58 protein-coding genes (1 of these 58 running past the window's edge) are annotated in these 57,671 nt (G+C 41.4%); 26 read left to right on the top strand and 32 right to left on the bottom strand.

The features are described from left to right. The 16 genes from NH454_RS18965 to mnmE form a co-directional block, all read right to left on the bottom strand. On the bottom strand, positions 1–8 hold the start of the coding sequence (locus NH454_RS18965; protein ID WP_135923073.1) for a F0F1 ATP synthase subunit epsilon. It extends 415 nt beyond the left edge of the window; only the first 8 of its 423 coding nucleotides appear in the window; its start codon is at positions 6–8; its stop codon lies off the left edge, out of view. A gap of 13 nt (positions 9–21) precedes the next feature. Next, positions 22–1,407, bottom strand: coding sequence for a F0F1 ATP synthase subunit beta (gene atpD / locus NH454_RS18960; RefSeq protein WP_138557632.1), 1,386 nt, complete (start codon positions 1,405–1,407; stop codon positions 22–24). A 32-nt stretch (positions 1,408–1,439) separates the two neighbouring features. Beyond that, positions 1,440–2,300, bottom strand: a complete 861-nt coding sequence (gene atpG / locus NH454_RS18955; protein ID WP_062568484.1) for a F0F1 ATP synthase subunit gamma — start codon at positions 2,298–2,300, stop codon at positions 1,440–1,442. Positions 2,301–2,359: 59 nt separating this feature from the next. Beyond that, positions 2,360–3,901: a F0F1 ATP synthase subunit alpha gene (atpA, locus tag NH454_RS18950; protein ID WP_054554809.1), complete on the bottom strand. Its 1,542-nt coding sequence runs from the start codon at positions 3,899–3,901 to the stop codon at positions 2,360–2,362. 14 nt (positions 3,902–3,915) lie between these two features. Continuing rightward, a complete protein-coding gene (gene atpH / locus NH454_RS18945; protein ID WP_135923074.1) occupies positions 3,916–4,449 on the bottom strand; it encodes a F0F1 ATP synthase subunit delta in 534 nt (177 codons plus the stop codon). A gap of 16 nt (positions 4,450–4,465) precedes the next feature. Beyond that, positions 4,466–4,936 carry a F0F1 ATP synthase subunit B gene (gene atpF / locus NH454_RS18940; RefSeq protein WP_054554807.1) on the bottom strand — a complete coding sequence of 157 codons (471 nt, stop codon included), beginning with the start codon at positions 4,934–4,936 and terminating at the stop codon, positions 4,466–4,468. 42 nt (positions 4,937–4,978) lie between these two features. Further along, positions 4,979–5,212 carry a F0F1 ATP synthase subunit C gene (gene atpE / locus NH454_RS18935; protein WP_004335261.1) on the bottom strand — a complete coding sequence of 78 codons (234 nt, stop codon included), beginning with the start codon at positions 5,210–5,212 and terminating at the stop codon, positions 4,979–4,981. Between the two features lie 56 nt (positions 5,213–5,268). Next, on the bottom strand, positions 5,269–6,126 hold the full coding sequence (atpB, locus tag NH454_RS18930) for a F0F1 ATP synthase subunit A (RefSeq protein WP_054554806.1): 858 nt from the start codon (positions 6,124–6,126) through the stop codon (positions 5,269–5,271). A 15-nt stretch (positions 6,127–6,141) separates the two neighbouring features. Beyond that, complete coding sequence (locus NH454_RS18925) at positions 6,142–6,522, bottom strand: ATP synthase subunit I (RefSeq protein ID WP_135923075.1); 381 nt, start codon at positions 6,520–6,522, stop codon at positions 6,142–6,144. Between the two features lie 160 nt (positions 6,523–6,682). Continuing rightward, positions 6,683–7,594, bottom strand: coding sequence for a ParB/RepB/Spo0J family partition protein (locus NH454_RS18920; RefSeq protein WP_253039948.1), 912 nt, complete (start codon positions 7,592–7,594; stop codon positions 6,683–6,685). Between the two features lie 20 nt (positions 7,595–7,614). Beyond that, positions 7,615–8,400, bottom strand: coding sequence for a ParA family protein (locus NH454_RS18915; RefSeq protein WP_063701404.1), 786 nt, complete (start codon positions 8,398–8,400; stop codon positions 7,615–7,617). 13 nt (positions 8,401–8,413) lie between these two features. Continuing rightward, positions 8,414–9,034 (bottom strand): 16S rRNA (guanine(527)-N(7))-methyltransferase RsmG, encoded by a 621-nt coding sequence (gene rsmG, locus NH454_RS18910; RefSeq protein WP_135923077.1) that lies wholly within the window; start codon positions 9,032–9,034, stop codon positions 8,414–8,416. 15 nt (positions 9,035–9,049) lie between these two features. Then, positions 9,050–10,939: a tRNA uridine-5-carboxymethylaminomethyl(34) synthesis enzyme MnmG gene (mnmG, locus tag NH454_RS18905; RefSeq protein WP_138557631.1), complete on the bottom strand. Its 1,890-nt coding sequence runs from the start codon at positions 10,937–10,939 to the stop codon at positions 9,050–9,052. A 428-nt stretch (positions 10,940–11,367) separates the two neighbouring features. Then, positions 11,368–11,817, bottom strand: coding sequence for an FMN-binding protein MioC (mioC, locus tag NH454_RS18900; protein ID WP_199526843.1), 450 nt, complete (start codon positions 11,815–11,817; stop codon positions 11,368–11,370). Positions 11,818–12,403: 586 nt separating this feature from the next. Next, a complete protein-coding gene (locus tag NH454_RS18895; RefSeq protein WP_253039947.1) occupies positions 12,404–13,144 on the bottom strand; it encodes an isocitrate lyase/phosphoenolpyruvate mutase family protein in 741 nt (246 codons plus the stop codon). A gap of 145 nt (positions 13,145–13,289) precedes the next feature. Beyond that, entirely contained in the window at positions 13,290–14,654 is a 1,365-nt protein-coding gene (gene mnmE / locus NH454_RS18890; protein ID WP_138557628.1) for a tRNA uridine-5-carboxymethylaminomethyl(34) synthesis GTPase MnmE, read from the bottom strand. A gap of 210 nt (positions 14,655–14,864) precedes the next feature. On the opposite strand from mnmE, the gene NH454_RS18885 reads away from it, so the two are divergent. Both NH454_RS18885 and NH454_RS18880 read left to right on the top strand, forming a co-directional pair. Continuing rightward, positions 14,865–17,009, top strand: a complete 2,145-nt coding sequence (locus NH454_RS18885) for a TonB-dependent siderophore receptor (protein ID WP_235384033.1) — start codon at positions 14,865–14,867, stop codon at positions 17,007–17,009. A gap of 9 nt (positions 17,010–17,018) precedes the next feature. After that, positions 17,019–18,224 (top strand): PepSY-associated TM helix domain-containing protein, encoded by a 1,206-nt coding sequence (locus NH454_RS18880; RefSeq protein WP_253039946.1) that lies wholly within the window; start codon positions 17,019–17,021, stop codon positions 18,222–18,224. 57 nt (positions 18,225–18,281) lie between these two features. Here NH454_RS18880 and yidC read toward each other — a convergent pair whose 3' ends face one another. The 4 genes from yidC to rpmH form a co-directional block, all read right to left on the bottom strand. Next, on the bottom strand, positions 18,282–19,913 hold the full coding sequence (yidC, locus tag NH454_RS18875; RefSeq protein ID WP_199526838.1) for a membrane protein insertase YidC: 1,632 nt from the start codon (positions 19,911–19,913) through the stop codon (positions 18,282–18,284). A gap of 8 nt (positions 19,914–19,921) precedes the next feature. Continuing rightward, positions 19,922–20,194: a membrane protein insertion efficiency factor YidD gene (gene yidD, locus NH454_RS18870; protein WP_054563758.1), complete on the bottom strand. Its 273-nt coding sequence runs from the start codon at positions 20,192–20,194 to the stop codon at positions 19,922–19,924. Between the two features lie 128 nt (positions 20,195–20,322). Continuing rightward, a complete protein-coding gene (gene rnpA / locus NH454_RS18865; RefSeq protein ID WP_138557625.1) occupies positions 20,323–20,745 on the bottom strand; it encodes a ribonuclease P protein component in 423 nt (140 codons plus the stop codon). 7 nt (positions 20,746–20,752) lie between these two features. Continuing rightward, complete coding sequence (gene rpmH, locus NH454_RS18860) at positions 20,753–20,887, bottom strand: 50S ribosomal protein L34 (protein ID WP_008488847.1); 135 nt, start codon at positions 20,885–20,887, stop codon at positions 20,753–20,755. 506 nt (positions 20,888–21,393) lie between these two features. Between rpmH and dnaA the strand changes: the two genes are divergently transcribed. From dnaA to NH454_RS18825, 7 genes are all read left to right on the top strand, one after another. Then, positions 21,394–22,794, top strand: coding sequence for a chromosomal replication initiator protein DnaA (dnaA, locus tag NH454_RS18855; protein ID WP_135923085.1), 1,401 nt, complete (start codon positions 21,394–21,396; stop codon positions 22,792–22,794). Positions 22,795–22,807: 13 nt separating this feature from the next. Further along, positions 22,808–23,911 (top strand): DNA polymerase III subunit beta, encoded by a 1,104-nt coding sequence (gene dnaN, locus NH454_RS18850; RefSeq protein ID WP_135923086.1) that lies wholly within the window; start codon positions 22,808–22,810, stop codon positions 23,909–23,911. A 5-nt stretch (positions 23,912–23,916) separates the two neighbouring features. Then, entirely contained in the window at positions 23,917–25,011 is a 1,095-nt protein-coding gene (recF, locus tag NH454_RS18845) for a DNA replication/repair protein RecF (RefSeq protein WP_199526835.1), read from the top strand. A gap of 12 nt (positions 25,012–25,023) precedes the next feature. Then, entirely contained in the window at positions 25,024–27,450 is a 2,427-nt protein-coding gene (gyrB, locus tag NH454_RS18840; protein WP_253039945.1) for a DNA topoisomerase (ATP-hydrolyzing) subunit B, read from the top strand. A 143-nt stretch (positions 27,451–27,593) separates the two neighbouring features. Continuing rightward, positions 27,594–28,493, top strand: coding sequence for a glycine--tRNA ligase subunit alpha (glyQ, locus tag NH454_RS18835; RefSeq protein WP_054554789.1), 900 nt, complete (start codon positions 27,594–27,596; stop codon positions 28,491–28,493). Between the two features lie 8 nt (positions 28,494–28,501). Next, the gene (glyS, locus tag NH454_RS18830; protein ID WP_135923089.1) at positions 28,502–30,571 is read left to right on the top strand and encodes a glycine--tRNA ligase subunit beta; all 2,070 of its coding nucleotides are present in this window, start codon (positions 28,502–28,504) and stop codon (positions 30,569–30,571) included. Positions 30,572–30,632: 61 nt separating this feature from the next. After that, entirely contained in the window at positions 30,633–31,082 is a 450-nt protein-coding gene (locus NH454_RS18825; RefSeq protein ID WP_253039944.1) for a hypothetical protein, read from the top strand. Between the two features lie 80 nt (positions 31,083–31,162). Here NH454_RS18825 and NH454_RS18820 read toward each other — a convergent pair whose 3' ends face one another. From NH454_RS18820 to fadB, 4 genes are all read right to left on the bottom strand, one after another. Further along, positions 31,163–31,687: a transposase gene (locus tag NH454_RS18820; RefSeq protein WP_253039943.1), complete on the bottom strand. Its 525-nt coding sequence runs from the start codon at positions 31,685–31,687 to the stop codon at positions 31,163–31,165. 135 nt (positions 31,688–31,822) lie between these two features. Beyond that, positions 31,823–32,062 (bottom strand): sulfurtransferase TusA, encoded by a 240-nt coding sequence (gene tusA / locus NH454_RS18815; RefSeq protein WP_054554785.1) that lies wholly within the window; start codon positions 32,060–32,062, stop codon positions 31,823–31,825. Between the two features lie 153 nt (positions 32,063–32,215). Further along, entirely contained in the window at positions 32,216–33,382 is a 1,167-nt protein-coding gene (fadA, locus tag NH454_RS18810) for an acetyl-CoA C-acyltransferase FadA (protein WP_138557619.1), read from the bottom strand. A 5-nt stretch (positions 33,383–33,387) separates the two neighbouring features. Continuing rightward, positions 33,388–35,547, bottom strand: coding sequence for a fatty acid oxidation complex subunit alpha FadB (fadB, locus tag NH454_RS18805; protein WP_199526969.1), 2,160 nt, complete (start codon positions 35,545–35,547; stop codon positions 33,388–33,390). 195 nt (positions 35,548–35,742) lie between these two features. Between fadB and NH454_RS18800 the strand changes: the two genes are divergently transcribed. The 9 genes from NH454_RS18800 to NH454_RS18760 all read left to right on the top strand — a co-directional run bounded on the left by NH454_RS18800 (position 35,743) and on the right by NH454_RS18760 (position 43,575). After that, positions 35,743–37,629 carry a transglycosylase SLT domain-containing protein gene (locus tag NH454_RS18800; protein ID WP_235383869.1) on the top strand — a complete coding sequence of 629 codons (1,887 nt, stop codon included), beginning with the start codon at positions 35,743–35,745 and terminating at the stop codon, positions 37,627–37,629. Positions 37,630–37,719: 90 nt separating this feature from the next. After that, entirely contained in the window at positions 37,720–39,042 is a 1,323-nt protein-coding gene (gene pepQ, locus NH454_RS18795; protein ID WP_135923093.1) for a Xaa-Pro dipeptidase, read from the top strand. A gap of 58 nt (positions 39,043–39,100) precedes the next feature. Continuing rightward, on the top strand, positions 39,101–39,718 hold the full coding sequence (locus NH454_RS18790; protein WP_253039942.1) for a YigZ family protein: 618 nt from the start codon (positions 39,101–39,103) through the stop codon (positions 39,716–39,718). 97 nt (positions 39,719–39,815) lie between these two features. Next, positions 39,816–41,267, top strand: a complete 1,452-nt coding sequence (locus NH454_RS18785; RefSeq protein WP_135923095.1) for a TrkH family potassium uptake protein — start codon at positions 39,816–39,818, stop codon at positions 41,265–41,267. Between the two features lie 37 nt (positions 41,268–41,304). After that, positions 41,305–41,961, top strand: a complete 657-nt coding sequence (locus NH454_RS18780; protein ID WP_135923096.1) for a flagellar brake protein — start codon at positions 41,305–41,307, stop codon at positions 41,959–41,961. A gap of 467 nt (positions 41,962–42,428) precedes the next feature. Next, positions 42,429–42,638, top strand: a complete 210-nt coding sequence (locus tag NH454_RS18775; RefSeq protein ID WP_135923097.1) for a calmodulin — start codon at positions 42,429–42,431, stop codon at positions 42,636–42,638. Between the two features lie 67 nt (positions 42,639–42,705). Next, on the top strand, positions 42,706–42,918 hold the full coding sequence (locus NH454_RS18770) for a calmodulin (protein WP_135923098.1): 213 nt from the start codon (positions 42,706–42,708) through the stop codon (positions 42,916–42,918). Positions 42,919–43,053: 135 nt separating this feature from the next. Beyond that, complete coding sequence (locus NH454_RS18765; protein ID WP_253039941.1) at positions 43,054–43,269, top strand: calmodulin; 216 nt, start codon at positions 43,054–43,056, stop codon at positions 43,267–43,269. An 87-nt stretch (positions 43,270–43,356) separates the two neighbouring features. Beyond that, positions 43,357–43,575 (top strand): EF-hand domain-containing protein, encoded by a 219-nt coding sequence (locus NH454_RS18760; protein ID WP_135923100.1) that lies wholly within the window; start codon positions 43,357–43,359, stop codon positions 43,573–43,575. A gap of 84 nt (positions 43,576–43,659) precedes the next feature. On the opposite strand, the gene trkA is transcribed toward NH454_RS18760, so the two are convergent. The 4 genes from trkA to def are packed head-to-tail and all read right to left on the bottom strand — an operon-like array spanning position 43,660 to position 47,811. Next, positions 43,660–45,036 (bottom strand): Trk system potassium transporter TrkA, encoded by a 1,377-nt coding sequence (trkA, locus tag NH454_RS18755; protein WP_054563775.1) that lies wholly within the window; start codon positions 45,034–45,036, stop codon positions 43,660–43,662. Between the two features lie 12 nt (positions 45,037–45,048). Next, complete coding sequence (gene rsmB / locus NH454_RS18750; protein ID WP_135923101.1) at positions 45,049–46,335, bottom strand: 16S rRNA (cytosine(967)-C(5))-methyltransferase RsmB; 1,287 nt, start codon at positions 46,333–46,335, stop codon at positions 45,049–45,051. Beyond that, positions 46,328–47,281 (bottom strand): methionyl-tRNA formyltransferase, encoded by a 954-nt coding sequence (gene fmt, locus NH454_RS18745; RefSeq protein WP_235383866.1) that lies wholly within the window; start codon positions 47,279–47,281, stop codon positions 46,328–46,330. The genes rsmB and fmt overlap by 8 nt, the downstream gene beginning before the upstream one ends. A 20-nt stretch (positions 47,282–47,301) precedes the next feature. After that, a complete protein-coding gene (def, locus tag NH454_RS18740) occupies positions 47,302–47,811 on the bottom strand; it encodes a peptide deformylase (RefSeq protein WP_135923103.1) in 510 nt (169 codons plus the stop codon). Between the two features lie 118 nt (positions 47,812–47,929). Between def and NH454_RS18735 the strand changes: the two genes are divergently transcribed. From NH454_RS18735 to hemF, 6 genes are all read left to right on the top strand, one after another. Next, positions 47,930–49,048: a LysM peptidoglycan-binding domain-containing protein gene (locus NH454_RS18735; protein ID WP_135923104.1), complete on the top strand. Its 1,119-nt coding sequence runs from the start codon at positions 47,930–47,932 to the stop codon at positions 49,046–49,048. Positions 49,049–49,078: 30 nt separating this feature from the next. Next, the gene (gene dprA, locus NH454_RS18730) at positions 49,079–50,176 is read left to right on the top strand and encodes a DNA-processing protein DprA (RefSeq protein ID WP_135923105.1); all 1,098 of its coding nucleotides are present in this window, start codon (positions 49,079–49,081) and stop codon (positions 50,174–50,176) included. Beyond that, a complete protein-coding gene (locus NH454_RS18725) occupies positions 50,169–50,642 on the top strand; it encodes a DUF494 family protein (protein ID WP_130050108.1) in 474 nt (157 codons plus the stop codon). The genes dprA and NH454_RS18725 overlap by 8 nt, the downstream gene beginning before the upstream one ends. A 71-nt stretch (positions 50,643–50,713) precedes the next feature. Then, positions 50,714–51,283, top strand: coding sequence for a type I DNA topoisomerase (locus NH454_RS18720; protein WP_135923106.1), 570 nt, complete (start codon positions 50,714–50,716; stop codon positions 51,281–51,283). 34 nt (positions 51,284–51,317) lie between these two features. Then, positions 51,318–51,884, top strand: a complete 567-nt coding sequence (locus NH454_RS18715; protein WP_135923107.1) for an L-threonylcarbamoyladenylate synthase — start codon at positions 51,318–51,320, stop codon at positions 51,882–51,884. A 2-nt stretch (positions 51,885–51,886) separates the two neighbouring features. After that, positions 51,887–52,837: an oxygen-dependent coproporphyrinogen oxidase gene (gene hemF, locus NH454_RS18710; protein ID WP_253039939.1), complete on the top strand. Its 951-nt coding sequence runs from the start codon at positions 51,887–51,889 to the stop codon at positions 52,835–52,837. Here the strand turns inward: hemF and NH454_RS18705 are convergent. From NH454_RS18705 to NH454_RS18695, 3 genes are all read right to left on the bottom strand, one after another. Further along, entirely contained in the window at positions 52,834–53,286 is a 453-nt protein-coding gene (locus tag NH454_RS18705) for a hypothetical protein (protein WP_253039937.1), read from the bottom strand. The genes hemF and NH454_RS18705 overlap by 4 nt on opposite strands. Before the next feature lie 66 nt (positions 53,287–53,352). Beyond that, on the bottom strand, positions 53,353–54,948 hold the full coding sequence (locus NH454_RS18700; RefSeq protein ID WP_253039935.1) for a methyl-accepting chemotaxis protein: 1,596 nt from the start codon (positions 54,946–54,948) through the stop codon (positions 53,353–53,355). Between the two features lie 81 nt (positions 54,949–55,029). Then, on the bottom strand, positions 55,030–55,461 hold the full coding sequence (locus tag NH454_RS18695; protein WP_253039933.1) for a group II truncated hemoglobin: 432 nt from the start codon (positions 55,459–55,461) through the stop codon (positions 55,030–55,032). A gap of 41 nt (positions 55,462–55,502) precedes the next feature. Between NH454_RS18695 and aroE the strand changes: the two genes are divergently transcribed. Next, positions 55,503–56,327 (top strand): shikimate dehydrogenase, encoded by an 825-nt coding sequence (gene aroE, locus NH454_RS18690; protein WP_253039931.1) that lies wholly within the window; start codon positions 55,503–55,505, stop codon positions 56,325–56,327. After that, positions 56,324–56,578 (top strand): DUF1488 domain-containing protein, encoded by a 255-nt coding sequence (locus NH454_RS18685; protein WP_138556859.1) that lies wholly within the window; start codon positions 56,324–56,326, stop codon positions 56,576–56,578. Before aroE ends, NH454_RS18685 begins: the two co-directional genes overlap by 4 nt. On the opposite strand, the gene NH454_RS18680 is transcribed toward NH454_RS18685, so the two are convergent. Continuing rightward, complete coding sequence (locus NH454_RS18680; RefSeq protein ID WP_235383861.1) at positions 56,575–57,108, bottom strand: gamma carbonic anhydrase family protein; 534 nt, start codon at positions 57,106–57,108, stop codon at positions 56,575–56,577. The two genes, NH454_RS18685 and NH454_RS18680, sit on opposite strands and share 4 nt — an antisense overlap. Between the last annotated feature and the right edge of the window lie 563 nt (positions 57,109–57,671).

Genomic DNA, 57,671 nt, shown 5'->3' with positions numbered 1-57,671 from the left:
GCCGCCATACTACCCTCCTAATTACATGCTTTTGGCTTTTTCTTGAGCTTCTTCAATAGAGCCAACCATGTAGAACGCTTGCTCTGGCATATCATCAAACTCACCGTTTAAGATACCTTTGAAGCCAGCAATTGTGTCTTTAAGTGACACGTATTTACCAGGCGCGCCTGTGAATACCTCAGCAACGAAGAACGGCTGAGATAGGAAACGCTGGATTTTACGTGCACGAGATACAACTTGCTTATCTTCGTCAGAAAGCTCGTCCATACCTAGGATTGCGATGATGTCTTTAAGTTCTTTATAACGTTGAAGAACTGTTTGAACGCCACGCGCAGTATCGTAGTGCTCTTGACCGATTACTAGTGGGTCAAGTTGACGTGAAGATGAATCAAGTGGGTCTACCGCAGGGTAGATACCAAGTGAAGCGATATCACGAGAAAGTACTACTGTTGCATCTAAGTGAGCAAACGTTGTTGCTGGAGATGGGTCAGTTAAGTCATCCGCAGGTACGTATACCGCTTGGATTGAAGTGATTGAACCCGTCTTAGTAGATGCGATACGCTCTTGAAGTACACCCATTTCTTCAGCAAGAGTTGGTTGGTAACCTACTGCTGAAGGCATACGACCTAGAAGTGCTGACACCTCTGTACCCGCTAGAGTATAACGGTAGATGTTATCAACGAAGAAAAGTACGTCACGACCTTCGTCACGGAACTTCTCAGCCATAGTAAGACCTGTTAACGCTACGCGTAAACGGTTACCTGGTGGCTCATTCATTTGACCGTATACTAGAGATACTTTGTCTAGTACGTTTGAGTCGTTCATCTCATGGTAGAAGTCATTACCCTCACGCGTACGCTCACCAACACCTGCGAATACTGAGTAACCGCTGTGCTCGATTGCGATGTTACGGATAAGTTCCATCATGTTTACGGTTTTACCAACACCGGCACCACCGAATAGACCAACTTTACCACCTTTAGCGAATGGACATACAAGGTCGATTACCTTGATACCAGTCTCTAAAAGTTCTACTGAATTTGATTGCTCTTCGTAAGAAGGTGCTGCACGGTGAATAGACATACGCTCTTCTTCACCAATTGGACCAGCTTCATCAATAGGGTTACCTAATACGTCCATGATACGACCTAGTGTCTTCGTACCTACTGGAACGTGAATTGGCTGACCAGTGCCTTCTACTGAAGTACCACGACGTAAACCGTCAGTAGTACCAAGTGCGATACCACGTACCACACCGCCACCTAGCTGTTGTTGAACTTCTAAAGTTAAACCCGCTAAGTCGCCATCTGTTACTTTTAGTGCGTCATATACGGCTGGCACGTTGTCTTGTGGAAATTCGATATCCACAACGGCGCCGATAATTTGGACGACCTTACCTAAACTCATGTCTATTCCTCTCATTAAACTTTGCCGAAGCGTTAAACTGCTGCCGAACCGCCAACAATCTCACTAATTTCTTGTGTGATTGCAGCTTGACGAGCCTTGTTATAAACAAGCTGTAACTCATCCATAAGGTCGCCTGCGTTATCAGTTGCAGCTTTCATTGCAACCATACGGGCAGCCTGTTCAGAGGCAGCGTTCTCAACTACACCTTGGTATACTTGAGACTCAATAAAGCGTACTAACAGAGCTTCTAAAATCGCATCTGGGTTTGGCTCATATAAGTAATCCCAAGAATGTTGAGATACTTCTTCTTCAGCTTTTGGCAAAGGGAGTAACTGATCGATTGTTGGCTCTTGCTTCATAGTATTAACGAACTTGTTAAATACTACGTATAAGCGGTCAATTTTACCTTCAGAGTATGCATCTAGCATTGTCTTTACAGGACCAATAACGTCTTGTAGTGAAGGTGTATCTCCTAAGTTCGCTTTTTTAGCGACTAACTTACCGCCAAAACGTTGGAAAAAGCCAGCTGCTTTGCTACCTAAAGTAGTAAATTCAGCTTCAACGCCTTTTTCTTTCCACGCTTTAACATCTAGGGCAACTTTTTTGAACTCGTTTGAGTTCAAGCCACCACATAGACCACGGTCAGTAGAGATAACAATATAACCAACTCGTTTTACTTCACGCTCTTCTAAGAAAGGGTGAGTAAAATCAAGATTTGCTTGAGCAACACGACCAATCACTTGGCGTAAGTTTTCAGCGTATGGACGGCTTGACGCCACACGTTCCTGCGCTTTTTTCATTTTAGACGCAGCAACCATTTCCATTGCGCTGGTGATCTTTTGAGTATTCTTGATACTCCCGATCTTGCTTTTAATCTCTTTTCCGCTGGCCATGACTCTCTCTCCGAATCAGGTGGGCTTTAGTTGCCTAAAGCTCACCATTCATAACTAAATTACCAAGTTTGCGTCGACTTGAACTTCTCTAGAAGTTCTTTAAGTTGAGCTTCAATCTCAGCGTTGTAGTTACCAGTTTCATTGATTTGAGCCATTAGCTCTGCGTATGTGCTGTTTGCATAAGAAATCAGGCCAGCTTCGAAATCCATGATTTTCGCGATTTCGATGTCTTTTAGGTAGCCTTTTTCAGCAGCAAATAGCGACAGAGACATTTCAGCAACAGACATTGGTGCGTACTGTTTCTGCTTCATTAACTCTGTTACGCGCTCACCATGCTCTAATTGAGCACGTGTTGCATCGTCAAGGTCAGACGCGAACTGCGAGAACGCAGCTAATTCACGGTACTGAGCTAACGCTAGACGGATACCACCACCTAGTTTCTTAACGATTTTAGTTTGCGCTGCACCACCAACACGAGATACCGAGATACCAGCGTTAACAGCTGGACGGATACCTGAGTTGAATAAGTCAGTTTCTAAGAAGATCTGACCATCGGTGATAGAGATAACGTTTGTCGGTACGAACGCAGAAACGTCGCCGCCTTGAGTTTCAATGATTGGCAATGCCGTCAATGAACCTGTTTTACCTTTCACTTCACCGTTAGTGAACTTCTCAACGTAATCAGCGTTTACACGTGATGCACGCTCTAGAAGACGTGAGTGAAGGTAGAATACGTCACCTGGGTATGCTTCACGACCTGGTGGACGCTTAAGTAGTAATGAGATTTGACGGTAAGCAACAGCTTGCTTAGATAAATCATCATATACGATTAGCGCGTCTTCACCACGGTCACGGAAGTATTCACCCATAGTACAACCAGAGAATGGTGCTAAGTACTGAAGTGCCGCAGATTCAGAAGCAGATGCAACAACAACGATAGTGTTTTCTAATGCACCGTGCTCTTCTAATTTACGTACTACGTTAGCGATTGTAGATGCTTTTTGACCAACTGCAACGTACACACACTTAACGCCTGTACCTTTTTGGTTGATGATAGCATCGATTGCTAATGCAGTTTTACCAGTTTGGCGGTCACCGATCACAAGCTCACGTTGACCACGACCTACTGGGATCATCGCATCGATAGATTTATAACCAGTTTGTACTGGCTCATCTACTGATTGACGTTCGATAACGCCTGGTGCGATTTTCTCAACAGGTTCAAAACCGTCGTTGTCTAAAGCGCCTTTACCATCGATAGGTGCACCTAGTGTGTTAACAACACGACCAAGTAGACCACGACCAACAGGAACCTCTAGGATACGACCAGTTGATTTAACTTTTACGCCTTCTTTAAGGTCAGCGTAAGGACCCATTACTACTGCACCTACTGAGTCACGCTCAAGGTTTAGTGCGATAGCATAACGGTTGCCAGGAAGCTCGATCATTTCACCTTGCATACAGTCAGCAAGACCGTGGATGCGGATGATACCGTCAGTAACAGATACAATAGTACCTTCGTTACGAGCTTCACTTACAACTTCGAACTGCTCAATACGTTGTTTGATCAGATCTGAAATTTCAGTGGAATTAAGTTGCATGCTCTTTTTCCCAATTACGATTGTAGTGATGTAGCTAAGCGGGCTAATTTGCCACGTACTGAGCCGTCGATTACAGTGTCACCCGCCTTGATAATAAGGCCGCCAACCACTGTAGTATCTTCACTACAATTCAGCTTAACTTTGCGTGCGAAACGTTTTTCAAGTGCCGCTACCAATGATACTTGCTGCTCAGCAGCAAGCGGTGTTGCAGAAACCACATCAACGTCGATTTCTTTGTCGTAGTCCGCTTTTAATTCAGCGAATAACTCTGCAACAGCTGGCAGTGCAACTAAACGTCCATTTTCAGCCATCACCTTGATTAGGTTCTGACCTTGTTCGTTGAGCTGCTCTGCACAGATCTTGATAAACAGATCTGCTTTTTCAGTAGCAGTAGGCAATCCAGCTAGCGCGGCAGCGGCTTGTTCATTGCTGGCAACTTGGCCAGCAAAGAACAGCATGTCGTTCCAACTTTCAACAGTGCCTTTTTCAACGGCAAGTTCAAAAGCCGCTTTAGCGTATGGGCGAGCGATAGTAGCCAATTCAGACATGCTCATACCCTCCTAATTACAGCTCAGCGACAAGTTTTTCAACGATGTCACTGTGTGCGGCTTGATTGATTTCGCGCTCTAAAATCTTCTCAGCACCAACCACGGCCAGCGTCGCTACTTGTTTACGTAGTTCTTCTGTTACACGGTTACGCTCTGCTTCGATTTCAGAGTGCCCTTGAGCAATAATTTTTTCACGCTCTTGTTGACCACGAACAGTTTCTTCGTCAACGATAAGCGTGGCACGCTTTTTAGCTTGTTCAATGATATCAGCCGCTTGAGCTTTTGCCTCTTTAAGCTGCTCAGCAGCTTTCTTTTGCGCAAGTTCTAAGTCTTTTTCGGCTCTATCAGAGGCAGCTAAACCATCTTCGATTTTCTTCTGGCGAGCTTCAATTGCACCATTTAGTGGTGGCCATACGTATTTCATACAGAAAAGTACGAAAACCGTAAATGCAATTAATTCACCGATAAGAGTGGCTGTTAAGTTCACGACCGCTCCTCCTTAAAATAGTAAGCTGTTCAAAAAATAATATTAAAGTACGAACAACAATACCATTGCGATACCAACACCGATCATAGCTACAGCATCGATTAGACCAGCAAGGATGAACATCTTAACTTGTAATGAAGGTGCAAGTTCAGGTTGACGAGCACAAGCTTCTAGGAATTTACCACCCATGTTACCGAAGCCGATAGCAGTACCGATTGCACCGAAGCCGATAAGTAGAGCAACAGCGATATACTTAAGACCTAATACTAGTTCCATTTTTTTCTCCAAAGTTTCAATTGTAAATTAAAGTTAAAATTTAAAAGTGTATAAAATTAGTGATTATCTGAGCTTGCCATGCTTAGGTAAACGATTGTTAGCATCATGAATACGAATGCTTGCAGTACGATTACTAAGATGTGGAATACAGCCCAAATAAAGTGCAACGGTAGTTGCATTAAACCAACTGCGCCGATCAAGATGAAAATCAACTCACCAGCATATAAGTTACCGAATAAACGCAGTGCTAACGAGAACGGCTTAGCTACTAAAGCGATTGTTTCTAGTAATAAGTTACACGGGATTAAAAACACCATCGCTAGCTTGTTATTTGAGCTAAATGGGTGAAGCGTAAGTTCTGCTAAGAAACCGCCAATCCCTTTGATTTTGATTGCGTAACCGATCATCAGAATGAATACACCAATAGCAAGTGCAGCAGTCATGTTGATGTCTGTTGTTGGTACAATCTTCATGTAAACGTCGTGAGAATCCATACCAAATGCTTGTTCACCAACGAAGCCAGCGAATGCAGGTAGGAAATCAACCGGAATTAAGTCCATTAAGTTCATTAAGAACACCCAAACGAAAATCGTTAGAGCTAATGGAGCGATTAGGGCACTTTTACCGTGGTAAGTATCGCGTACGTTGTCGCCAACGAACTCAACGATCATTTCAATGAAACACTGAAATTTACCAGGTACACCGGTATTTGCTTTTTTAGCGGCACTACGGAAGATCCATAAAAATACAAGACCTAAACCGATTGACCATGCGAGGGTATCTATATTCCATGTCCAGAAACCACTGTCTGCACACGCTTTGTTGAAGGCAAGACCAGCGTCGGTCGAGCACATCTTAGCGTTAGTTAAGTGGTGCTGAATATGGCTTGATAGAGTTACTTCTTCTGCAGCCATGTTATATCCCAAAAGTTAATGATTAAAAAAAACGGGCGCAAACAATCCGCAAAATAACACCAATACATAAACACAGAAAAACGGTAACAAAATGACCGTGTAAGACTTCAGTATCAGTGCGAACAACACGATTGTAAGCATAAATTTTAATCCGTTGCCGCGCTTTAGCGAGGCATACACTTGATTTACTCGACTTGCACCCACATATCTGAATGCATAGACGGCAAATACAAAATTAGGGAGTATTGCTACAGCCCCGCCAGCAACTGCTGACTGGCCGGCATTGACTCCCCAACCTATAAAAACAACTACTGCAGCGATGAGCGCTACGATACCCTGAAGACAAATTAATTTAAATGCGGCAAGCCTATAAGGCTTTGCTAACTTATTAGTCACGTTTTATTAACCTTGTAAACGTTCAAATTGTCAGGGTATGAAAACTGGCGAAATTATACTGATTCCTACCAGTTTTGCAACTTGAGTCGACCCTTTGTAGTGCAAAAACACCACAAATGTCTCTTTTTGGACATGTTATTAATTAATGACGGGAATAGTCTTAATTTATACGGCTTAAAATGCCATCTAGCTCATCAAGTGTTGTATACGAAATAACCAGCTTTCCCTTGCCTTTTTTATTGTAGTTTATTTCTACTTTTGCGCCTAAATTTTCAGCAAGTTTTTGTTCTAACTGTTTGACATCAGGATCTTTTTCTTGCACTTCTTTTTTTGGCGCTGGTTCTAAAATAGAACGCACTAGCTTTTCGGTTTCGCGAACAGTTAACGCTTTAGCTACTGCTAGTCGTGCTGCATCTGATTGCGCTTCACCTTCAAGGCCTAATAAACAGCGTGCATGGCCCATTTCAATATCACCATGTTCTAACAATATTTTTACATCTTCATTTAAATTATTTAAGCGAAGCAAATTTGTTACTGTTGTACGAGACTTGCCAACCGCTTCGGCGACCTGTTGATGGGTAAGTTCAAACTCATTTAGCAAACGATTTAATGCAATCGCTTCTTCCATCGCATTTAAGTCTTCACGTTGAATATTTTCAATAAGTGCAATAGCTACCGCAGCTTCATCGGGTACATCTTTGATGATACACGGTACGGTGTCTAATTTTGCTAATTGTGCAGCACACCAACGACGTTCACCTGCAATAATTTCGTATTTATCTGCACCAATTTGGCGCACAACGATTGGCTGAATAATACCTTGGGCACGAATTGAGCTGGCTAACTCTTCAAGTGCTTCTTCAGACATGTCTTTACGTGGTTGATATTTACCCGATTGTAAAAACTCTATCGCTAGCTTTTGCAGTTCACCATTTTTTTGCTCAGCAACTACCTCAGAGACTTGCTCTGGTGTGGTTGTCGCTTGTTGCTGATTATTTGCACTTTGGGCTGGTTTTGATGAACTTAATAAAGCGTCGAGTCCTCGGCCTAAACCGCGTTTTTTAGCAGACATGTTATTTTTTTACCTCGAAGTTAGGCTACTGCTGAAGATGTTTTCTCTTTTCTACGTAACATTTCGCCGGCTAGGGCTAAGTATGCTTTAGCGCCACTTGATGCTCGGTCATAATACATGGCAGGGGCACCAAAGCTCGGCGCTTCTGCTAAACGGACATTACGTGGGATAACGGTACGATATACTTTATCGCCAAAATGTTGTTTTAGTTGTTCAGATACGTCATTTGCAAGGCGATTGCGCGGATCATACATGGTGCGCAAAATCCCTTCAATTGTTAACGCTGGATTTACTAACTTAGAAAGTTGCGTAATGGTATCCATTAACGCCGTTAAACCTTCAAGGGCATAGTACTCACATTGCATTGGAACTAAAATTGAATCTGCGGCAGCCATTGCATTAACAGTCAGCATATTTAGAGAAGGCGGGCAGTCAATAAAAATGAAGTCGTATTGATCTTGAATTTTTTCTAACGCATTACGTAAACGTACTTCGCGAGCAAACAATTCCATTAATTTAACTTCAGCGGCAGTCACATCACCATTAGCAGCAATTAAGTGGTACTCACCAGAGGTTTCTTTATTGATGACTTCTTCGATTGGTGTCTCTTCAATCAATAAATCGTAAATAGTCGCAACATCACCATATTTATCGACACCGCTCCCCATGGTTGCGTTACCTTGCGGATCAAGATCGATTAATAACACTTTACGCTTCGTCGCGGCCATCGATGCCGCGAGATTCACAGCGGTGGTTGTTTTACCAACACCACCTTTTTGGTTTGCTAATGCGATGACTTTTGCCACAGTGCTCTGATCCCTAGTCTTTAGATAGAATGATTAGATGTCTTTGCGCATCTAACTCAGGTACTTCCAAGCTGATTTTTTCGTCAAACTTAATACCTTTAGGTAATGAGTCTAGTTCTTCGCTCGGAAATACGCCTTTTAAAGCGATAAATTTGCCTGAATGATCAATCAAGTGCGCACACCAGTCAACCATATCTTGTAAAGAGGCGAATGCACGACTTAATACACCATCTAATTTAACACTTGGTTGATATTCTTCAACTCTAGACTGCACTGGGGTTACATTTTCAAGGCCAAGTGCATGTTTTACCTGCATCAAAAAGCGTACGCGCTTACCTAAACTATCTAACAAAATAAATTGTGTATCAGGTAGGGCGATGGCTAATACGATACCCGGTAAACCAGGACCCGTACCTACATCGATGTAATGTTTGCCTTTAAGGTGTGGTGCAACAACTAAGCTATCCATAATATGCTTAACCATCATCTCTTCAGGTAAACGAACAGAGGTTAAATTATACGCTTTGTTCCACTTGTCTAATAATTCAACATATTGCACAAGTTGTTGTTGCTGTTTTTCTGTTAGCGCAATTTCAGTTTGCGCTAACAGTGAAGTTAATTGTTGTTGTAACACTGTATTCCTCACCAACTACGCAGTCTTGCGCAGTAAGCCTTGCTTTTTCAGATAGACTAATAATAGCGAAATAGCAGCAGGGGTGATACCTGAAATACGCGATGCTTGGCCAATTGTATCTGGACGACTATCAGTAAGCTTCGCAATAACCTCATTTGATAAACCAGAAACAGTTGAATAATCAAAGTCTTTTGGTAATACAGTTTGTTCATGACGCAATTGCTTATTGATCTCGTCTTGTTGGCGAGCAATGTAACCTGCGTATTTAGTATGTATTTCAACTTGCTCAAGTGCAGCTTGGTTATCAAACTCAGAACCTAAACCATCGATCGCCATTAAATCGGTGTAACGAATTTCAGGACGGCGGATCAGATCTTCAAGGCTCGCTTCACGAGTCAGTGGCGTTTTTAATAACGCATTTACTTGATCGACAGCAACGTGATCTTTGTGGATCCACGTTTCTTTTAAACGTTGCGTTTCTTTTTCGATGATTTCCATTTTTTCGTTAAAGGCAGCCCAACGAGCATCATCAACTAAACCAAGTTCACGACCTTTTGCAGTTAAACGAATATCAGCATTGTCTTCACGAAGTAATAAACGGTATTCAGCACGGCTAGTAAACATACGGTACGGTTCTTTAGTACCTAATGTTGCTAGGTCGTCAATTAGTACACCTGTGTATGCTTCATCACGGCGTGGTGTCCAAGACTCTTTACCTTGTACTTGTAATGCCGCGTTCATACCAGCAATTAAGCCCTGCGCGCCAGCTTCTTCATAACCCGTTGTACCATTGATTTGGCCTGCGAAGAATAAACCATTAATAAACTTAGTTTCTAATGACTGTTTTAAGTCGCGCGGATCAAAGAAATCATATTCAATTGCGTAACCAGGACGACAAATATGTGCATTTTCAAAACCAGTGATTGATTGCACAATTTCAAGTTGTACATCAAACGGTAAACTCGTCGAGATACCATTTGGATATAATTCGTATGATGTTAAACCTTCTGGTTCAACAAAGATTTGATGTTTGTCTTTATCAGCAAAACGTACGATCTTATCTTCAATTGAAGGACAGTAACGAGGACCAATACCTTCAATAACACCTGAATACATAGGTGAACGATGCAGGTTGTTGCGGATCACATCATGAGTTTTTTCATTTGTATAGGTGATGTAGCACGGGATCTGCTGTGGGTGATCTGACTGTTTACCCATAAACGAGAATACCGGCGTTGGAGTATCACCTGGCTGTTCTTGCATCTTGCTAAAATCAACAGTGCGTGCATCGATACGAGGAGGCGTGCCTGTTTTTAAGCGATCAACACGAAATGGTAATTCACGTAAGCGCTCTGCAAGTGCTATTGAAGGTGGATCACCAGCACGACCCCCTTTGAAATTCTCTAAACCAATATGGATCTGACCACCTAAGAAAGTACCTACAGTAAGTACAACTGATGGGGCACTAAAACGAAGACCCATTTGTGTTACCACACCCATTACACGATCGCCTTCAACAATCAGATCGTCACATGATTGCTGGAAGATCTTTAAATTTTCTTGATGTTGTAAAGTGTGTTGGATAGCAGCTTTATACAAAGCACGGTCAGCTTGTGCACGTGTAGCACGAACAGCAGGGCCTTTAGATGAGTTTAAAGTACGAAATTGAATACCGCCTTTATCGATTGCTTGTGCCATAGCACCACCTAGAGCATCGATCTCTTTTACTAAATGGCCTTTACCAATACCGCCAATTGCCGGGTTACAAGACATTTGACCAAGGGTATCCATATTATGAGTTAGCAATAGGGTATTCATGCCCATGCGAGCAGATGCTAATGCAGCTTCAGTACCTGCATGTCCACCACCTACAACAATAACATCAAAACGTTCGTGAAAAATCATTTATGGGATCCTACTTAATCGACCAGCAAAACTTTGTAAAGGGAGCGTATTCTACCTAGAAATTTAGAGAAGATAAATGATTAAACAGTACTCAAGATCTAAGTGGGTGATCTCTAATAATATAAAGGATCTTTTAAAGAGATCTTTTATTACTTTTACTACTAGTAACGGCTAGATCTGTTGATAATGTTTGCTTTACTATTTAAAACATGATCTTAACGCAGATCTAAAGGTGTTAATATGATCGGATCTTACGGGGAACAAGCTTTGATCAAAAGGGCTATTTATACACAGGGCAATATCGAGTGGATCTTATCCAAGGGATAAACTACCTTAAAATCGCAGTTAGATCAGTGTTTATCCACAATTCGATCTAAATTATCAGTAAATTGTTGATAACTTTTAAAACACGATCATCCTCGATCGGCTTAATTAAGTCCCACCGCTTCGATCCAGCTTGGCAACCAAGCTAATGCTGTGTCCTCGGGTAGTTCTTCATCAAGAATATTAAGCTCTAAGCGCGTTGCCACGCGTGTTGCACCTTTACTTGCTAATAACTCATCTAGGTTACGAGCAGCATAGTTATAGGTGTCGTAACTGGTGTCACCCAAACCGACCACACTGTAGTTTAATTCTTTTAGATCAACTTGTTGGTTAACTGATTCAATAAATGGCAATAAATTATCTGGATAGTCTCCGGCGCCATAAGTTGAAGTGCATAACAACCAGATTGTGTCTTGCTGATCAATATCATCAAATACCGGCTGCTCATGCAGCTTAACTTGGATCCCTTGTTGTTCAAGGGCTTCAGCGAGCTGTTCTGCCACGTACTCTGCCGATCCCATTTGGCTGCCAACGATGATATTTACTGATTGCATGTGTTTGATCATGTATAGAAATAAGTGGCCACATGATAACGAACTTAGGGTGTGAGTAAAGCGTTGAATTACGATCTGAATAAGTTTTTATGGTTAAAATACGTGCTTAAACTTATTTGTTTTTACAATTTGCTGTTTTTAATAGTTTTTTTAAATTTTTAGCGAGTTTAACCCTTTGATCAAGCTGTTAATAATTTTGGGGAAAGTTCTGATCAAGTTTGATTTTGTAAACTGTATAACTTTGCTAAGTTGTTGATCTTTAGTCGTCGCAAAGAGAAAGATTGGTTAGATCTGTAAGTCGTGCTGAGTGTGATCGTTTTGTGGATAGATCGCTTGTTGATAACGATCGGTTTGTAAATTGTGATCAATAAAATAGATCGAAAAAAACTTAAAACAGCACATATAAAGGCCGTTTTTAAGAAAATTAATTATAAAAAATGGCTGTTGATCATCAGCGAACTCAAATATCAGCGATTTTTTATGATCAAATCAGCTTTCAGATCTAAAAATACCCCAAATGTGGATAACATTTTTAGACAAACTCGATCTTAAAAGCTGTTTTGATCTGATTTTTTTGTTTACCAAGTTAACTTTCGAGCTGAATTAAGGTGCTTTTAATTGTATTACCCACTAGATCATAGAGCGAATTACCCAATGAAAAACGTTTAGCGCCACCAGCGAAAGCCGCTTTTGCTGAGTTAAAATTGCTCATTGCCATCACATTTAGTGGCATATCTATCGCGTTTGTTAAGCTGGTTATTTGCTCTATGTTTGTAAGGCCGGGTACAAATAGACCATCTGCACCAGCATTTTGATAGGCTTTTGCGCGTTCTAATGTTGCTTGAAAAGGGCGATCACTAACAAAGAAGGTATCGGTTCTGGCGTTGATAAATAAACTACCGAAGCCATTTTCGTTAAGTACTTTCTTTATCTCACTAATAATAGTGCATTGCTGTTCGATAGATCTGAGTGCGTTAGTTTCTTTGTTTGAGTCTTCAATGTTGATGCCTACAATCCCTAATTTTGCTAACGCTAAAACGTTTTGGCTAATTTGCTGCGGATCGTTACTGTAGCCTGACTCTATATCGACAGTGAGTGGAATGTGTATGTGTTTAGTCAAGCTTTTAACCAGCGCTAATTGAGTTTGAAAAGAGATGTTTTCACCATCCGCTAAACCTAAGCTGGCAGCAATGCCCCAGCTGGTTGTTGCTAGGGCTTTAGCCCCCGCAGCTTGAATGAATTGTGCAGAACTAAGATCCCACGCATTAGCAAGTACAAAGCCTGTTGGCTGGTGGTGTAGCTGGTGAAATTGTTGATATTTGTCCATGATGTCCTCCGTTTAATGACATCACTAGACTAATTGAAACTGAGTTTAATACTGGCTGGTTTCGGCCCTGAACCGATAATTGATTGCTGGATTAAAAATAAAAAAGAGCCTTGCGACTCTTTTTTATAATATTGATGACCGGAATTTATTTACCGATACAGAACGAACTAAAGATTTTCCCTAGCAAGTCATCAGAAGTAAATTCACCCGTTATCTCATTTAAGAACTGTTGAGTTAGGCGTAACTCTTCAGCCAAGATCTCACCAGCAATATGCATCTCTAGTTGCTCTTTACCGGTGTTTAAATGATAGGCTGCGTGGTCCAGTGCATCTAAGTGACGACGGCGTGCCATAAAGCCACCTTCAGTTGCCCCTTGAAAACCTATACATGCCTTTAAGTGAGTACGAACTAACTCTATACCTTCAGCATTTTTAGCACTTAATCGGATCACAGGATATTGATCATGCTCATCCATACCGACACTTTCGCCGGAAATATCGGCTTTATTACGGATCACAGTAACACCCATTCCCTCTGGTAACTTGGCCATAAACTCCGGCCAAATATCATGGGGATCAGTGGCTGACGTATCTGTGCCGTCTAACATAAATAGTACGCGATCGGCTTGGTTAATTTCGTCCCATGCGCGCTCAATACCTATTTGCTCTACTTTATCTGGGCTTTCACGTAGGCCTGCGGTATCAATAATATGCAGTGGCATACCATCAATGTGGATATGTTCACGTAATACATCACGTGTTGTACCGGCTATTTCGGTAACGATGGCTGCATCACGGCCAGCTAATGCATTGAGTAGACTTGATTTACCAGCGTTAGGGCGACCCGCAATAACAACACGCATACCTTCACGCATGATGCTACCTTGTTTAGCTTGCTGAGTTACATTATCGAGTTGCTCAATAATGGCATCAAGATCTGCTGAAACTTTACCGTCTGATAAAAAGTCGATTTCTTCATCAGGAAAATCAATCGCGGCTTCTACATACATACGTAGGTGAATGACTTTTTCCACCAGCGTTTCGATATGTTTAGAAAATTCACCTTGCAGTGATTGTAGGGCGCTTTTGGCTGCTTGTTCACTGGTTGCATTGATAAGGTCAGCAATTGCCTCTGCCTGAGTTAAATCAAGCTTGTCATTCATAAATGCGCGCTCAGAGAACTCACCCGGTTTTGCTAAACGTACACCGTCAATTTGGCTAATTTCTTTTAATAGCATATCAAGTACAACAGGGCCGCCATGACCTTGTAGTTCAAGTACGTCTTCACCGGTAAATGAATTTGGCCCTTGGAAGTAAATAGCAATACCTTGGTCAAGCTGTTCACCGCTCAAGCTTTTAAATGGCACATAGTCTGCGTAACGTGTTTTAGGACAACGGCCAATAATGTGCTCTGCCACTGTTTTAGCTAAGCTGCCAGAGACGCGAATAATACCAACCCCACCACGTCCTGGTGCGGTCGCTTGTGCTGCAATTGTGTCTTGATTAATCATGCGATGAAATAATGCCAATAAAAAGAATGAATGCTGGCTCTATTGTAACCTATGGCTTAATTTCATGCGAATAGCTGTTTGAGTAATGAAATAGCAAAAGTTTGATGTAAGTAATACTTTATTTAGCTTTAATTAATAATAAATCGTCATTGCAAATGATAATTATATTCATTAACATGTTGCGCATTCTTAATTGTATCCTTTTTTATTATGCGTCTTTCTGCTGTTTTTATTGCACTTGCTGCTGGTTTTTCGGGCGTTGCCCATGCTCAAACTGAAGTTTCTACTGATCAAAACGATTCTAAAGAGATCGAAAAAATAGAAGTTGTTGGCCGTGCGTTTTCTTTATATCGACCAACTGAGTCAAGTTTTGCTACTCGTACTAATACACCGTTAGAAAAAATACCTCAGTCAATTCAAATTTTGCCGCAGGAGCTGATTAATGATCAGGCTGCTCGCCAAATTACCGACCTTTATAGCAATATTGCTGGTGTTAATGCCTTTAGTTATTCCGGCGTGACATTTCGTGGTTTTCGCCAAGATGAGATTTTATATGATGGCGTAAAGGGCGACCCTTTCAATGGTTTTGCTGTGCCGCAGTTATTTAATATCGAACAAGTTGCGGTTTTAAAAGGCCCTGCTGGCGCTATTTATGGTAGCGGTAATCCGGGCGGTATTATTAACTATGTAACTAAGAAGCCTAAATTCACCAGTGAGCACAGTATTGAAGTTGAAGTGGGTAATGATGATTTCTTCAGTGGTGCATTAGAAAGCACTGGAACGCTGAGTGAATCACTTGATAACCATGCTTATCGTGTTGGTATCTACCGTGATACTGAAAAACCATTCCGTGCAAATACTAGCAGCGATAATACCATTGTTGATCTTGGATATACGTGGCTTATAAATAGTGCAACTGAATTAACCACGCAGTATACCTATATAGAGCAGGAGTTGGGTGGGGCACGTTTACGTGGTGTCCCTGCTGATGATAATGGCAATTTTCTAACTGACATTAGCTGGAACCATAACGAGGCAACAGACTTTCAAAATGTTGAAGCGCATGTTTATCAGGCGACTTTAAAACACGATTTTAATGATGTTTGGCGTACAGATGTCACGGCACGCTATTTTGATAACAAAGAAGTGCAAAACTACCATGAGCCAAGAGGTCTAGTAGATACTAACGGTGATGGAATTGTTGATTGGAGTCATCGCGAGTTTCGTGATCAAGTACGTGAGAACAACGGCTTTAGTTTAACTGCCAATGCGATTGCGGAGTTTGCATTTGCCGACATGCAGCATCAAGTACTGTTTGGTAGTGACTGGTATGAACATGATTTTGAAAGTGTTTACCGTACAGCTACGCAGCAAAGTAAAGGTGGTCCAGTTCCTGGTCTTGATCTTAACGATCCTGAATATGGTTTAACCTCTGCCGATGATTATGATCTTGATAGTATTACACCAAGGCTTGGGAAAACGAATAGCACCCGCTTTGGCGCGTACTTGCAAGATCAGCTCGATATCACCGCTAATTGGAGCGTCACAGCTGGCTTAAGATATGACCGTTTTGAAGATAAAGATCTGTTAAATCAAACCGAGTTTTCTGATAGCGATTTAACTTACCGTATTGGTACCAGCTATAACATTAACAATATGTTCTTCCCTTATGCACTGCATGGCACTGGGTTTGTGCCGCAAAGTGCCAGTGATCAAGAAACTGCGAAGGGTGGCCCTTTCTCGCCAGAGACTAGCCGTATTAATGAGTTAGGTTTAAGAACCAAATTATTAGATGACACGCTTGCTGTTAATATGGCTATGTACGATATTGTGCGTGAAAATATCCTGCAACCTAGTTTATTAGGTGATGTTGCCGGTGATGGTGTTGATGACTTAGTTGCCGTTGGTGAAGTACAAAGTAAAGGTTTTGAACTTGAAGTAGTTGGTGACATCACTGAGCGTTGGGTGGTTACTGCAAGCTATGCCTATAATGATACCCGTATTACTAAAGCAAACGACAGCATTCGTAACCAAATTCCTGATAGCGATAAATTTGCCAACGCGCCGCAAAATACCCTAGGTATCTGGACACGCTATGAGTTACCTAGCTTATCGTCATCTATTTCTGCTGGCTTAGATTATGTTGATGAACAGCTTAGTTTAGGCGGTCAACGTGTTAAACCTTATACGATTTACAACATGGCGTGGCAAACAACCGTTGATAACTGGCAATGGCAATTATCAGTTAAAAACCTGTTTGATAAAGAATACGCAAGCAGTGGCTTTATTGAGCGAACAGGGCACTTTCCTGGTGAACCACGCCGTGTCTATTTAAGTGCTAAATACAGCTTTTAATGGTGGCGTGTGAACGCTAAAAGTTGGTTTAATTTACATTCCTGGGCAGGACTCTTTGTAGGAGTCCTGCTTTTTGTTACCTGCGTATCGGGGACGCTCGCTACGTTAAGTCATGAACTCGAATACTTAACAGACGCTAAGTATCGTGCTTTATCTTCTTCAGCCTCGACTAACTATCAGGCTATCGAAAACACCCTAAATAAGCATTATCCACAGGGTCAATTACTTTATATACAACGTCATAAACAAGATTACCTTGCCACTGAAGCGGCCCTTAAAGTCGGTGATTCATTTCGTTTTGTTTATTTAGATGCTGCAACGGGCCGCTTACTTGGTGAAGGAGAGTGGGCGCGGATATCGCGGTTTTTACGTAATTGGCATATGAATTTGTCGATGGGCTGGACGGGTAAATTAATCGTTACCAGTTTGAGTATGTTACTCGTTATTTTATTGGTTTCGAGTTTTTATGTGTATCGGCGCTGGTGGCAAGGTTTTATGAAAAAGCCTGCTGCGCTTAGTCTTGATAAACGCAGTAGTTGGGCTGATAGGCACAAACTGTTAGGGCTTTGGAGTTTATGGTTTATCGCAGTGATGGCCATTACAGGTGTTTGGTATCTGGTAGAGCATGGGCTGCAAACAGCTAAAGTGTCGCATACTGTTTCTGCGCCACAAGCGGTAAGTGAGTTTAAAAAACAAAGCCCTCGTAAAGATATATCGCCAATTAGCTTAACTGCAGCTTATGAAGCCGCTCAACAGGCGTTTCCGAGCCTTGATATTCGCTATATTCGTTATCCAAATAAAGCGGATCAGCCTATTGAAGTGCGTGGTTATAACGATGATATTTTACTGCGTCTGCGTGCTAACCGTGTTTATTTAAAACCAAGCTCGGGTGAGTTACTAGGTATACAAATAGGCGAACAATTACCTATTGTAGCCCGAATTTCAGATACCGCTGATCCGCTGCACTTTGGTAACTTTGCAGGAGTTGGTACTAAACTTATTTGGGGGTTATTTGGTGCATTGATGAGCTTTATAAGTGCTGCTGGCATTTATATGAGTTGGCTTAGGGTTAAGCGTAAAACAACAGCTGTAAAGTGGCTTGGAGTATCTGGGGGGATTGCAATCGGTTTGGTGGTTGCTTCGCTACTAACAACAAGTTTGAGCTTTACTGAGCGTAGTGTGCCTAATCAGGTATATTCTCCTATCCTCGGTTAAATTTTTTCAGGTATTAAAAAAGGCGCTAATTAGCGCCTTTTTTGTTGGGTTAAGAGTTTAGCCTCTTACCTTAATACCTTTTTTCTCCATACCGCGGTAGATGATTAGCATCTGTGCGATTGAGATAAGGTTCGATACTAACCAGTAAAGTACTAGGCCAGATGGGAACCATAAGAAGAAAATTGAGAATACTACTGGCATAAAGGTCATCATTTTTTGCTGCATAGGATCAGTAACTGTCATAGGTTGCAGCTTTTGAGTGATGAACATACTTAAACCAAATAAAACCGGTAATACGTAGTATGGGTCCATTGCTGATAAGTCATTTAACCATAAAATGAATTCAGCATGACGTAGCTCAGTTGATTCTAAGAATACGTAGAATAATGCTAAGAAGATTGGCATTTGTAGTAACAGTGGGAAACAGCCACCCATAGGGTTCACTTTTTCTTTGCGGTACATTTCCATCATCGCTTGACCGAATTTTTGACGGTCATCACCATACTTCTCTTTTAGTGCAGCCATTTTAGGCTGTAAGGCACGCATCTTCGCCATTGACGTGTATTGTGCTTTAGTAAGCGGGTACATTGCTGTTTTAACGATAACCGTGATTGCAATGATAGCTAGACCCCAGTTACCTAGGATGCTGTGTAACCACTTAAGTAGTACGAATAATGGTTGTGAGATAAACCACAACCAACCATAGTCTACAGTTAGGTCTAAGTCTGGGTGAATCGCTTCTAGTACATCAGACTCTTTCGGGCCCATGTAGTAAGTAGAAGTAAGTGTCGCTTGCGTACCTGCTTGTACGTTAACTGCTTCACCCTTAGTACCAATAATTGCCGCATTACCAGCTACTAACTTGCTGTAAAGGGTATTTTGTTGATCTTGCTTAGGTACCCATGCACTTACAAAGTAGTGTTGAATAAATGCAATGTAGCCACCAGCTGTGGTGATGTTAAGGTTTTTATCAGCCATATCTGAGAAGCTATACTTTTCGTATGGCTCTTCTTCAGTACCGTATGCTGCACCTAAGTAGTTTTGATCTACTAAGCTACCTTTTTCTTGTACTGTGCGTTTTACTTGCGTGTATAACTGAACTTGAATTGGGTCAGCTGTTACGTTGTTTACTGTGTACTCTAAACCTACAGCGTAGTTGCCTTTTTTGAAGATATAGGTTTTAGTAAACGTCACACCTTTGCTGTCGGTAAACTCAAGTGGTACACGCAGTTCATCACCATTTAAAGTAAATGCTTTTTGTGTGGCTTTATAAACCGGACGGCCTTCAACAGTCGCATCTGGGCCATTTAAACCAATTAAGCCACTTTGCGAGAAGTATTGTTTACCGTCAAACACACCAAGTAGCATGTAAGGAGTATCACTGCCTTTTGTCTCTTCGTACTGAAGTAGGTCTGCTTCAATAATGTCACCACCACGGGTGTCAATTTTAACAGTGAATACATCAGTTGTTACATCGATAACTGAGCGCTTTGCTGTAGTAGCAGTTGGTACTTCACCGTCAGATGATGCTGGAATAAAGTCATCAGATTCTGGTGTAGTTGCGCCTAGTGTTTGTGTTGTGGCACTTGGATCAGCTTTTGGTGCATTGTAGTCGTTATTCCATTCTTGGAATAATAAAAACGACACAAGCATCAAGCCGATTAATAAAAACGTGCGTTGCGATTCCATAACAGCTCTTATTTCTCGTGTTGGTGGTTAATATGATTTTTTGCCGGTACGGGATCATCCCCACCAGCATGTAAAGGATGGCATTTTAATATGCGTTTAACAGCTAACCAACTGCCTTTTACACTTCCGTGCAAATTAATTGCTTGAATTGCGTAACTAGAGCAAGTTGGATTAAAACGACAATGCGGGCCTAATAACGGGCTTATCCATTTTTGATAGCCTCGAATTAACATGACTAAACAGCGCTTTGGAATAGCAACAAGTGGTTTAAGTAACCTCATGATGTGTCAGCCCCTGCGTTAATTTAGTCAATGGATACCATGAATTTAAATTCCTAGCGAAGAATTTTAAATGCATGATTAAAAGGTGAGCTAAAGATACCTTAATTAAGCCTGTAATTCTATTGCTATCAAGCTTGATTATTAGAATTAGCTGATTTCTTGGGGCGTTTTTTGAATGGTGGTGGTTTTGGCGCACCTGGCTTGCAGCGCTCATTTATTTTTCGCCACAATTTATTCAGTTGTTTTGTCAGCTCTTCGTTTGACTGTTCATCTATACCACTTTTAACCATAAGCACAATATCAATGTTATCGAGTTTATGTTGATTTAAACGGAAACTTTCGCGAGCAAGTCGTTTAATTCGATTACGTTGACAGGCTTTTTTAACGCGTTTTTTGGCGACCGTAAGACCTAATCGAGGATTAGTTTGGTCATTGCGTTTAGCTAATAGGGTAAAGAAAGGAGTCGCAGCGCGTGCTGGTTCATTAAAGATTCGAGAGTAATGCGAGGGAGTTAACAGACGTAACTCCCTGCTGAAGCTAAAGTCTTCCACTTATATATTAAGCAGAAAGAACTTTACGGCCTTTAGCACGACGACGAGCTAATACTTTACGGCCATTTGCTGTTGCCATACGAGCACGGAAACCGTGTGTACGTTTGCGTTTTAAAACGCTAGGTTGAAAAGTTCTTTTCATAACAATTCCATCCGATCGGTTAAGGTTAAAACATCCTATGCAGGTCGCGATCCTGGCACAGGTGCCATTGCGAGCGCGAGATATTATAGATGAAGACAACAAAAGTCAATCACTAAAACGCTGCAGAGGCCGTAATTATAAAGGATCTTATTTCGTGATCATATAGGATCATCATAAATAAGAAGTTTTCCACAGCCTCTGTATAAAAAGTGAATAAAAGCTTGGGAAAAGCGAATTCGATCGTAGAATTTGATCGCGATCTGCCCCTTAATTTGCTATGATCACTATTCGGAGTTAAAAAATATTTTACATAATAATCAATGGTTTAGTATTTTCTTTGTGCGAGATCATATTTTAAATAAAAATCAATCTTGTACTTGTGGATAAAGTACCTTCATAATAGTCGGTCTTGGCCAGAAATATTGGTCAAATATTAGCAATAAATGTTTGATTTTCCATCATTAAAGATGAACGGGAATAATAATTAAATCTCTGGGAGTTTAATAGTGTATCTGTCGGTTTGGCAAAGTTGTTTATATGTATTGCAAGATGAATTGCCTTCACAGCAGTTCAGTATGTGGGTAAGACCACTTCAAGCAGAAAGTACCGAAGATACGTTGACTATATATGCACCTAACCGTTTTGTTTTAGATTGGGTGAGAGAAAAGTACTTAAACCGTATTAATGAACTACTCGTTGAAATTTGTGGTGATGAAGCGCCTGAACTTCGTTTTGATGTAGGTAGTAAACCAATTTTAAATGCCCAAGCGGCATCAGCACCGGCTGCATCAGAAGCAAGCGCACCAGTGAGTGCACAGCACACTGCCGAAAAACTCCAACCAAAACCTGAAAAAGCAGCGGTAGAGCCTGCGCCAAAATCAGGTTATAAATCAAACATTAAAGAGAATTACACCTTTGATAGCTTTGTTGAAGGTAAATCAAACCAATTAGCAAAAGCCGCAGCGACTCAAGTAGCAGATAACCCAGGTTCGGCATTTAACCCTGTATTTATATATGGTGGTACGGGCTTAGGTAAAACTCACTTATTACACGCTGTTGGTAACGGTATTATGGCTAATAAGCCAGACGCGAAAATTGTCTATATGCACTCAGAGCGATTTGTGCAAGACATGGTTAAAGCGCTGCAAAATAATGCCATCGAAGAGTTTAAACGTTATTACCGAAGTGTTGATGCATTGATGATCGATGACATTCAATTTTTCGCTAATAAAGAGCGCTCACAAGAAGAGTTCTTTCATACCTTCAATGCTTTACTTGAAGGAAATCAACAGATTATATTAACTTCAGACCGCTATCCAAAAGAGATAGAAGGGGTTGAAGACCGCCTTAAATCACGTTTTGGTTGGGGCTTAACCATTGCAATTGAGCCACCAGAACTTGAGACGCGGGTTGCCATTTTGATGAAAAAAGCGCAGCAAAGTAAAATTAACTTACCCCATGAAGTTGCTTTTTTCATCGCTAAGAAATTGCGTTCAAATGTGCGTGAATTAGAAGGGGCGTTAAACCGCGTTATTGCTAATGCAAACTTTACTGGTCGTCCAATTTCGATCGACTTTGTAAAAGAAGCCCTACGTGACTTACTTGCGCTGCAAGATAAACTGGTAACGATAGATAATATTCAACGCACTGTTGCTGAGTATTATCGTATTCGTGTGTCAGATTTACTATCGAAACGCCGTAGTCGTTCAGTAGCAAGACCACGCCAAGTAGCAATGGCATTATCAAAAGAACTTACAAATCACAGTTTACCTGAGATTGGCGACGCCTTTGGTGGTCGCGATCATACAACTGTATTACACGCTTGTCGTAAAGTTAAATCACTACGTGATGAAAGCCACGAAGTGAAAGAAGATTATCAAAACTTAATAAGAACCTTGTCATCTTAAGGCCGACTTTATTATGCAAATAACAATATCAAGAGAGCAATTTTTAAAACCTTTAGTTCAAGTGTCTGGTGCGATTGAGCGTAAGCACACCTTACCGATTTTATCGAACGTACTGTTAGTTGTAGAAAACGGGCAACTTTCGATGACGGGTACCGATCTTGAAATTGAGTTAGTGGCGAGTGTGTTTGTTGGTGAAGACACATCTGATACAAAATTAACCTTGCCGGCAAAAAAGTTACTCGATATTTGTAAAAGTTTACCTGATGGCTCAGACCTTACTTTAAGTAGCCAAGATCACCAATTGCTACTAACCAGTGGTAAAAGCCGCTTTTCTTTAACAACTCTTGCCGCAGAAGACTTTCCTAATCTTGAGCAGTGGGATGGTGAAGTTGAGTTTCAACTGACTCGCTTAGAATTACGTAAGCTTCTTGAAAGCACACATTTTTCTATGGCGAATCAAGACGTACGTTATTACTTAAATGGTATGTCATTTGAAGTTGATAACACTGACATAAAAACGGTTGCTACAGATGGCCACCGTTTAGCGATTGCACAAAAGCAATTACCGCAATCTTTGAATACACAACGTCAGCTAATTATTCCACGAAAGGGTGTGCAAGAAATTATGCGCCTAATGGTAGCTGATGATGAGTTAGTAACCATTCAATTTGGTGCTAACCATATTCGTATTATTGATACAGAGTTCACATTTACCAGTAAACTTGTTGATGGTCGTTTTCCTGACTATCGTCGTGTATTGCCGCGTGGTGGTGACAAAGTGATTACTGCTAATCGTGAGTGGTTACGCAGTGCTTTCCAACGTGTGTCTATTTTATCAAATGAAAAATTTCGTGGTGTACGTTTAAATTTGTCTGAAGGTTTATTAAAGATTACGGCAAACAACCCTGAGCAAGAACAAGCTGAGGAAGTAGTTGAAGTAATGTATCAAGGCGGTGAGCTAGAAATTGGTTTTAACGTTTCATATGTTCTTGATGTCTTAAATACCCTAAAAACAGAAGATGTTGTTTTCACGCTTGCTGATTCAAATAGTAGTGCATTAATAGAAGGTGCTGGTGACGAAGAAGCAATGTATGTTGTTATGCCGATGCGTTTATAGACTTTATGAGTTTAAGTCATTTAAGCCTCAATAATTTTCGGAATATTGAGGCGCTGACACTCGAGCCAGTAAATGGGATTAATATTATTTACGGCGAGAATGGCAGCGGAAAAACCAGTCTCCTTGAGGCTATTTATTTCCTTTCTCACGGTAAATCATTTCGTACCGCCAAGCACAAAAATATCATTCAGCATCAACAAGACAAGTTTGTGATCCACGGTCGTAAAGCATTACATGATTTGTCTATTCCCATTGGTATAAGCAAAAACCAAGCGGGTGAAACATCTTTAAAAATTCAAGGTAAAACGAGTCGTAAAATATCTGAATTGGCTCAATTAATGCCTGTTCAAGTTATTACGCCAGAAAGTTATTCCTTGTTTTTTGGTGGCCCAAAAGAGCGTAGAAAATTTCTCGATTTGGGATTGTTCCACGTGGAACATGACTTCTTTTATTTGTGGCAATCTTTTAACAAAGTACTAAAGCAACGCAATGCATTACTAAAGAGTAAGCCTCGAGATTATTTTCAACAGATCAAGTTTTGGGATAAAGAATTTGTTAGACTAGCTGAACAAATAAATAATCTAAGAATCGCGTATATAAGTAGGTTTAAGCAGCAATTTTTTGATAAAATGTGTGCAGAATTAACGCTAGTAAGCGATTTACAAATTAACTTCAATGCGGGTTGGAAAGAGAGTGAAATGCTCTCAGAAGCTCTTGAGCAAAGCTTTGAGCGTGATGCCAAGCAAGGTTTCACAAGTAAAGGCCCGCATAAAGCTGATTTTAGTTTTAGCGTTTCTGGTAATAGCGTAGAAAATACATTTTCGCGCGGTCAATTGAAGCTATTGCTTTATGCGTTAAAAGTGACGCAAAATAGCTTAATTGAGTCAGAAACTAATAAGCAATCTATATTGCTAATAGATGACTTACCTTCAGAGTTAGGTGAAGATACAAAAGAAAAAGTGGGTCAACTTTTGACACACTGCGATTCACAACTTTTTATCTCATCGATTTTATCTGAAAGTATTTCTGCTGTGGTGGAACCCATGCAACGAGAACTAAAAATGTTCCACGTGAAACATGGCAACCTAATAACAAGATAAGTGGGATTAACCATGTCTGAGAATTACGATTCGTCGAGTATTAAAGTACTAAAAGGATTAGACGCAGTAAGAAAGCGTCCAGGAATGTATATAGGGGACACCGATGACGGTACAGGCTTACACCATATGGTGTTTGAGGTTGTTGATAACTCTATCGATGAAGCCTTAGCTGGTCATTGTGATGATATTTTTGTAACGATTCACTTAGACGGTTCTGTCTCTGTAAGAGATAACGGTCGTGGTATTCCTACGTCAATTCATGAAGAAGAAGGTGTATCAGCTGCCGAAGTTATTATGACGGTACTTCACGCTGGTGGTAAGTTCGATGATAACTCATATAAAGTATCCGGTGGCTTACACGGTGTAGGTGTATCAGTAGTAAATGCACTTTCTGAAAAACTACAACTAACTATTCGTCGTGAAGGAAAAATTCACCAACAAACTTACACTATGGGTGTGCCAGATGCACCATTAGCTGTGATTGGTGAAGCAAGTGACACGGGTACTGAGTTACGTTTTTGGCCAAGCGGTGAAACGTTTACAGACCTAAATTTCCACTACGACATTTTAGCGAAGCGCTTACGTGAGCTTTCTTTCTTAAACTCAGGTGTAAGTATCATTCTTACTGATGAGCGTGAAGAAACTAAAACAGATCACTTTAAATACGAAGGTGGTATTCAAGCGTTCGTAGAATATCTAAACCGTAATAAAACACCTGTACATAAAAGTGTTTTCCACTTTACCCATGAGCGTGAAGAAGACGGTATTAGTGTAGAAGTTTCAATGCAGTGGAACGATGGTTTCCAAGAAAGCATTTACTGTTTCACAAACAACATTCCACAACGTGATGGTGGTACGCACTTAGCTGGCTTTAGAGCGGCATTAACGCGTACGCTAAATAACTACATGGAAAAAGAAGGCTTTAACAAAAAAGCGAAAACAACCAGCAACGCAACGGGTGATGATGCTCGTGAAGGCTTAACTGCCGTTGTAAGTGTTAAAGTTCCTGATCCTAAGTTCTCATCACAAACCAAAGATAAACTAGTATCAAGTGAAGTTAAGTCTGCTGTAGAACAAGCGATGGCAGAAAAACTAACAGAGTTCTTATTAGAAAACCCTGTTGATGCTAAAACGGTTGTAGGTAAAATCATTGATGCAGCACGTGCTCGTGAAGCAGCGCGTAAAGCACGTGAAATGACACGCCGTAAAGGTGCAATGGATTTAGCGGGTTTACCAGGTAAACTGGCAGACTGCCAAGAAAAAGATCCTGCTTTATCAGAACTATACATAGTGGAGGGTGACTCTGCAGGTGGTTCAGCTAAGCAGGGTCGTAACCGTAAAAACCAAGCTATCTTGCCACTAAAAGGTAAGATTCTTAACGTTGAAAAAGCACGCTTTGATAAGATGCTTTCTTCTCAAGAAGTAGCAACATTAATCACAGCGCTAGGTTGTGGTATTGGTCGTGATGAATATGACCCAGAAAAACTTCGTTATCATCGTATCATTATCATGACCGATGCGGACGTGGATGGTTCTCACATTCGTACATTATTGCTAACTTTCTTCTATCGTCAAATGCCAGAGATTGTAGAAAAAGGCTTTATCTATATTGCGCAACCACCACTTTATAAAGTGAAAAAAGGTAAGCAAGAACGCTACATTAAAGATGATCCAGCACTTGTTGATTACTTAACGTCATTAGCTCTAAATAATGCTGCTCTTTATACAAGCGAAGGTGCATCTGCACTTGAAGGCGAAGATTTAGAAAGAATCGTTCACGATTATCAAAATACAGTTAAAGTTATTGAGCGCTTAAAACGTAAATATCCAAATTCGGTTATGGAACGTTTAATCTATCAAAACGAAATTACCGAAGCTGATTTAGCTGATGAAGCAAAAGTTAAAGAGTGGACTAAAACCCTTGTTGACGACTTAATTGCACGTGATGAAGATGCAACTATCTTCCACGCCGGCACTGAGCACGATACTGAGCGCAACATGTATTATCCTGTTGTGAATATTCGTCAGCATGGTGTGGATAAAGCTCATGTACTAAACCATGACTTCATTACATCGCGTGACTATAAACGCATTGCAGCAACGGGCGTAAACATTGCTAACATACTTGAAGAAGGTGCTTACATACAACGTGGTGAAAAAACATTAGCTGTTGATAACTTTGTGGATGCATTAGAGTGGTTAATCAATGAATCGAAGCGTGGCCTTTATATCCAACGCTATAAAGGATTGGGTGAAATGAACCCTGATCAGCTTTGGGAAACAACTATGGATCCAGCTGCACGACGCATGTTGAAAGTAACAATCGAAGATGCTGTTGCCGCTGACCAATTGTTTGCGACACTAATGGGTGACCAAGTTGAGCCTCGTCGTGATTTCATCGAAACGAACGCGCTACGTGTAGTTAACCTAGACGTATAAGCAAATAATGATATTCATAAGAAGGAGCCACATGGCTCCTTTTTTTATTACTGAAAAAGCACAAACTGCTTAAAACCTTACTGCACACAAGGTATACTGAGAGCAATTTTCAGACTAAACGCACCAGATACTATAAGCCAAATATGCAAAAATATGACGTTAAAACCTTTCAAGGTTTGATCCTGGCTTTACAGGACTATTGGGCACAGCAAGGCTGTGTGATTGCTCAACCACTGGATATGGAAGTGGGAGCAGGGACATTTCATCCGTTAACGTTCTTAAAGTCGATTGGCCCAGAGCCAATGTCGAGCGCGTATGTTCAACCATGCCGCCGTCCAACTGATGGTCGTTATGGTGAAAACCCGAACCGATTACAACACTACTACCAATTCCAAGTAGTATTAAAGCCATCACCAGAGAACATCCAGGAGCTTTATTTAGGCTCTTTAGCTGCTGTAGGTATTGATACGCTAACTGACGAAGTTCGCTTTGTAGAAGACAACTGGGAATCACCTACATTAGGTGCTTGGGGTCTAGGTTGGGAAATCTGGCTAAACGGTATGGAAGTAACTCAATTCACTTATTTCCAACAAGTAGGTGGCTTAGAGTGCTCACCGGTTACGGGTGAAATCACATATGGTCTAGAGCGTTTAGCAATGTATATACAGGGCGTAGATAGCATCTATGATCTAGTATGGGCAGACGGTCCTATGGGACGTGTAACATACGGTGATGTGTTCCATCAAAACGAAGTAGAGCAGTCAGCTTATAACTTCGAACAAGCGGATGTTGAGTTCTTATTTGCACAGTTTGATCACTGTGAGAAAGAAAGTGAAAAGCTAATCGAAGCAGGCTTACCATTACCAGCTTATGAGCAAGTAATGAAAGCATCACATGCGTTTAACTTATTAGACGCTCGTCACGCTATCTCAGTAACAGAACGTCAACGTTATATCTTACGTGTTCGTGCTTTATCTAAAGCGTGTGCACAAAGTTACTATGATGCCCGTGAAGCACTTGGTTTCCCGCTTTGTAAGGATTAAGAATTAGCATGTCAGCAGAAAATTTATTAGTAGAAATTGGCACTGAAGAGTTGCCACCGAAAGCACTTCGTAAACTTGCTGAGTCATTTGCTGAGAACTTAACAGCAGAACTTGCAAGCTTAGAATTAGCACATCAAGGTGTTAACTGGTACGCATCTCCACGTCGTTTAGGCTTACGTGTAACAGCACTTGAAGCAAAGCAAAGTGACAAAGTAGTTGAAAAGCGTGGCCCTGCAGTAGCTGCCGCTTTTGATGCCGATGGAAACCCAACTAAAGCAGCAATGGGTTGGGCACGTGGTTGTGGTATCGATGTAAGCGATGCAGAAACGATTGAAACAGATAAAGGTGCTTGGTTATTACATAAAGCACAAGTAGAAGGTCAAGCAACAACTTCGCTTATGAGCGATGCTGTAAACAAGGCACTTGCAAAATTACCTATCCCTAAACCAATGCGTTGGGGTGCGAGTAAAACGCAATTCATTCGTCCTGTACACACAGCAACTATTTTATTTGGTAGCACGCTAATCGAAGGTGAGATCCTTGGTAAGCAAGTTGGTAACCAATTACAAGGGCACCGTTTCCATCATCCAGAAAAAGTAACAATCAACCACGCTGATGATGTGTTTGATGTTCTTAAGTCTGCGTATGTTGTTGCTGACTTCGAAGCGCGTAAAGCACAAATTCGTGAGCAGATTGAAGCAGCCGCAGCTGCTGTAAATGCAAAAGTAGCGATGGATGAAGACTTACTTGAAGAAGTAACATCGTTGGTTGAATGGCCAGTAACACTAACAGCAACATTCGAAGAAGCATTCTTAGACGTTCCTTCTGAAGCGCTTATTTATACTATGAAGGACGATCAAAAGTACTTCCCGTTATTAGACCAAGATGGCAACTTACTAAACAAGTTCCTATTTGTTTCTAATATCGAAAGTAAAGATCCAAGCGTAGTAATTGCGGGTAACGAAAAAGTTGTTCGTCCTCGTTTAGCCGATGCACAGTTCTTCTACGAAACTGATAAGAAGAAAACGCTAGAAAGCCGTTTAGAGTCGCTAGATACTGTTTTATTCCAAAAGCAACTTGGTACGCTGAAAGATAAATCTGAGCGTATTAGTGAGCTTGCAGGTTACATTGCTGAGCAATTAGGTGCCGATGCCGAGCTTGCTAAGCGTGCAGGTCTGTTAAGTAAAACAGACTTAATGACCGAAATGGTCATGGAATTTACCGACGTACAAGGTGTAATGGGTATGCATTACGCGCGTCACGACGGTGAAGCTGAAGAAGTTGCACTCGCGCAAAATGAACAATATATGCCTCGCTTCGCGGGTGATAACTTACCAACAAATGTGATCAGCTGTGCTGTCGCCATTGCTGATAAGTTTGATACGCTGGTGGGTATTTTCGGTATTGGTCAAGCGCCAAAAGGTGATAAAGACCCATTTGCACTTCGCCGTGCTGCAATTGGTGCACTTCGCATCATGGTTGAAAAATCATTACCGCTAGATATCTTAGACCTTGTTGCTAAATCACAAACGCTATTCGGTGAAAAGCTAACTAACTTAAACGTATCAACAGATGTGTTTGAGTTTATGCTAGGTCGTTTTCGTGCATGGTATCAAGATGAAGGTATAGAAGTTGATGTGATCCAAGCTGTACTAGCACGTCGTCCAACTAAACCAGTTGATTTCGATCGTCGTGTTAAAGCGGTAAGTCACTTCCGTACATTAGACGCAGCAGAAGCGCTTGCAGCAGCAAATAAACGTGTAAGCAATATCTTGGCTAAAAATGACATCACAACACAAGGTGATGTAAATGAGAGCCTATTAAGCGATGACGCAGAAAAAGTATTAGCGTCACACGTTGCTAAGTTTGCAACTGAGCTTGCGCCTTTATATGCCAATGGCGATTACCAAGAAGCATTATCACAACTTGCGGGTATCCGTGAGAGTGTTGATAACTTCTTCGATAACGTCATGGTAATGGCCGATGACGAAGCGGTTAAACAAAACCGTTTAGCATTATTAAGCCAACTAAGCCGTCTGTTTTTAGATATTGCTGATATTTCTGTACTTCAGAAGTAAGCAGTAGCCAATTTATAAAAGCCAGCTCAGTGCTGGCTTTTTTGTAGCATAAGGAACAGTAATGAAACGTATAATTACTTTAGCATTAGCAGGCTTATTAACTGCCTGTTCTAGCCAAATACAAATGCCAAGCATTGACGATATTCTGCCAAGTAAAGACCTCGACCGTACTATGTATTTACGTGGTGACTTTACGCTATGGGATGCCGAGCCTCAGTATCAATTAGAGCAAGTTGCACCGGGTATATTCCAAACCGAAGTAAAATTTTCAACACCAGGTAAGGTGTATGAATTCAAAGTAGCGGATGCTGATTTTAGTGAAGGCTACAACTGTGGTTACAGTGATATGGACCCAGCTGGGCAATCATTGGTTCTAGGCCAAGCTGCCAATGCCGACTGTAATACCATCTACAATTATTTCAGCTTTAAACCCGCTGCAAAAGGTGTGTATGTAGTGAGCTTTGATTACCGCAATAGTAATCAACCAAAAGTGACAGTAACTCGAAAGTAAAAGTTGGTAGGTTGGGTAGAGCGGAGCGATACCCAACACACTGTTTAGGCTAGCGTTAGAACAAAGCGCCAGCCTTCTCATCAATCTTCATATAGATTAAGTGCGATATCTAACTCATCATCTGACAAATTAAAAGGAGATGACTTACTCAATTTCCTATAAGACGAAAATGGCCAGTCTTCAATTTGATTCACATATTTATGTTTCACAGGGTTGAAGTAAATATAATTAATATGGTTCATTAGGTCTTGCTCGTCCTTTATATAATGCTCCCAATACCGTCTCTGCCAAATACCTCGTTCACATTTCTGAATACGGCTAGGCGATTTATGCTCGCAATTATTTAGCTGTCTAGAAAAATTAGACTTAATTAACCGCCACCGTTTTGCATAATCACAATCCCCAGCGGGTAGTTGCCAAATAGCGTGTAAGTGATCTGGAAGAATGACAATGGCAAGCGTTGTAAAAGGGTGTGACTTAAACACACTTTTATAAGCTGAGCGTAGCAGAGTGATGTTTGAAGTTAAAAGTGCTGAGTTTCTTTGCGCTATTGCTAGAGTAAAGAAATAGGTGCCACCGGGGACTAGTACTCTTCTGTATCGCATACATTCATCCTTGAATGTTAAATGATAAGAGTAGCTTAATTTCGATTAAATGTTGAAATTCATGAACTTTAATTTGTTGCCATCATCTTGCGATAACGTTGGGTTTCGTTGCTCTCAACCCAACCTACGAGCTCGTTACAACCCTTTTTTCACTAAGTATCGATACGGTGCTTGCTCTACATCTTTTGCCACAAGTGTGTGATCCATAAAAGTACAAAAGCTTGGGATATCGCGGGTGGTTGATGGGTCGTCGGCGATAATAAGCAAGGTTTCGCCATCTTTCATTTTACGTACTGCGCCACGCACCATCATCACAGGTTCTGGACAACGAAGGCCAAGTGCATCTAATTGGTGATCGGGATTATCAAAACTCATGGCTGACCTTTTGGATGAAAGAGACGATTAATAAGCGGCTATTTTAACTTTCTATTGCCGCCAGTTTCAATAAGCGAAAGCAAAGCAAATAAAAAAGGCGCACTGAGCAAATCAGTGCGCCTTTTTATCACCAAGATGTTTGGTGTGAGCTCGTTATTCTACGCGCTCAAATACAGTTGCAATACCTTGGCCTAAACCAATACACATAGTTGCTAGACCGTATTTAGCGTTCTTGTCTTCCATTAGGTGAACAAGCGTTGTGCTAATACGTGAACCAGAACAACCAAGTGGGTGACCAAGTGCAATTGCACCACCATTTAGGTTAACTTTTTCATCTACCACATCCATCAGACCTAGGTCTTTTAACACTGGTAGAGATTGTGCTGCGAATGCTTCGTTAAGCTCTGCAACATCGATATCGTCAATAGTGATACCAGCTTGTTGAAGTGCTTTTTGCGATGCAGGAACAGGGCCATAACCCATGATTGATGGATCGCAACCTGCAACAGCCATTGCTTTAATACGCGCACGAATTGGTAAACCCAGTTCTTTAGCTTTCTCTTCGCTCATTACAAGCATGGCTGATGCGCCGTCAGAAAGAGCAGATGAAGTACCTGCAGTTACGCTACCTGATGCTGGATTGAATACTGGGCGTAGTTGCGATAAACCTTCAACGGTTGTCTCAGGACGGATTACTTCATCGTCTTCAACTAAGATTAAAGAACCATCTGCATCGTGACCTTCCATTGGCAGGATTTCACGACGGAAACGACCTTCAACAGTTGCAGCGTGTGCACGTTGGTGTGAACGGTAAGCAAATTCGTCTTGTTGCTGGCGGCTAATGCCGTGAAGCGTAGCAAGGTATTCTGCTGTTAAACCCATTACGCCAGCAGCTTGTGCTACAGACGTTGATAAACCAGGGTGAAAATCATTACCGTGAGTCATAGGTACGTGACCCATGTGCTCAACACCACCAATGATGTAGGTATCACCAGCGCCTGTCATAATTGCACGTGCCGCATCGTGTAATGCTTGCATTGATGAACCACATAAACGGTTAACTGTTACTGCTGGTACTGAGTGTGGGATACCGGCTAGTAGTGCTGCGTTACGAGCAATGTTAAAGCCTTGCTCTAAAGTTTGTTGTACACAGCCCCAGTAAATATCATCAATTGATGCTGGATCAACGGCTGGGTTACGGTCTAACAAACCTTTCATTAAGTGAGCACTTAAATCTTCCGCACGCTTGTTTTTGAATACGCCGTTCTTTGAACGACCCATTGGTGTGCGGATACAATCTACGATTACTGGATTATTCATGTTTCTTATCCTTCCACCTTATAGAATACACGGCCTTCTTCGGCCCACTTGCGAGTTTCATCTGATACTTGGTAAATCGCACCTAAGTGAGCGTACTTGTCTGCTGTTGCAACAAAGTTCGCTAAACCTGTTTGATCTAAGTAACGGAATGCACCGCCTCTAAATGGAGGGAAACCAATGCCGTAAATTAGCGCCATATCAGCTTCTTGTGGTGACGCTACGATACCTTCTTGTAAACAAAGTAGTACTTCGTTGATCATAGGTACCATACAACGGTCGATGATTTCTTGTTTATCAAAATCTTTAGGTGCATCAGTGATAGCACTTAGTAGCTCAGTTGCTGTTGCATCTTGCGATTTTTTAAGACGACCGCGACGGTCAGGTGCATATTGGTAGAAACCAGCGCCATTTTTCTGACCAAAACGTTTTTCGTTTGCAAATACAGTTACTGGGTCTTTGTCTTGACGAGCCATACGCTCAGGGAAGCCGTCAGCCATTACGCCAGTGCAGTGGTAAGCTGTATCGATACCCACAACATCAAGCAGATAAGCAGGACCCATAGGCCAGCCAAATACGTTTTCCATCACTTTATCAACTTTTGCGAAGTCAGCACCTTCAACAACTAGTTTGCTGAAGCCTGCAAAGTAAGGGAATAGCACGCGGTTTACAAAGAAACCAGGGCAGTCGTTTACAACAATTGGTGATTTACCAAGTTTTAATGCGTAATCAACAACGGCATTAATTGTTGCTTCTGATGTTTTTTCACCACGAATGATTTCTACTAATGGCATTTTTGGCACTGGGTTAAAGAAGTGCATACCGCAGAAGTTTTCTGGTTTTTCAAGAGCAGACGCTAACTCATCAATACGAATAGTTGATGTGTTTGAAGTTAGGATAGTGCCCGCTGGTAAGTCTTTTTCAAGACCAGCAAGAACGGCTTGCTTAACTTTAGGGTTTTCAACAACCGCTTCAACAACGATATCAGCACCTTGTAGGTCTGCATCGTTTAGCGTTGGTTTGATTTTACCTAAAGTAGCAACCATCTTATCCATCGTCATGTGGCCACGTTGTACTTTTTTACCAAGTAGCTTAGATGCTTCGCCCATACCTAAATCAAGAGCATCTTGGTTGATGTCTTTCATGATAATAGGTGTGCCTTTATAAGCAGACTGATATGCAATACCGCCGCCCATAATACCAGCACCTAATACAGCAGCTTGTTTAATTTCAAGCTCACTGTGCTTAGCTTGCTTCTTCGCTTTACCTTTAATGTATTGGTCAGCTAAGAAAATACCGGTTTGCGCGGCAGCTTCGCTTGTTGCTGCAAGTTTAGCAAAGTTAGCGTTTTCAATAGCCATTGCTTCAGCGCGTTCACAGTTTGCAGCAGCTTTGATTGTTTTTACAGCCATAACAGGTGCTGGGTAATGACCTTTTGTCTGACCCATTACCATGCCTTCCGCCATTGCAAAGCTCATACCTTGCTCAACACGGTTCATTTTCAGTGGCTGTAATTTTACTTGTCGTTTTGCTTGCCAATCTAGCTTACCAGCGATGGCTTGCTCAAGTGTTGCAATACTTGACTCTAAAAGTTTGTCAGCACTAACTACCGCGTCAAATGCACCTACTTTTAAGGCATCTTCAGCACGGTTTTCTTTGCCTGTGGTGATCCACGTCATCGCATTATCAGCACCAATAAGGCGCGGAAGGCGAACTGTACCACCAAAACCAGGCATAATGCCTAATTTCACTTCAGGTAGGCCTATTTTAGCGTTAGAGCTAGCAACACGATAATCGGTAGCAAGTGCCCACTCACATCCACCACCAAGTGCCATGCCGTTTACAGCACTTAACGTTGGGAAAGGTAAATCTTCAATAGCGTCAAAAACGTCAGTTGCATTTTTGATCCATGCAACAAGTTCTTCTTGAGGTTTAGTGAAAGTAGGTAAAAATTCGAAAATGTCGGCGCCGATAATGAAATGATCTTTATCGCTGGTGAACACCATGCCTTTGATATCTGAGTTTGTTGCCAATTCTTTTAATGCTAAAGCGCAATCTTGCAAGGTTTGCTGCGAAAGTTTGTTTACTGAGCCGTCAGCACAGAACTTAAACTCGGCGATGTTGTCCTTGATGAAAGCAACTTCAAATGAATCGCTTTTATATAACATTATTATTCTCCCTAGTTTATTAACTAAGACTGGTACGATGAGTTTGCATTTCAATCAGTGTGCTTGCTTTAAAATGAAAATGCAACGAAAAAATTACTACGCTTTATCGCGATTGATTAAAATATAGCTGGTTTGATGCTAAGGTGTAGTGGAACTTTATTGTTAGTTATTCTTTAATTTTTGTTAAAGGTCATCATGAAAAAACAACTCCTTGGTTGGACGGCTGCCGCATTACTTTTTCCTTTTTTTGCAGCCGACGCCAACGATAAACATGACGCTTTCTTAAAAGCAGAAAAAAAGGCCCGTTACGGTGATTATCAAGACATGAAAGAGGCGGCAAATGGGCTTAATCACCCATTAAAGCCTTATGTTGAAATGGCTTATTGGCAGCGTAACCCAAGCCTTAAGCATCAAACTGAAATCGAAAACTTTTTAAACGTTTATCAAAATACGCCTTTAGAATGGCCTGTGCGAAAAACGTGGCTTGAGTACTTAAGACAGAATAATAAAAAAGCAGCGTATATTCGTAATTATCGAGAAACCAGTAATAACGAACTGACCTGCCCATACTTGAGTTTTCAATTAGATTTGGGTGCACCCGAAAAAGCTATTATGAATCAGGTGACTGATTTATGGGTGGTGGGAGATTCACAACCGAAAGAGTGTGATCAGCTTTTTTCCTTATGGAAGAAAAAAGGCTACCAAACTCAGCAACGAGTTTGGCAACGCATTACATTAGCGGCTGAAGGTGGGTCAGCAAGTTTAATTCCTTATTTAAAAACCTTGCTTCCTCGCAATGAACAATATTTAGCTGATTTATATTTAACAGTGCGAAGAGACCCAAGTGCATCAGCTGGCTTATATCGATTTAAAAAGAAAACAGCCAAAGAGGGACAAATAGCACTTTATGGTGTGAAGCGTTTAGTTTGGCGAGATAAAGATTTAGCACTAAGGGCGTGGGAAAAACTCGATAAAATGTTCACCTATACGGATGAACAAAAAGCGGATGTGTATTACAGCTTTGCTTTATCGCTCGCTTCAAGTGGTCATAATCAAGCGCGTTTTTGGCTTAACAAAGTACCGAAAGAGCGGCAAACAAGTAAACTTATGCAATGGCAGCTCGCTAACATGCTTGAAAGACAAGATTGGTCGGGGATCGCTGCCTTTTTTACCGGTAAAGAAAATTTAAGTTTAGGGCAGCAATATTGGTTGGCATATAGCTTAAATCAGCGTGGCGAAGTCGAACGAGCTCGTGCCATTTGGCAAACAGTGGCAAAAGAGCGTGATTATTATGGGTTTTTAGCATCTGCTCGGTTAGGTATCCCTGTAAGCTTAAATAACAAAGGATTACAAGTAAGTGATCAACTCAAGCTTGAGGTTGCAAATGCACCTGGTTTTAAACGGGCTCGAGCGCTTTATGAGCTTGAACGTTTCACATCTGCGCGTCGTGAGTGGAATTATTTAACAGATACATCAACCAAAGAAGAAAAGCTCGCGGCTTCGATGCTTGCGGCAGAGCTTGACTGGTATGACAGCACTATTTATACCTTGGCACAAATAAAAGAATGGGATTATGTCGAGCTGCGCTTTCCATTTGCCTTTAAAAATATTTTTGAAAACTACAGTAATCGCAGTCATATAGATGTTGCGTGGAGTATTGCAATTTCACGACGTGAAAGTTCGTTTGCTCCTGATGCTCGCTCTCATGCCAATGCTTACGGTTTGATGCAATTGTTACCAAGTACAGCGAAATATATGAATAAAAGCGCTGTATCTCGAAAACAGTTATATCAACCGCGAACAAATATTCGTTTAGGTAGTCAATATCTACAGTATTTGAAAAAGAAAAATCATGGCAATGAGATCTTAGCTACGGCTTCTTATAATGCGGGTTATCATAGAATTAAGCGCTGGATACCAGAGCAAGCAATGCCAGCAGAGTTATGGATAGAGTTAATTCCTTACACAGAAACGCGCAACTATGTAAAAAATGTTTTTGCGTATAGGCAGGTATACCATACGCGTCTTGGTCGAGATGGTAATGTATTGGCGCCAATTCTTGATATGACTATGGGTGGTTAGTTTATATATGTTGCTAAATTGCCTCTGTTGGGGGATATAGCCGACTATGATAGACTGGCAACAAGTTAAATTTACTAAAATGGGTTTACTATGGATAAATTAGCGGTGTTATACGCCGAACACATTGCAACCTTACAGCAGCGTACTCGAACTATTACAGAGCGTGAAGGTTTAGAAGGGTTGGTGATTCACTCAGGTCAAGCTAAGCGCCAGTTTTTAGATGACATGTATTATCCGTTTAAAGTGAATCCACAATTTAAAGCCTGGTTACCGGTGATTGATAATCCACACTGCTGGATTGTGGTGGATGGTACAGCAAAACCTAAATTAATCTTTTATCGTCCTGTTGATTTTTGGCACAAGGTACCCGATGAACCTCGTGATTTTTGGGCTGAGTATTTTGATATTGAATTGTTAGTTCAGCCAGATCAGGTAGAGAAACTGCTTCCTTACGACAAGGCTAAATTTGCCTATATCGGTGAATATTTAGAGGTTGCTCAAGCGCTGGGCTTTAGCATTATGAACCCTGAGCCAGTAATGAACTACTTGCATTACAATCGTGCTTATAAAACGCAATACGAACTTGAGTGTTTGCGTCAAGCCAACCGTATCGCAGTAGAGGGTCACAAAGCAGCACGCGATACTTTCTTTGCTGGTGGTTCAGAGTTTGATATTCAGCAAGCTTATCTAATGGCAACGCGTCAGAGTGAAAACGAAATGCCATACGGCAATATTGTTGCGCTTAATGAAAACTGTGCGATTTTGCATTACACCCATTTTGAGCCTCAAGCACCGCAAAGCCATCGTTCTTTCTTAATTGATGCGGGTGCTAACTTTAATGGTTATGCGGCAGACATCACGCGTACCTATGATTTTAAAAAGTCAGGCGAATTTAGTGACTTAATCAAGGTAATGACTGAACATCAAATTGCTTTAGGTAAGTCTTTAAAGCCAGGTTTGTTATATGGCGAACTGCATTTAGATTGTCATCAACGTGTAGCACAAGTACTGAGCGACTTTAATATTGTGAAGTTACCAGCTGCTGAGATTGTTGAGCGTGGTATTACTTCAACCTTCTTCCCACATGGTCTTGGTCATCATTTAGGCTTGCAAGTTCATGATATGGGTGGCTTTATGGCCGATGATAAGGGGACGCATCAGGCACCGCCAGAGGGTCATCCTTTCCTTCGTTGTACTCGTTTAATCGAGAAAAACCAAGTGTTTACAATTGAACCAGGTTTATACTTCATCGAATCATTACTTGGTGATCTTGCGCAAACTGATAACAAGCAATTCATTAACTGGGAAAAAGTTGAAGAGTTCAAGCCATTTGGCGGTATCCGTATTGAAGATAACATTATCGTTCATGAAGATAGCTTAGAAAACATGACCCGTGATCTACACTTAGATTAATCGTTACATGTTAGTGAATGTCGGGGCCGCTTGGCCCCATTTTTTTAGATAAACAATTATGTCTGAATATCAATATCCGGCTGAGCCGGTTTTTTACCAAGAAGAAATTAAAAAAAGCACCTTTATTGTGCATATTGCCCACACCCCAGATCTAGCGGCTGCAAAAGCCTTTATTAAAGAAATCCAAGATAAATACAGTGATGCACGACATAATTGTTGGGCGCATGTTGCAGGCAACCCAGGTGGCAGTCATGTTTATGGTTTTTCGGATGATGGAGAGCCAAATGGCACTGCCGGTAAGCCCATGCTTAATGTGTTAGCTGGATCGGGTATCGGTGAAATAACGGCGGTAGTAACACGTTATTTTGGTGGTATTAAGCTTGGTACAGGCGGTCTAGTACGTGCTTATGGCGGTAGTTTAAATAATGCTATGCGTGAGCTTAAAACCATCACGAAAGTTCCGAGTATTGAGTTAATTGGCCACAGTGACTACAGCGCACAAGGGGCAATAGAGCAGTTACTAAAAAGTAAATATCAAGTGCTTAATATTGATAAGCAATTTGCTGAAAACATTACTTGGCAAATAGAGATTGATAGTCGGCAAGCTGAGCAAGCCATTAATGATGTGCATGAGCTCACTCATGGAGCAGTGGTGCTAAAACTCAGAAAAGTTTGAAATGTAAAAATAATACATTCCGTTTACTTACAATTAAGCCTATAAGACAATAAACTGTATTAGCTAAATCAATTAAATAAGAAAGCGATACGCCTCGATGCAATTTCGTACCATAATTAAAATTCTCGGCCAACTTGTGGCACTATTTAGTATCACCATGGTGCCACCGGCACTGGTGTCTTTAATTTATAAAGACGGTGGTGGTGTGCCATTCGTTCTTGCTTTCATCTTTAGTGTTGTGATTGGTTTGGCGGCTTACTATCCGAACCGTCATGAGCATGGTGATCTAAAAGCCCGAGAAGGCTTCTTGATTGTGGTTTTGTTCTGGCTGGTACTAGGTACCTTCGCAGCAGTGCCTTTAGTGTTCTTACAAGAGCCCAACCTCTCCTTAGCTGACTCCGTATTTGAAGCCTTTTCAGGGCTAACAACCACAGGTGCAACGGTACTAACCGGAATTGAATACCTGCCAAAGTCTGTACTCTTTTATCGCCAACAATTGCAGTGGTTAGGTGGTATGGGGATCATCGTACTCGCGGTCGCGGTACTACCTATGCTAGGGGTCGGTGGTATGCAGTTATATCGTGCAGAAACCCCAGGACCTGTTAAAGACTCTAAAATGACGCCGCGTATTGCCGATACAGCAAAGCATCTTTGGTATATTTATGTATCGCTAACAATTGCCTGTACTTTAGCGTACTGGGCTGCGGGTATGGATTGGTTTGATGCGATTTGTCATGCGTTCTCTACTATTGCGATTGGTGGCTTTTCTACTTATGACGCGTCAATGGGGCAGTTCGATAGCCCTGTCATTAATTTTATTTGTGTGGTGTTTTTGCTTATTGCAGCAATTAACTTCTCACTTCACTATGCGGCGGTATCATCACGCAGTATTCGTGTTTATTTACGCGACCCTGAATTTAAAGTGTTCTTACTCATTCAATTAGCATTGGTGATTGTCTGTTTTACGGTATTGTCATCGAATAACATTTATGCCGATGGTGATGAGACTCTCGACCAAGCTATGTTCCAAGCGGTATCAATGAGTACCACCGCGGGCTTTGCTACCGATAATTTTTCGGCATGGCCTTTGTTTTTACCTATTCTACTTATCTTTTCAAGCTTTATTGGTGGTTGTGCAGGTTCTACTGGCGGCGGCATGAAAGTAGTACGTGTGTTCTTACTTTATTTACAAGGTATCCGTGAGCTAAATCGACTTGTGCATCCTAGGGCTATTTACTCTATTAAACTGGGCCGAAAAGCGTTGCCCGATAAAGTAGTCGAAGCCGTTTGGGGGTTCTTTTCTGCCTATGCTTTGGTGTTTGTGATCATCATGCTGGCATTGATGGGGACGGGGATGGACAACATAAGTGCATTCTCTGCAACGGCCGCGTGTCTAAATAACTTAGGCCCTGGGTTAGGTGAAGTTGCTGCGCATTATGGTGCCATTTCAGATTCAGCCAAATGGCTATTAACGATAGCTATGGTGTTTGGTCGTCTAGAAATATTTACCTTGTTAGTGTTATTTACTCCAACCTTTTGGCGTGGATAAAACGAGTATGTGATTTTCTGTTAGTGGAGGCGAAACAATGCCGAAGACACAAAAACAAATTAATCTTGAAAAACTGGGCTGCATTCCTGCTGGTAGTTTGGTTGATATTGAAATCACCACACCAACTGATAGTAAACGCGTAAAAACAGAGTTTATTGGTTTGTTAAATGATCAATATATAATCTTAAATTACCCATCTATAAAGCGGATAGCGAATGCACATGAATACATTAAAGATGCTGTAATGATTATAATACGTGCTGTACTTGAGACGGGTGGTGGTCAAGTCATTGCGTTTCGTCAGCAGGTTAGTGCAATTTCATCGCATCCTCATCGCTTAATTTTTCTAAACTTTCCACAGCAAGTGCAGCTTTATAGTTTAAGAAGTGAAACGCGAATTCCCACACTATTTTCTGCAAACTTACTGATCAAAGAGCAAACACTCGAAGGCCTCATTAAAGATATTTCTCTCACTGGCGTGCAGTTTGATATCGACAGTAAAGAAGACTTGAGCCAGCTCAAAGGGCAAGAGTGTAAGGTTGTGCTAAGTAAACGGGAGTTTAATGGCACTGTATGTCGAGTACGTAAAAGAGCGGCTGGTTTTATTTTAGGTATTCAGTTAGATTCGAGTAAAGATGAAATGAAAGGCTTTATGAAAGAACATTTAATCGACTTGTCTGTACTTGAAAAATAGCAGAAGTCGCCATTTTGCAACAAAGTGGCGACTTTTCATGTTTTTATCCTGCCAACACCTAAATTAATTCATAATAAATTTAAATTTATCTTAAAAATCAATGTTTTGAATGTGATCTTTATTTTCGTTATTTTATTTTAATTTCTTCGTTCAGATTGAGTTTATATTCAAACTCAGAAAAATTTGCTTTTCTGATCCTGTATTACACCCACTGTCTCCATTTTAAATCTTGTAAGTTATTGATTTTAAATGATGTAAAAAAACTACCATTCACTCTGTTGCAAAATAGCAACAAAAAAATCGACTAATTTTTATTAAAAACCATGTTTTAACGTAAAAGCTATTGATTTTTATGGCTTTTTAAACATTGGCATCGAAGTTGAAATAGTCCTAGCGAACACAGATAAAAACTGATTCAGGAATATATCCTTTATCAAAGTTGAGACAACATTGAAGGAATAGTGATTATGAAAACATTACATAAAACTTTAGCACTGGTAGCTCTAGCAACATCTTCAGCAGCGTTTGCTGCAGATTTTGACACATTAGATGTTAATGGTGATGGCGCTATCAGCAAAAGTGAAGCATCTGTAAGCGAAGCACTAATGAGTCAATTTAAAGAGCTAGATACAGATGGTAACGGTGAGCTTTCTAAAGAAGAGTATTCAAAAGCTTAATTTCATTGTAAGGACACACTGAAAAGGACTTTCTAACTCAGACAACACACTTTGAAGGAATGACATTATGAACACAGTAAATAAAACACTTGCACTTATGGCACTAGTATCTTCATCAGCAGCATTTGCGATGAGTGATTTCGATACCCTAGACGTTGATGGCGATGGTGTAATCAGCCAAAGCGAAGCGTCTGTTGATGCAGAGTTAATGAGCAAATTCAGTGAACTAGACACTGACGGTAACGGCGAGTTATCGAAACAAGAGTTCTCAAAAGCTTAATGCAATTAAATAACAGTTTACTTAGCTGATCAGTTCTGTGCTGCCAAAGACAGCCTAAATGGATAAGGGAATCCATGAAAAAGGACAATACCGGAAGTGCGATCAGCTAACACTTAATATTGAAGGAATATGATTATGAAAACAGTTAATAAAACCTTAGCACTTATTGCACTTGTATCTTCATCGGCAGCATTTGCAGCAACAGACTTTGATACCTTAGATGTAGACGATAACGGCGTGATCAGCAAAAGCGAAGCGGCCGTTGATGCAAACATCATGTCGCAGTTCAAAACATTAGATGTTGATGGCGACGGCGTTCTTACTGAAGCAGAGTTTTCTAAAGCCGAATAACTGAACTAATACGCAGTAATACCAGTTTCCACTAAACAGGGATCTCAGAAACGGATTTCACTCTTTTCAAATTTTGAGGTAGTTATTATGAAACAGTTAAGCACAACAATCGCAATTTTAGCATTAGCAACATCATCAGCAGCTTTTGCACAGGGCGTAAGCTTTGCAACATTTGATACTGACGGCGATGGTGTGATCAGTAAAGAAGAAGCATCTGCAAATACACAGCTTGAAAAGTTATTCCCAGAGCTAGACAGCGATGGTAATGGCGAACTATCAAAAGAAGAGTTCGCTCAAATCCAATAGAATCTTTTAGAAAAGTTAGGTACTTTCACTTCAAGAGTCGTAAAGCAGCTGTGATGGCTGCTTTTTTCGTTTATAAGCTTTTACTTACAAGAAGATAGCACTTACTTGGAACAGCTTTTCAACAACCGTAATGTGCTTTTTATCAATCAAGAACATGATTACGTGGTCACCAGACTGAATAACCGTATCGTCATGGGCAATCAGTACGTCGTCGTTACGTACTATTGCGCCAATAGTCGTACCTGCGGGTAGTTTGATATCAGCAATTGCGCGGCCAACAACTTTAGAAGTATGCTCATCACCATGAGCAACCGCTTCAATGGCTTCTGCTGCGCCTTTACGCAATGAATAAACATTAACGATGTCACCACGACGAACGTGTGTTAGCAGCGCCGAGATGGTTGCTTGCTGAGGCGAAATAGCAATATCAATTTCACCACCTTGTACTAAGTCGACATAAGCACCACGCTGAATAAGCACCATGGTCTTTTGTGCGCCCATACGCTTTGCCAGCATCGCAGACATAATGTTTGCTTCATCGTCGTTAGTTACCGCAATGAACACATCAACCTGCTCGATATGTTCTTCGGATAACAGCTCTTGATCAGAGGCATCGCCACAAAACACCACGGTGTTATCAAGCATTTCGGATAACTGCGCAGCTCGCTCTTTATTCCGCTCAAGTAATTTAACACTGTGATTTTTCTCGAGTGAACGAGCAAGTCCTGCACCGATGTTACCACCACCGGCAATCATGATCTTTTTGTATGAACGTTCGAGCTTTTGCAGCTCATTCATTACCGCTCGAATATGCTTGGTTGCAGCGATAAAGAACACTTCATCGTCCGCTTCGATAACGGTTGTGCCAAGCGGTTTAATTGCTTTACCTTGACGATAAATAGCCGCTACGCGAGTTTCGACATTCGGAATGTGTTCTTTCAAGGCTGAAAGAGCATAACCAACCAGTAAACCGCCGTAATACGCTTTCACCGCAACTAGCGATAACATGCCATCGGCAAATTGTAATACCTGTAAAGCGCCCGGATAATCGATTAAGCGACGAATATACTTAGTAACCAACGCTTCAGGCGCAATATAGTGATCAACAGGTAAGTCATCGTTATGGAATAGCTTTTCGCGATACTTTAAGTATTGCTCTGAGCGAATTCGGGCTATTTTGGTTGGGGTGTTAAAAATACTATAAGCGACTTGGCAAGCGACCATGTTCACTTCGTCAGAACTGGTTACGGCAATAATCATATCGGCGTCTTCTGCACCTGCACGGCGCAATACATCGGGATGCGCACTGTGGCCAGTAACACCTTGTAAGTCGTACTTATCTTGTAACTCTCGCAAACGGTTACCGTCGATATCGACAACGGTGATCTCATTTTGCTCACCAACGAGGTTTTCTGCCAATGTGCCACCAACTTGTCCGGCACCGAGTATGATTATTTTCATAGCGTGTTCTTATTAGTGTTTTTTAACTAGCTTTGCATAGTAGAAACCGTCACTTTCACCAGGCAATAATTGCAGACCAGGTAAAGTAGGGGTGTCGTTTTCATGCAGAGGTACATGTTCAGCACTTTGATTATTAGCAAGGAACTTAGCAACTTGTTGCTGGTTCTCTTGCGGTAATACAGAGCAGGTCGCGTAAACTAACGTACCACCAGGCTTAAGTAGTGGCCAGATGCTATTGAGGATATCGCCTTGTAAATTTGCCAGATCTTCAATATCAGATGCGCGTCGTAACCACTTAATATCAGGATGACGACGAATAACACCTGTTGCTGAGCAAGGCACATCAAGTAATATACGATCGAATTGCTGCTCATCCCACCAAATATGTGGTTGTGAAGCATCAGCACATTGTAGATCGGCAGTTAAACCAATGCGTACAAGATTTTGTTTAACGCGTTCAAGACGTTCGCTATCGCTATCAAGTGCTAATACGTCGGCATCGGCAAGCTCTAGAATATGGCAGGTTTTGCCACCAGGGGCCGCGCACGCATCTAAAATAACATCATCATTTTGTGGCTCAAGAAAACGTGCCGCTAACTGAGCTGCCGCATCTTGCACTGAGCAGGCACCGGTATCAAATTCTGGCAGTGCGTATACATCACACGGTTTTGCGAGTTTAATTCCATCAGGAAAGTCAGGATTTAAGGTGTGCTCAATATCATTGGCTTTAAGCATCTCGCTGTATTCTTGAGTGCTGTATTGCGCTTGGTTTACACGTAACCACATAGGTGCTTGTTGTTGGTTGGCTTCAAGGATCTCTTGCCAGTTGTCAGGGTAAGCCGCAGTTAGTTGTTTGATAAACCAACCTGGGTGGTTAAATTTGCAAACAGGAATTTGCTGCGCTTTTTCTTCAAGCTCTGCTTGTTCACGTTGGAAACTACGTAAAATCGCGTTGATCAGGCCTTTTAAACCCAGTGCGCGCATTTGCTGAAGTGCATTTACTGTTTCGCTAATAGCCGCATGAGGCGGCACACGCATATGTTGAAGTTGGTAAATACCCACATACAACAAGAACTGGAAAATACGGCGTTTACCTTTTAAGGGTTGATCTAAAAGTTGCTGGCAATAATTCTCTAAACTAGGTAAATAGCGCAGCACTCCGTAGCAAATTTGTTGTAAAAGGGCCTTGTCTTTAGGCGATAAACCTTGGCTGGCAAAAGGTAGCTCTTGATTTAATGATGCACCTTTATCAACTACGTTATAGAGAGTCTCAGCAGCGAGTGCTCTTACATTACTCATTGTTTTGGCCTAATGTTGTACCCGGTTCAACCCAATCACTGCGGCCATTTAAGAAATCGCTCACTGCCATTGGCTTTTTACCTTGCGGTTGAAGGAGGGTGATTTTAAGTGCATCTTGCCCACAGCCAACGGTAATACCTTGCTTATCAGCAGCAATGATTTTACCGGCTTGTGCAGTTTGCGATACAACTTCGGCTTGCCAAATTTTTACCGTTTGTCCTGCCATTTCAGTAAAGCAAACAGGCCATGGATTAAAGGCACGGATATTACGCTCAATTTGCGCAGCATCCATTGACCAATCAATATTGGCTTCGTCTTTTGATAGCTTCTTGGCGTAATTTGCTTGTGCGTCATCTTGCTTTTCTGGGGTGATTTCACCCGCAGCAAGACGATTAATCGTGCTGATCAGTGCATCTGGACCAAGCGCAGCCAGCTTATCGTATAAAGAGCTACTGGTTTCTGTGCTATCAATCGGGCAGCGGCTGATGTGCAGCATGTCACCGGTATCTAAGCCTTCATCCATTTGCATTATTGTTACACCGGTTTCATTATCGCCAGCCCAAATAGCACGTTGAATCGGTGCTGCACCACGCCAGCGCGGTAAAATAGAACCATGCACATTTAAACAGCCTAAGCGTGGCGCGTCTAAAATTGCTTTTGGTAATAATAAGCCGTATGCCACCACTATCATGATGTCTGCGTTTAGGCTTGTAAGCTCTGCAAGCGCTTCAGCTGATTTTAACGATTGCGGTTGAAATACAGGTAAGTTATGAGCAAGTGCTAGCTCTTTAACTTCACTGGCTTTAAGCTTTTTACCGCGGCCCGCAGGGCGATCAGGTTGGCTATAAACACCAACAACGTCGTGCTCTGAGTCGATCAATGCTTGTAAATGGCGCGCAGCAAAATCTGGCGTACCAGCAAAAATAATGCGTAATGGTTGTGTCACAGAAATTCCTATTGATTAACTTATTGTTTTGCAGCCAGCTTTGCTTCTTTTTCAAGCTTTTTACGGATACGTTGGCGCTTTAAAGGCGATAGATAATCAATAAATAGGGTGCCTTTAAGGTGATCAAGCTCGTGCTGAATACAAATAGCTAATAGCTCGTCAGCATCTAGGCTGAACTCTTCACCATTTTCATTTAGCGCTTTTACAGTTACTGTTTCTGCGCGGTCAACTTTTGCATATGAATAAGGCACTGACAAACAGCCTTCTTCACTTACCGTTGAGCCATCTTTCTTGGTGATTTCTGGGTTAATTAATACTAACGGTTGGTCGCGCTCTTCTGATACATCGATCACCACAATTCGCTGGTGGATATCTACTTGCGTTGCAGCTAAGCCGATACCGTTTTCGTCATACATTGTTTCAAGCATGTCTTTGACAATTTGACGAACTTCATCGTTTACTTCTGGTACTTCTTTCGCGATTGTACGTAAACGCTCATCCGGAAATCTCAAAACTTCTAACCTAGCCATAGTTACCTTTTACACTTGTGATTCATTTAGGGTATTGTATGCTCTTATTTTAGCCATTCGTGTTCACCTTTAACAGGTTTTGGTTGATAATAATCAAAAAACAACTCAAGGAAGCCAAATGAGATACTCACTAGTTGCGGCTTTGCTAGCCATTAGCTGTGCTTTTCCAGCAGCTGCTGATGTGTTAACGATCAAAAAAGACGCTCCAAAACAATATATTGTAAAGAAAGGTGATACACTTTGGGATATTTCAGGTGTGTATCTTGACCAGCCATGGCAATGGCCTGATTTGTGGCAAATGAATCCGCAAATCGCGAATCCTCACCTTATTTATCCGGGGGATGCGCTTTCTTTAATTTACGATAAAGATGGTAATCCTCGTTTGGTTAAAAATGCACGCTATAAAAAGCTGTCTCCTGAAGGGCGAATTACGCCGAAAGGTAAGCAAGCCGTCCCTACATTACCGCTTGAGTTGTTGCGTCCATACCTCACTTATCAGCAAGCTATTAGTACAGATGGTATCGCCGAACAGCCATATGTGCTTGGTGCTAGCGTCAATACAAAAATGAACACCATGGGGCATGTTTTATATGTTAAAGGCGATCTGCATCTTAACGAGGCATATGGTGTGTACCGCCAAGGTGATAAGTTGGTTGATCCTGAATCTAAAGACGTTTTGGCACACAAAGCTGAGTTAGTTGCTATTGTACGCGCATTCAGAAGTGGAGATGTTGCTAATGGTGTGCCTGCCTCAGTTAAAGTTGAGTTAGTTAAGCAAGAAATAAAACCACACGATTTCTTGATGCCCGCAATGGAAGGGCAAATGTTACCTGCATACTTCACTATGAAACGCCCAGATACCACAATGAATGGCACGATTATCGCGTCAGCCAATGAGTTGCGTGAATTTAGTACCATGGATATTGTGGTTCTAAACTTGGGCGCCGATAAAGTTGAACCGGGTTTTGTGCTAGATATTCAGCGCCAATCACCAGAAGTTTTTGATGGTCGAGAGGGGCCACGTTATCGCGAAGACTCTAGTAGTCTTGAAAAACTAATTTCAGATACAAATGAGTTTTTTGGTATTGAAAGCGATGAAGACAGTAATGTATGGCATATGCCAAAGGAAAAAGTGGGTGAGTTAATGGTGTTTAAAGTATATGACAACGTTAGCTACGCATTAATAGTAAAAAACCAGCATCCAATTCGAGTTGGGGATTATGCAGTTCTAAACTAACTCACAATCTGGAGGCTCTAAGGAGGGAGCATGGTACAGGTTTCAGGCAAGCTATCCCATTGGCTTGCCTTTTATTTATGTAAAGGCTTAGGGATCAAAAGCCTTATAGCATTAAGTCAAAAGCATCCGCTTGGTGAGTTATTTTCACTCACTAGCCTACAGTTACAGCAGCTTGGTTTATCGCAGGCGCAAGCTGATAATTTAGTAAATACTGACTGGCAGTTAGTGGCTCACCATGAAACACAAATTGAGCAGTTGCAAATTAAGGTTGTGAGTTACTTTGATGACGATTATCCGCCGTTACTTAAACAAATAGCGAGTGCACCTTTATTACTGTTTTGTTTAGGTAACACGGATCTACTGCTGTCACCGCAAATAGCTATTGTTGGTAGCCGTAATGCTACACCAATAGGCCTTGAAATAGCCGCAGAGTTTGCTCATCAACTTTCACTGGCTGGCATGACAATTACCTCTGGAATGGCTATGGGTATTGATAGTGCGGCGCATAAAGGTGCATTAGCCGGTACCGGCAACACAATTGCTGTGCTTGGAACAGGAATTGATATTGCCTACCCCAAACGAAATAAATTGTTGATTAAACAGGTCGCTGAACGTGGTTTATTAGTGTCGGAGTTCTTACCTGGCACGGCAGCTAGTGCTACTAATTTTCCACGTCGAAACCGTATTATCTCCGGCCTTTCTTTAGGTGTACTTATAGTCGAGGCGCAGATAAAAAGTGGTTCACTTGTTACCGTACGCTATGCGTTAGAGCAAAATAAAGAAGTCTTTGCAGTACCGGGTTCAATTAAAAGTCCTTTGTCTGAAGCGAGCCACTTTTTGATTAAGCAAGGAGCTAAACTCACAGAAAATATAAGTGATATTCTTGATGAAGTGAGCTTTTTCTGTGAAAACAGTCTATATAGTATAGAACAGCCTAGTGCAAATGAGCCTAACTGTCCTGTCTTCAACAGTATCGGGTATGAGGTCACAAGTGTTGATCAAATAACGCAGCGTAGCCAATTACCAGTCGATGAAGTACAAGCTCGGTTGCTTGACCTAGAACTTGCCGATAAAGTTGAGCGAGTGCTAGACGGTTATATAAGACTTGGAGGACATAAATATGTTTGACATCCTCATGTATCTTTTTGAAAACTACATTCATAGCGAAGCTGAAATCTTTACAGAAGAGAACGAGCTTACTGATGAGTTAGTTCGTGCAGGTTTTAATAAGCCCGAAATTTACAAAGCACTTGATTGGTTAGAGCAGCTAGCTGATCTGCAACAAAGTGATATATATCCGTATCTAAATGCACAGCCGCAGCATGCAATGCGTATTTACACTGATAGTGAGTGTCAAATGCTGAGCGTTGAGTGTCGTGGATTTTTAATGTTTATAGAGCAAATTGGTGTGATCAACACCGTTACTCGAGAAATGGTCATTGATAGACTTTGCGCTCTAGATAAGCCATACATCTCTTTGGAAGATCTAAAGTGGGTAGTGTTAATGGTGCTATTTAATGTGCCAGGTTCAGAGCAAGCTTATGCGCAAATGGAAGACTTAATATTTGACGAACCAGCAGACGTCTTACACTGAGTAGACTTTGCTTGTATCTTTGTTGAGTTTGGGTATATTAGGCGAAAATTAGCCAACCCCACAGGAATCTTATGAGTAAAATCGACCATTCTCTTTTTTCTGCAGATAAACATGCATTAGAAAAAGAGTATGAGGTTTGCCCTAAATGCGGTTCTGAGTTGGTTATGCGCAACTCAAAGTCAGGACCGTTTTTAGGCTGTGCCAGTTACCCAAAGTGTGACTACATTCGCCCATTAGCACATCATGATAGCCAACAGATAAAAGTCCTTGAAGACAGTGCCTGTCCTGAGTGTGGCAAGCCATTGGTAATTAAAAATGGTCGCTATGGCATGTTTATAGGCTGCACAGGCTATCCAGATTGTCATTATATTGCTCATGATGAAGAGCCCGATGATGCACCAGTATTGCCAGCATGCCCAAAGTGCAAAAAAGGCCAACTTGTTGCGCGTAGTAATAAGTTTGGCAAAACCTTTTATTCTTGTGATTGCTATCCACGCTGTAAATACACATTAAATCATAAACCCGTTGCAAAGCCTTGCCCAGCTTGCCAATGGCCAATTATGACTGAAAAGAAAACTGCCTCAGGTGTTGTGCTACAATGCCCGCAGAAGTCGTGTATGCATAAGTTAGTTGAATCTTAATACACTTGTTATTCGCATATTGAGGAGAGTTCCGTTGTCTGAACCTGTTGCACAACCTGCCAGTGCTATTGATGCTTTGCAACAAGGCGGTGTAATTGTATATCCAACCGAAGCTGTATTTGGTCTTGGTTGCGATCCTGATGATCAAGCTGCGGTTGAAAAGCTATTAGCTATTAAACAGCGCCCAGTTGAAAAAGGCTTAATTTTAATTGCTGATAACTATGGTCAGTTATTAAAGTATGTTGATGATGCCAAAATCCCAATGGATAAGCGTGCAGATATATTCTCGCAATGGCCAGGTGCGATTACCTGGGTGATGCCAGCAGCAAAAGAAACGCCAAAGTGGTTAACAGGTCAGTTTGATACTATTGCGGTACGTGTAACTGATCATCCAACAGTAAAAGCCCTGTGCCAACAATTTGGTAAACCGCTTGTTTCTACAAGTGCAAATTTAACTGGCCAGCCTACAGTTATGAGTATTGAACAGGCAAAAGCAGAGTTTACTGATATGGTTGACTTCTACGTAGATGAGCCCCTCGGCGGTAACACTCAACCAAGCGTGATCAAAGACGCAGCGACCGGCAAAGTATTTAGAGGATAAACATGCAAAGCGAGCTACTCGAACAAGTTAAAACCTATTTAATGGCCTTACAAGACACAATTTGTCAGGGCCTCGAAAGTGCCGATGGCAAAGCAAAGTTTGTTGAAGATAATTGGCAACGTGCAGAAGGCGGTGGTGGCCGTACTCGTGTTATCCAAGGTGGCAATGTCATTGAACAGGGCGGGGTAAACTATTCGCATGTGTTTGGTGCTTCAATGCCAGCCTCTGCAACAGCACATCGTCCTGAGCTCGCTGGTCGTAGTTTTCATGCGTGTGGTGTGTCATTAGTGATCCACCCTAATAACCCTCATATTCCGACTAGCCATGCTAACGTACGATTCTTCATTGCCGAAAAAGAAGGCGAAGAGCCAATTTGGTGGTTTGGTGGCGGTTTTGATTTAACCCCTTATTACCCTGTATTTGAAGATGTACAACACTGGCATCAGGTGGCAAACGATTTATGTCAGCCATTTGGTACAGAGGTTTACGACAAATATAAAACGTGGTGTGATGATTACTTTTATTTAAAACACCGTGGTGAAACTCGTGGTGTTGGTGGCTTATTCTTTGATGATTTAAATGAGCTTGGCTTTGAGCAAAGCTTTGCCTTTATGCAAGCGGTAGGAAATGGTTATTTAGATGCTTACCTACCCATTATTGAGCGCCGCAAAGACACACCAACAACTGAGCAACAACGCGACTTCCAACTGTATCGTCGTGGTCGTTATGTTGAGTTTAACCTTGTTTGGGACCGCGGAACATTATTTGGCTTACAAACAGGTGGGCGTACTGAGTCTATCTTAATGTCGATGCCGCCATTGGCACGTTGGGAATATAACTATGTACCAGCTGCAGACAGCCCTGAGGCTAAGCTGTATCAGTACTATTTACGCCCACAAGATTGGTTAAATACGCAAGAGTCAGACCTAGTTGCACGTCAGTGGCAGCTTTAATCAAATATTGAAACCACTCTAATCAACATTGTGTTGTCACCTTCGACGAGGGTGACGACCCGTTCGCTACTTGGCAGCTCTGGTAATACGCTAAATAACACCTCAGCTTTTAAAATCTCTAACTCTTCTTTAGGAGTATTGATGGGAGCACTGATTTGCGTTAGACATTGGTTTATATCACAGGCATAAAAGTCGAGTTTTACTTCATAATACTCAGGATGCTGAATAAGCTTTTCAAAACCATCAACAATGCTTTGTTCATGTTTATCACTGCGTGATGTTTTACCCTGACTAAGCAGTGATTGAGCAATCTCTTGAATATCATCATGATAAATATATTCATCAATAGTGCTTATTTGAACTGAGGAATCGTTTAAGCTGTGCTGATAGGTAAACAGTAGTGCCGCAATAACCCCAATGCAGACTAAAAGAGTTGTTATAAATTTCATTTAAACATCCTTATTTACTATGAAATATTCATAACAACTCTAGCAGTTGCATGAAAAACTCGCAATTTAGCTTAATTTAAAGCGTCTCACTTGTTCATCCAGTGAGCGTGCTAACGACAACAGCTCTTCACTGACCTTTTGGTTTTCATGCGCATCAACCAATGAATGCTCGGCATTATCACTGATTGCAATAACGCTTTGGTTAATTTCTTCAGCTGCAAGGTTTTGCTGTTCAGTGGCATCAGCAATTTGTACGTTAAGTTGGTTTATCTCGCTCATTTGTGAAGAAATATCACGTAATGCTTTTGCAACCTGCTTAACTTGAACTGCTCTCTCGTCAGCTTCTTCACAAGAGTTATTCATCGTATTAACGGTTTGCGCAGCTTCACTTTGCAGTTTGTCGATAGTGCGGCGAATTTCATCCGTAGAGTCATGAGTGCGAGTTGCAAGAGTGCGCACTTCGTCAGCTACCACAGCAAAGCCACGGCCAGCTTCACCAGCACGAGCCGCCTCAATCGCAGCATTAAGTGCAAGTAAGTTAGTTTGTTCGGCAATGCTACTGATCACCTCAAGTACTTTGCCAACGTCTAGCGTTTGGGTTTGTAGTTGAGTTACTTGATCAGCTGCCGCTCTCACATCAGCCGCAAGTTGATTAATACTTTGCTCTGTATGCTCAGCAACGTGTAAGCTTTGCTGTGCAAGCTGATTACTGTGCTCAGACTTCTCAGACGCAAAATGTGTCGTATTTTTAACTTCGCTTGATGAGCTTTCGAGCTCATTAATGGCAGCTGCTACTGAGTCTGTACCTTGCTTTTGCTTTAAAATCGCCTGCTCTGTTGCATCCGCGGATGCATAAATGCTTTCGGCAGAGTGGATCAACACCTTAGAAGAGTGGGAAACTTGGGCAATATTATCTTTAAATGCACCAATCATGTGATTAAAGCTGGTGGCAAGTGAACTAAGCTCGTCGCTATTGTTGTCATCAATTTTTAGGCTTAGGTCTTTATTGGTCGTTGCCAAATGCATGGTATGGCTAATGACTTTTAAGCGTTTGATAAATATTTTTCTAAACATCACCGCCAGCAGTGTAAATGCAGTAATGAAAATCGCCGTTAATAGCAGCGTGTTCATTAACGTGTTTTTTGAAACTTCTTGTTCAATATCAGCCAACGAATAACTAATTTTTACTACACCTAATACATCACCTTCCTGTGCTTGGTGACACCCCAAACAGTTAGTACCTTTATAGTCACTTCTGGCAAACATCGGTTTAAGGTAAGTCATCGTGCTTGTATCTTGGTCAATAAAAAGTGCTTCATTGCCTGTTAATGCTTGACGCTCAGCATCATTCACAGCTACTTGGTTTGCATTACCGGGACCATAAATTTTATTAACGATCGGACTACGTATGATATGGGCATCTTCAATATTAGGGTGGCTTCTTAATTTAGTACTCAGAATTTCGCGGTTAGCCATAGTGCCAGTCAGCATCATGGTATTAATGGAGTCAAAGTAATTATCAGCAAGCAGCTTTATGTTATTTTCAACAGTATCTTGTGCTAATTCATGTTGTTGCTGGGCGCTACTAAATATACTGGCAAATAAAACCAATAGCCCGGTTACAGCCAGCAAGGCATAAATTTTAAATTGGATAGACTTCATTCAACGACGCTTTTTCTAAATTAAGGAAATTTTATTATCTTTATTTAGAAAAAGCGTACATTGATATAGCGCAAAGCTTAGTTAATTTTGATTAATCATATGGCTGGCGAGTTGCGATAACGATTGTCTTAACCCTTCGCGAAGTAGTGGGTTATCAATTTCGATATCGAGCGTTTTATTCATACAATGCATCCATTGGTCACGTAAGTCTTGATCAATAGGGAAAGGCATGTGACGCTTTCTGAGCATTGGGTGACCATATTTTTCAACGAATAGGTCAGGGCCGCCCAGCCAGCCCGATAAAAACTCAAAGAATACTTGGCGAATTCTATCTAAAGGTTGAGGATGCATATCATATAATGGTTTGGCGTATTCATCTGTGGCCATTATGTCGTAAAATCGGTTTGCAATTGCTCGAGCGCCTGCTTCACCGCCAATAATTTCGTAAGGTGTTTTCTCTGGGGAAGGCGTTTCAGGCGTTGGTTTCGATTTAGAAAAAAGTCGTTTAATCATAATATTAATAAAGCTCAACAGGGCGAAGAGGTTGCTTCACTATGGATAAATACGCGGTTTTTGGAAATCCAATCAAACATTCGAAATCACCCGCAATACACGCACAATTTGCTGCATCATTAAACGAGCAAATACAATACAGCGCCATTTTAGCACCAACAGATGCATTTGAAAAAACTGTCGCTGAGTTTTTCGCTGCCGGTGGTAAAGGGGCCAATGTTACATTGCCATTTAAAGAGCAGGCGTTTGCCATGGTCGATGAACTCACAGAGCAAGCGAAAATTGCTGGAGCAGTCAACACTATTAAACAACTCGAAGATGGTAGCCTACTTGGCGATAACACAGATGGTGTAGGGCTTGTTAAAGACCTTTTAGCCAATAATGTTACCTTAAAAGGTCAGCGAGTACTGCTTATTGGAGCAGGTGGTGCGGCGCGCGGTGTTATTCAACCATTATTGAATGAGCAAATCGAAAGCTTAACAATAGCAAACCGTACCGCTGAAAAGGCGCAGGCGCTAGCGAGTCATTTTAATGGTGAAATAGATGTGCAGGGCTTTGGTTTAAATGATATCCCAGCAAACAACTATGATGTGGTTATTAATTCTACTTCAAGCAGTGTAACTGGAGACTTGCCAGGTATAGCAGAAGAGTACGTTGCTAAGTGTCAGTGCGCTTACGATATGTTTTACGCGAATGATGATACCGCATTTATTAGTTGGGTTAAGTCTATTAACTCGGCATGTCTAACACTCGATGGTTGTGGCATGCTGGTTGGTCAAGCGGCACAAGCTTATTTTGTATGGCGCAATAAAATGCCAGAAATCATACCCGTTGTTAGCGCGCTAAAAGCAGGAGAAATTGCGTGAATCAAGCTATCCAATTTATCGACCGACTCGAATTTAAGCCAGAAAAAAAGCAATTGGTGTTTTTTGCTCAAGTAAGTGGCTTGATGGTGGAGTGTGTTATTGATACCAGCAAGTATGATTTTGCCGATCAAAGCAGCGCGGTTAATTACTTTGAATCTTATCGTTTCGATTACGAAGAGCTCGCCGAGCAACTGATCGACGATGAGCAGTATAACTCGGCAGGACAAATCGAATTAACAGAGGTGTTTTAGCCCTCAGCTAAGTATTCATCTTTAAGTTGAACATAATTATCAGCAGAGATTTTTAAAAAGGCGAGCTCTTGCTCTGTTAAAGGGCGAGCCTGTTTAACCGGGCTACCTACATAGAGGTAACCTGACTCTAAACGCTTATTAGGTGGTACCAGTGAACCACCACCAATGATCACATCATCTTCAACAACTGCGTTGTCCATTACAATTGCACCCATGCCAACAAGTATACGATTACCAAGTTGGCAGCCGTGTAGCATTACTTTATGACCAACAGTGACATCATCACCAATAATAAGAGGGTAACCATCGGGGTTTGACTTAGAGGCACGAGTCAAATGTAAAACACTGCCGTCTTGAATGTTCGTACGTTCACCAATACGTATATAGTTAACATCACCTCGCGCAGCAACAAGAGGCCATACACTTGAATCTTTACCAAGCGTAATATCACCCACTAAAACCGATGACTCATCAATATAAACACTATTATCGTATGTCGGAGTGATCCCTTTATAAGAACGGATAGTCATAAATTCACCTTTTAATTTTTAAAATGCGCTCAGTCTAGTGTAACAGCGAAGCAAATAAATACACCAAAACAGGCCTAAATTGACTGCAAAACACCCAGTTTTAGGGTGTTTAGTTCAAAAGCTGAGCGAACAGTACGTTTTTTTAAATTTTATTGAAAAAAGTGCTTGCGTAAAAAATCCATCTCCCTATAATGCGACCCCACTGACACGGCGGGCAGCAACGAAAGACGCTGAACAACGTAGCAGAGAGTTAAGTGAAACTTCGGTTTCAAATTATCGAAAGAAAGTTTGAAATTAAGTATTGACTCGAAAAATTAAGGATGTATTATACGCATCCCTAGCGACAACGTCGCAACGTTCTTTAACAATATAAAGCAATCATCTGTGTGGGCACTCGTACAGATTGAGTTCTAACAGCGAAGCTTAGTTTACTAAGTGACGCAAACAAATTTAGAGTCTCAATTTCTTATGAGTGACTATATAGTCAATTTATACAGAATTCATTGAGCACGAAACTTCGGTTTCAAAAAACTTTTAATTGAAGAGTTTGATCATGGCTCAGA

The sequence above is a fragment of the Pseudoalteromonas sp. Ps84H-4 genome, from assembly GCF_024124645.1.
Lineage (GTDB): Bacteria > Pseudomonadota > Gammaproteobacteria > Enterobacterales > Alteromonadaceae > Pseudoalteromonas > Pseudoalteromonas lipolytica_C.
Note: the sequence above shows the minus strand (reverse complement) of the source record. Positions and strands in the feature narration are given on the sequence as shown.

Coding starts and splice junctions, on each gene's coding strand:
- atpH (WP_135923074.1), bottom strand. CDS start 4,449: ATGTCTGAATTGGCTACTATCGCTCGCCCATACGCTAAAGCGGCTTTT.
- atpA (WP_054554809.1), bottom strand. CDS start 3,901: ATGCAACTTAATTCCACTGAAATTTCAGATCTGATCAAACAACGTATT.
- def (WP_135923103.1), bottom strand. CDS start 47,811: ATGGCTAGGTTAGAAGTTTTGAGATTTCCGGATGAGCGTTTACGTACA.
- NH454_RS18785 (WP_135923095.1), top strand. CDS start 39,816: ATGCAATTTCGTACCATAATTAAAATTCTCGGCCAACTTGTGGCACTA.
- hemF (WP_253039939.1), top strand. CDS start 51,887: ATGCAAAGCGAGCTACTCGAACAAGTTAAAACCTATTTAATGGCCTTA.
- gyrB (WP_253039945.1), top strand. CDS start 25,024: ATGTCTGAGAATTACGATTCGTCGAGTATTAAAGTACTAAAAGGATTA.
- mioC (WP_199526843.1), bottom strand. CDS start 11,817: ATGCAATCAGTAAATATCATCGTTGGCAGCCAAATGGGATCGGCAGAG.
- pepQ (WP_135923093.1), top strand. CDS start 37,720: ATGGATAAATTAGCGGTGTTATACGCCGAACACATTGCAACCTTACAG.
- atpD (WP_138557632.1), bottom strand. CDS start 1,407: ATGAGTTTAGGTAAGGTCGTCCAAATTATCGGCGCCGTTGTGGATATC.
- NH454_RS18920 (WP_253039948.1), bottom strand. CDS start 7,594: ATGTCTGCTAAAAAACGCGGTTTAGGCCGAGGACTCGACGCTTTATTA.
- NH454_RS18800 (WP_235383869.1), top strand. CDS start 35,743: ATGAAAAAACAACTCCTTGGTTGGACGGCTGCCGCATTACTTTTTCCT.
- NH454_RS18780 (WP_135923096.1), top strand. CDS start 41,305: ATGCCGAAGACACAAAAACAAATTAATCTTGAAAAACTGGGCTGCATT.
- NH454_RS18825 (WP_253039944.1), top strand. CDS start 30,633: ATGAAACGTATAATTACTTTAGCATTAGCAGGCTTATTAACTGCCTGT.
- NH454_RS18705 (WP_253039937.1), bottom strand. CDS start 53,286: ATGAAATTTATAACAACTCTTTTAGTCTGCATTGGGGTTATTGCGGCA.
- NH454_RS18775 (WP_135923097.1), top strand. CDS start 42,429: ATGAAAACATTACATAAAACTTTAGCACTGGTAGCTCTAGCAACATCT.
- NH454_RS18735 (WP_135923104.1), top strand. CDS start 47,930: ATGAGATACTCACTAGTTGCGGCTTTGCTAGCCATTAGCTGTGCTTTT.
- rpmH (WP_008488847.1), bottom strand. CDS start 20,887: ATGAAAAGAACTTTTCAACCTAGCGTTTTAAAACGCAAACGTACACAC.
- atpG (WP_062568484.1), bottom strand. CDS start 2,300: ATGGCCAGCGGAAAAGAGATTAAAAGCAAGATCGGGAGTATCAAGAAT.
- NH454_RS18700 (WP_253039935.1), bottom strand. CDS start 54,948: ATGAAGTCTATCCAATTTAAAATTTATGCCTTGCTGGCTGTAACCGGG.
- trkA (WP_054563775.1), bottom strand. CDS start 45,036: ATGAAAATAATCATACTCGGTGCCGGACAAGTTGGTGGCACATTGGCA.
- yidD (WP_054563758.1), bottom strand. CDS start 20,194: ATGAGGTTACTTAAACCACTTGTTGCTATTCCAAAGCGCTGTTTAGTC.
- NH454_RS18820 (WP_253039943.1), bottom strand. CDS start 31,687: ATGCGATACAGAAGAGTACTAGTCCCCGGTGGCACCTATTTCTTTACT.
- NH454_RS18695 (WP_253039933.1), bottom strand. CDS start 55,461: ATGATTAAACGACTTTTTTCTAAATCGAAACCAACGCCTGAAACGCCT.
- NH454_RS18770 (WP_135923098.1), top strand. CDS start 42,706: ATGAACACAGTAAATAAAACACTTGCACTTATGGCACTAGTATCTTCA.
- mnmE (WP_138557628.1), bottom strand. CDS start 14,654: ATGATTAATCAAGACACAATTGCAGCACAAGCGACCGCACCAGGACGT.
- fadB (WP_199526969.1), bottom strand. CDS start 35,547: ATGTTATATAAAAGCGATTCATTTGAAGTTGCTTTCATCAAGGACAAC.
- fadA (WP_138557619.1), bottom strand. CDS start 33,382: ATGAATAATCCAGTAATCGTAGATTGTATCCGCACACCAATGGGTCGT.
- recF (WP_199526835.1), top strand. CDS start 23,917: ATGAGTTTAAGTCATTTAAGCCTCAATAATTTTCGGAATATTGAGGCG.
- tusA (WP_054554785.1), bottom strand. CDS start 32,062: ATGAGTTTTGATAATCCCGATCACCAATTAGATGCACTTGGCCTTCGT.
- glyS (WP_135923089.1), top strand. CDS start 28,502: ATGTCAGCAGAAAATTTATTAGTAGAAATTGGCACTGAAGAGTTGCCA.
- aroE (WP_253039931.1), top strand. CDS start 55,503: ATGGATAAATACGCGGTTTTTGGAAATCCAATCAAACATTCGAAATCA.
- yidC (WP_199526838.1), bottom strand. CDS start 19,913: ATGGAATCGCAACGCACGTTTTTATTAATCGGCTTGATGCTTGTGTCG.
- dprA (WP_135923105.1), top strand. CDS start 49,079: ATGGTACAGGTTTCAGGCAAGCTATCCCATTGGCTTGCCTTTTATTTA.
- atpB (WP_054554806.1), bottom strand. CDS start 6,126: ATGGCTGCAGAAGAAGTAACTCTATCAAGCCATATTCAGCACCACTTA.
- NH454_RS18720 (WP_135923106.1), top strand. CDS start 50,714: ATGAGTAAAATCGACCATTCTCTTTTTTCTGCAGATAAACATGCATTA.
- NH454_RS18725 (WP_130050108.1), top strand. CDS start 50,169: ATGTTTGACATCCTCATGTATCTTTTTGAAAACTACATTCATAGCGAA.
- NH454_RS18760 (WP_135923100.1), top strand. CDS start 43,357: ATGAAACAGTTAAGCACAACAATCGCAATTTTAGCATTAGCAACATCA.
- glyQ (WP_054554789.1), top strand. CDS start 27,594: ATGCAAAAATATGACGTTAAAACCTTTCAAGGTTTGATCCTGGCTTTA.
- dnaN (WP_135923086.1), top strand. CDS start 22,808: ATGCAAATAACAATATCAAGAGAGCAATTTTTAAAACCTTTAGTTCAA.
- NH454_RS18790 (WP_253039942.1), top strand. CDS start 39,101: ATGTCTGAATATCAATATCCGGCTGAGCCGGTTTTTTACCAAGAAGAA.
- rsmB (WP_135923101.1), bottom strand. CDS start 46,335: ATGAGTAATGTAAGAGCACTCGCTGCTGAGACTCTCTATAACGTAGTT.
- NH454_RS18885 (WP_235384033.1), top strand. CDS start 14,865: ATGCGTCTTTCTGCTGTTTTTATTGCACTTGCTGCTGGTTTTTCGGGC.
- NH454_RS18680 (WP_235383861.1), bottom strand. CDS start 57,108: ATGACTATCCGTTCTTATAAAGGGATCACTCCGACATACGATAATAGT.
- NH454_RS18765 (WP_253039941.1), top strand. CDS start 43,054: ATGAAAACAGTTAATAAAACCTTAGCACTTATTGCACTTGTATCTTCA.
- mnmG (WP_138557631.1), bottom strand. CDS start 10,939: ATGATTTTTCACGAACGTTTTGATGTTATTGTTGTAGGTGGTGGACAT.
- atpE (WP_004335261.1), bottom strand. CDS start 5,212: ATGGAACTAGTATTAGGTCTTAAGTATATCGCTGTTGCTCTACTTATC.
- NH454_RS18895 (WP_253039947.1), bottom strand. CDS start 13,144: ATGGACAAATATCAACAATTTCACCAGCTACACCACCAGCCAACAGGC.